The organism is Hazenella coriacea (genome assembly GCF_004341825.1).
Taxonomy (GTDB): Bacteria; Bacillota; Bacilli; order Thermoactinomycetales; family Thermoactinomycetaceae; genus Hazenella; species Hazenella coriacea.
This window is the reverse complement of the sequence record NZ_SMAG01000006.1, coordinates 115344-173014: the sequence shown is the minus strand read 5'-3', so window position 1 is coordinate 173014 and position 57671 is coordinate 115344. Positions and strand designations below refer to the sequence as shown.

Here is a 57671-nt window from a genome sequence, read left to right as displayed (position 1 = left end):
TTCTTTGGGAATGCGACAACGATTAGGATTAGCACAAGCGTTACTTCATCGCCCTTCTTTATTGATTCTTGATGAGCCAACTAACGGTTTAGACCCAAGTGGGATCCGTGAACTTCGAGATTATTTACGTAAATTAGCTCATGAAGAGAATATGGCAGTCTTTGTCTCTAGTCACTTGCTAAGTGAGATGGAACTGATGTGTGATCGGATCGGGATTATCCAAAGTGGAAAGTTGATCGATGTTCGTACTATTAAAGATTTTGTCTCTGAGGATCATGAGGATGTCGTTCATGTTCGCTTTATTGTGAAGGAACTGGAAAAAGCAAAAGAAGCAGTTCTACAAAAGGTTGATAAGCAGTCTGTAAAAATCATTGAAGAAGCTTTAGCAATGAATTTATCAGAAGAAAAAATCCCAGAAATCAACGAGTGGCTTGTCAAGCAGGGAATCAAAGTATATGGGATTGAGAAAAAAGCAAAATCATTAGAGGAGAAGTTCCTAGAGATCACAGCAGGGAAGAAGATTGTATAAGCTTAGTGGCTTATTTACAAATTTTACTCTCTAAAAGCTCACAGTAACCAAGTTCAAATATGTTTATCAAGATCTGAATAAAAAAATGCAAATAAATAAAAGGACATTACATATTATTTATAACTGATATGTAATGTCTTTTCTTTTTTACTAACGCACCTGATCGTTATCGTTTAAGTGATTCTTTACCAACTATTAGCTAGTTTTGTTCAGTAAGAAAGATGGCTTTTTGATAAAAATAAAAGAACTGAGTGAGAAGTAACACTCAGTTCTTTTAAACTTCATAACAGTTTTATCATGTTATTTTCGTACAGCTTCAAATGTAACTAGTGTACTTTCTTTTGAGGGTTGCTTTTTGTAATTATATTCCGCAGAGCAAGTTATATCAGAAAAACCAACGCTTTCTAATAAAAGTTTGAATTCTTCGATTCCGTACCATCGCATTACAAACTTTTGTAATTCTGTGTCTACTAACTTACCTTTTTTCCATTTTTCATATTTTAAATAAGATAAGGTGTATTGGTCGACCCAGTTGATTTCAACTGGTTTATTTTCTAATGTAATGCCTTCTTCTGTAGAAAGAGGAAAGACAGACGTAGTAATTTCTCCTGTACGCCAATAACTGGGTATTACCAGATCAACGATTACACGTCCTCCAGGCATAAGGTGATTGTAAAAACATTTCAGAGCATCTTTAGCATCATTAAAATTCTCAATCAAGCAAAAGGAACCTGTAGGTATGACAATAGCTTCATATTTTGATTGCAAAGAAAAACTACGTAAGTTACCTTCATATAGATTTGGATTTAATCCTCTTTCTCTGCAACGTTTTCGACAAGAAGCTAACATTTCAGGTGAATAGTCAATGCCATCAACGATAAATCCACTCTCAAGCAAAGGAATGAAGAAACGTCCTGACCCAACAGCCGCTTCAAGTATTCTCCCTGTAGTCCCTGTTAATCTTTCAAGGTAATATTCAATGTCACCACATATTGAATGTCCAACTGGTTTTGTTAAATCATAGACCTCAGTGCATAATGGACCATAATTACTAAACATTTCATTTCCTCCGATTTTATATGCGGAAGAATGCAATTGAATGATTAACTCTTCCGCACCTTAATTTTGTTAGTAGGGAAAGAGCTGACTATCATATTCGATCACTCACTTTCAATAAAATATAGTAATAGTATACACTATTTTTCGCAAAAGAGTTATTTTAATGTTTATTTAATCTATAAACTATTTGAGTTAACCTTTTTCATTTGTTGAAGAAAAAACCTCTTATTACTTACTGCTATAACTTTTCCTCTGCGTATGCTACTTATGTGATATTTTCCTTTTAACTAATAATCTTATGTGAACCATAATACATCAAAAATCTGCAATCCTGTTTTAAAGGCTTCCCATAATACAGGTTGAACACGATCAGGGATGGCTTCTGCTTATATTATTTCCTTACTGGAAGTATTGTTGGCTTGTACTGGTTGGAAATAGGTAAATCCGATCATACTACAGTTATATGAACATTCAGGAGGTTGGACGATGAATCATCCAAGGATTAAAAATGAAAAAAGAGATCAGTCAGTGTTGCATGATGAGTTTCAAGCCCAGAAAGTGGATCAAGATGAAGAGCTGGAGGATGGTTGCTTAGATATTCGAATTCCCGCTCATCAAGTGATGGACCCTCCAGAATAAAAAATTTAGAAAACTGATGATTCAGCTGAAAAAAATAAAATAATTGTATGAGAATGACTTTGGTTTTTAAAGAGAATAAAGCGGATTTGAAAACGGTTTCAGTTAATGGAATTAATATTTTTTAATCCATTAGAAAATTTATGTTGAAATTTCCACGGAATCACAGTATCATAAGATACATATTCAAATATTTAAATATGTTGTCTTTTGAATGCTACAAACTGACAGTTGATAGCAAATTTCGATAAATGTGGTGAACGAGATGAATAATGATATGCAGCAATTCAAAGCAGATTTTTTCAAAGCCTTATCACACCCTTTACGAATAGGAATCCTCGAAGCATTAGTGGATGGTGAAAAGAGTGTAAACGAAATTCAAAGTATCCTTAATAGTGAAGGTTCCTCTGTTTCTCAACAGTTGAGTATTTTACGTAGCAAAAATATAGTTGTAGGAACGAAAAATGGGAAGCGAGTGATGTACTCATTAAGAGATCCTCTCATTACAAAGTTATTAGACGTTACCCGAGAAATCTTCAACAATCACTTGATTGATACGATTATCATGTTGGAAGAACTGGAAGAAGACAAAAACGAATAGAAACACTTAAGGAGTAAATTTCGTACTGGTTGTAAGTTCAATAGGTCAAGGTTATATACCTAGAGAGTGGAATTTTAACAGTGTCATCTTGTTAAAATTCCTGTATTTAATTTACGGCTCATCATCAAAATCTGTTATAAGTCTGCCTGCTATTGTTTTTGCTCGCATAATTCTTACTAAACTTAGTGGGATAAAATAAACTAATCGTATGTATAAAGTCGGTTTTAATAATATAACGAAAAAGAAGGGACATCCATGAGAGGTTTATTAACAAAAAGATTTCAAGGCTATTCGTGGGCTCATTTTCAAAAAGATCTATTGTCAGGAATGATTGTGGGTGTGATTGCAATTCCTCTAGGGATGGCTTTTGCGATTGCATCAGGTGTAAAGCCGGAGTACGGGATCTATACCACTTTTATTGCAGGGATTTTAATTTCAGTCCTTGGGGGTTCAAAGTATCAAATTGGAGGTCCTACAGGGGCTTTTGTTCCTATTCTATTAGGTGTTGTTATTGCGTATGGTTACGAGAACTTATTGATCGCTGGTTTTCTCGCTGGGATCATGTTGTGTCTCATGGGGATTTTTAGATTAGGATCATTGATTAAGTTTATACCCAGACCTGTAACGATTGGGTTTACTTCGGGGATTGCGGTGATCATTTTTACAGGTCAAATTGCCAGTTTTTTAGGATTATCTGGTATAGAGAAGCATGAGTCCTTTATTGCCAACATTAATGAGATTGTGACTCATCTTAATACAACGAATCTATATAGTTTTATAACGGCTGTAATCTGTCTATTGGTTATTTTAATTTCACCAAAATTATTTCCCAAACTCCCCGGATCATTAATGGGATTAGTGGTGTCCAGTGTGATTGCTACCGTATTTTTTTCAGGGCAAGTAGCTACGATTGACTCTGCATATGGAGCGATTCCAAGTACACTTCCTCATTTTCAGTGGCCAGACATTACTCTAGAGAGGATTCAGATGTTGCTTGCCCCTGCATTTGTGATTGCCATTCTTGGAGGGATTGAATCACTTTTATCAGCGGTAGTGGCTGATGGGATGACCAATAGTAAACATAACAGTAATCGAGAGCTGGTCGGACAAGGAATTGCCAATATGGTCACACCTTTGTTTGGAGGGATTCCAGCCACGGGAGCGATTGCCCGTACCGCAACCAATATTAAAAGTGGAGCAGTTTCTCGGATGTCAGGTGTGATCCATGGGATTTTTGTTTTACTCACTTTACTTTTGTTAGCACCGTATGCTTCCCACATTCCTCTTGCAAGCATGGCCCCTATTTTAATGGTAGTTGCTTGGAATATGAGTGAACGAAAACATTTTGCCCACATCTTAAAAACGAAAACAGGAGATTCACTTGTATTAGTTGTCACGTTTTTATTAACCGTCTTTGCGGACTTAACAATTGCGGTAGGAATTGGGCTAATTCTCGCAGTATTTTTATTTGCAAAACGGATGAGTGGAATGTTAGTAATTGATAAAGTGCTTCCTGACCATACCAAACAACATAAAAAAGTGATGCCACATGTAGTGAGTGAATCACATGATTGTCCACAAATTAGCATGTATACGATTGAAGGACCTCTATTTTTTGGAGCTGCGCAGACATTTGAACAAAAGGTTATGGAAACGATTCACTATAAACCAAAAGTTTTAATTTTGCGTATGGGAAAAGTACCTTTTATGGATACAACAGGAGAAGCTTATTTTAGAAATATAGTCCATCATTTTAAGAAACAGGGGGGACTTGTGCTGATCTCAGGAGTCGAACCGTCCCTTAAGGAAATTTTGGAGAAAACAGGGTTATATGATCAAATTGGAACGAATCACTTTTTTGAACGTACTGGAGAAGCGATTACCTATGCATTATCCCAAATCGAGAAGAATAAATGTTTAGGGTGTAAGCATTATGCTTTCCATGAATGTCTACAACTTTCCCAGTCTTCTGAAGTAGAAAAGGAGATCAGTAAAGAAAAACTTGAGCTCCATAGTGAGGAGAAGATCGTCAATGCGTAGACCCGTTTGAAAAAAATATTTGACTAGACAAATTTCAACTTAAAAAAGCCAATTTCCATTCAAGATTGTCTGAGGAAATTGGCTTTTTTGATTACTCGATGGTGTCGGGCATTTATTACAAATTGAACAAGAACCATTGTTCCAAAGCTTGGTGTTGGATTGGTCAGAGCGAGTGAATAGAAAGAGTCTTGGATGACAAATTAGATACATGATTATAAAATATCAGTAAGATATAAAATAAGGAGGTACATTACAATGTTAAAGTTTAACAAAGAGGAAGTTCGCAAGATTTTGTTAGAGGAGCTTAGATTCCCCAAGGACAGAATGGAACGTTCAATAACAGCCATCTCTAAGCTAGATTCACAGCTACAGCCTCTGTTAGATCAATGGCTGAAAGATCGAAAGATTTCGCACTTTACCATCAATGGTGTTTCTTTAGATTATGTATATAAATATTTCGAAGCAGATGATTTTATAGATGCATTAATTACAATGGAGATGTTTGCTAAAAGCGATCATCTCGCAAAGCGATTTTTAAAAAATCCCAAATTAATTGCGAATGGTTGGTAAGGGGCGAGATTTGATGAACTCTATTTTTGACGCATTTCATATCTCGAACTGGAAAAAGTTATCCCAGGATCAACGATTTGAAGCTTTACAAACATTGGAGAAACATTATGCTACTTTACAAGGCAGAGACCCCTTAAAGCTTGATGCTACGGAAGATGAAGTTTATGGATACTATTATCAAGGGAAAATATACCTGAACCGTAATAGTGTATTAGGTGATGAGGATTGTTATCAAGCAGTAAATACAGTCCTTCATGAAGGAAGACATGCCTTTCAAACACATGCCATTATTCAATCATCAATGGGTCAAGAATTATCTTTGTCAGTCTCACAGTATGAATTATTTAATTGGAGAATGAATAAGCTTGGTGGTTATTTAAGAAAAAAACCTGATTATTGGCTTCAACCAATTGAGAAAGATGCAAACCAATATACTTTATCAGAAACAAAAAAGATCTATGATCAATTAAGGTCACGTTTTGGTGAGAATCTAGGTTATGATAAGTATGAAAAAGATTGGAATCTCCACTATGAAAATAGTGCTATGAGATTAAAGAGTAAATATGGCGAAAACTATTTACTAATCATTGAAAATAAGGTTTATCGCAAACGTAATCTTCGAATCGAAGTTGAAAAAGCTTTTTCTAAAGAGAGTGGTCGTTTGCTAAATAAGGAAATTGAAAGTTTTATTCATCAAACCTATCCTGAACCAATGAATGTCAAAGATTTTGAAGCCTATTTACATCAATATCTACAAGACCAAGGTTATAAGAATATTGACCAATATTTAAATGAACAAAAATCAAAGAATCAAGGAACACCCAAATACTATGAAGAGTTTATCTTACATAACAAGATTGATACAAATCCGATATCACTTCAGATAAAAATGTTTGAAAAGATGGAGCAAATACATAATAAACTTAGTCAGCAAAGAAAAAGGATTGACCCATTAGGGGGGAAAGAAATGAATAAGAAGTTAAATGAACAGCTACAAACCTTTAACCAAAAGGTACAATCTGAGTTTCAAAAACAATATCCAGATGTCCAATTGAAGCCATTCCACCTTAGCACAAGTAAAATAGCAATAGAAGTGATGAAGCATAATTGTCAATTCGGTCAAAAGTTAGACTTAGACCAAGGGCGAGAGTTAGGTTTTAAACAAGTGGAGTTGAATAAGCTGGTTGATAAAGGGAATAAGTTGGAAATGGAATTATGATGTTTGTAACCGTCATATTCATACATATTAAGGTGATAAGATAAAAAGGTTTTACTAATAGCAAAAGTCATATATTTTCTTGATTTTCACGATCAGTAGGTACTCAAAGAGTGCCTACTTTTTTTGCCTAAATTCATTGACACATTCGTCATTTAGACATAGTATAGAAATATAAGTTGGTCATAGGCAACATTTTAATCCTAATCAAAGAAATATTGATAAGAGAAACATAGATTCGTGGGGGAAACTGATAATGCAAAAAGAAGAGCGATCTTTATATGGATGTAAAGTTGGTGATCAATTTTATATTTCCAAGATTGAGCTAGAAGGTACATTACGAAGAAGATTATTAGATTTAGGGTTTGTCCCTGGAGCAGTGATCGAAGTTTTACAGAAGAGTCCACTTGGAGACCCTGTTGCATATCGTGTAAGTAACACCACCATTGCGTTAAGAAAAGAGGAGAGCTCCCAGATTTTTGGAACGATACAAGGAGGGGAGCCAAAATGAATTCTTACCGAGTCGCATTAGCGGGTAACCCCAATACGGGGAAGAGCACATTATTTAATGTACTTACAGGGTTAAATCAACATACAGGGAACTGGCCGGGGAAGACAGTGATTCATGCGGAAGGCTCATTTGAACATTCAGGGGAATCGTATACCGTCATTGACCTACCTGGAACTTATTCATTGTACTCGAACTCGGCCGATGAAGAAGTAGCTAGGGATTATATTATTTTTGAACAGCCAGATGTAACAGTGGTAGTGCTAGATGCAACAGCCTTAGAGCGGAATCTTAATCTTGCCTTACAAGTGATGGAAATGACGAATCGTGTGGTGGTTTGTATCAATCTCATGGATGAAGCGAAACGAAAAGGAATCACCATTGATGAAGAAAAGTTAGCTCACCAATTAGGTGTTCCTGTGGTTAGTATATCTGCTCGGAATAAAGAAGGGATTGATCAACTACTAGATCTTTTGGATGAAATGGTCAAAGGTAAGATCACTACAAAACCTTATCGAGTCACTTATTCTCCTAAACTGGAAGCGAAGATTCAGGAGATTGAGCCTGAGATAGAAAAAATTTTTGGTGATCGTTATCCTTCACGTTGGTTAACACTTAGGTTATTAGATCAGGATGAAAGTTTACTTACTACGTTAAAACGGCAAATGGTTTAAATGGCAAAGGGGGGACATCTATGAATACACAAACATCATCGGCACCCAGTTCGTTAGATTACCTGGAAAAACATATAAAATCCTTGGGCAATGAACAGACTCGTGATGAGATGGTGGGGAGTATATTTAAGGCGAGTCGTGAGATTTGTCAGCAAACAGTCATTTACAAAGATAAAGAAAAGATAAAAACAGAGAGATTGGATCGCGTCGTCACTTCTCCGATTTGGGGTTTTCCGATCATGCTCGCCATGCTAGGAGTTGTATTTTGGATTACGATTGCTGGTGCTAATGCACCTTCAGCGATGATTGCACAACTCTTTGCGACAGTGGAATTAAAATTAACAGCATTATTTCATATGATTCACGCCCCAGATTGGATTCATGGTGTACTTGTATTAGGATTTTTCCGAGGAACTGGATGGGTAGTCAGTGTCATGTTACCACCGATGGCAATCTTTTTCCCTATGTTTGCGCTATTAGAAAACTATGGATACCTTCCAAGGGTAGCATTTAATATGGACCGACTGTTTAAAAACGCTGGCGCTCATGGGAAACAATCACTCACCATGGCGATGGGATTTGGTTGTAATGCAGCTGCCATCATGTCAACGAGAATTATTGAGTCACCCCGGGAACGAATGCTTGCTATCTTAACAAATAACTTTGTCCCCTGTAATGGTCGCTGGCCGACTCTGATCTTGTTGTCATCTCTATTTATGGCTGCTAGTTATTCAGGAGGATGGGCTACTTTAGTGACTGCATCGACTGTAATGGGTATGGTGTTAATCGGGATTGTGGTTACTCTACTTGTTTCCTGGGTTTTATCGAAGACAGCATTACGTGGAGTTCCTACTCACTACACGTTGGAATTACCCCCGTATCGGAAACCAAAGTTTTGGAATACAGTAGTTAGAGCAAGCATTGATAAATCTTGGAATGTACTTAAGCGAGCTGTGATTGTAGCAGCACCTGCTTCCGTCCTCACATGGATCTTGGCAAATATCGATGTGGGCGATACAAGTATTTTGATGCACTTTATCAACTTTTTAGATCCTTTTGGTCAAGCTCTTGGTTTAGACGGTTATATCATGGCTGCTTTTATTATCGGATTACCAGCCAATGAAATTGTGATTCCAGTCTTGCTGATGGCGTATCTGTCAACAGGTGCATTGATCGAAATTGATGATTTATCGCAGTTAAAACAAGTTTTTCTAGATCATGGTTGGACGTGGTTAACAGCTCTAAATATGATGCTATTTTCACTATTACACTTTCCGTGTGGAACTACTTTGTTAAATATCTATCAGGAGACCAAAAGTCCTAAATGGACCTTCCTATCTTTCTTAATTCCTACAGTGATTGCGATTACTGTTACTTTTGTAGTGGCGACAGTGGTTAGAAGTTTGGGTTGGGTTTAAGAAAAATAGTTTATATCTAAAGAATGCATGTGGTAAACACAAGGCATTCTTTTTTATATGAGACCCCCCCACTTGTTATATTTCAACTCATCATAATAGAATTGTTAACGAAAATATATGAAATTCACTGGAACAATCAGTTAATTAATTTTAAAATAGTTTTATTACCTACGATGAAGGAGGGCGCATGTGAGAGATTTTCATTTCAAAGTGAATCTTAAGGGTATGATTGATCTATTGTCCAACCATTTATATAGTACCCCTCATGTATATATTCGCGAATTAATTCAAAATGGTGTAGATGCGATTACGGCTCGAAAGAATATAGAGCCAGGGTATGAAGGGCAGATTGTATTAGAAGTTTATTCATCTTCGGATCAACTCCCTACATTATTTATAGAAGATAATGGAATTGGTTTGACTGAAGAAGAGGTTCATCAATTTTTGTCTCAGATTGGACAAACCTCCAAAAGAGGCGAAAATCATGAGGACTTTATTGGACGATTTGGAGTAGGGTTACTTTCATGTTTTATTGTTAGTGATGAAATTGTGGTGATCACTCGCTCTGTAAAAAGTAACGAAGCTGTAGAATGGCGTGGTAAGCCAGATGGTAGCTACTCCATTCGAAAGTTAGATAGTGAAATGACTCCAGGTACACGTATTTACCTACAAAGCAAAAAAGGTTTTGAACGCTACTTTGAACCTGAAAAAGTTCAAGAAATTGCTAGTTATTATGGAGGGTATTTGCCTTATCCATTACTTTTTCAAGGGGAAGAGATGGTTCGTTTAAATGCTGTGCAAGCGCCATGGGATCTTGAACCTGCTGAAGCACTGGATTACGGGAGGACGACTTGGAGCCATAATTACTTGGATGCGATCCCACTTTATTCAGCACTTGGAGAAGCGAAAGGAATCGCCTATGTTTTACCACATGCAGTAAGTGTGAATGCTAAAAAAATGCATCGTGTCTATGTGAAGCAAATGTTGCTCTCGGAAAAGGTAGAAAAGATTCTTCCTGATTGGGCTTTTTTTGTTACATGTGTATTGAATGTGAATCAGTTAAAACCAACCGCTTCTCGTGAAGAGTTTTATGATGATCAATTGTTGGACTTAGTTCGTAATGAGTTAGGGAATGGGATTAAGCAATATCTTGTGGGATTAGCTCAGTCTAACCCTAACTTGTTAAAAGAAATTATTCGTATTCATTATTCATCAATCAAATCACTGGCTATTGAAGATGATGAGTTGTTTCGACTCTTTATAGACTGGTTACCCTTTGAAACTACACTGGGTCGAATGACGATGGGAGAAATTCGTGAGCGATCCAAGACTATTTATTATACAGCCACCTTGGATGAGTTTAGACAGATGAATAAAGTGGCCAAAGCCCAATCCTTTTGTGTGATTAATGGAGGATATGTATATGATACTGAGTTAGTCATAAAACTGGGACAAGTATTCCCGCAAGTAACTGTCGAGCGGATCGATCCAATTTCTATGACACAAAGCTTTGTAGATTTGGATTTTACAGAGCGAGAAGAGGTTTATGAATTTATTCGGATGGCTAATTTGGTTTTACAACCTCTTCAATGTTCCTGTGAAGTAAAAAAGTTTAAACCGTACGACTTACCAGCGATCTACACAACCAATGAAGAAGCTTTATTTATTCGATCTGCGAAGCGAGCCTCTGAAGAGACCAATGAATTGTTTGCTTCGATCATTGATCAGTTGACGACAAGCTCTTTTCATCCCGAATATGCTCAACTATGTTTCAACTATGAAAATCCATTAGTGCAAAAAGTAATTCAAACTGATGATTTACAATTAAAGAAGTGTACGATCGAGATGCTATATGTTCAATCATTGTTATTAGGACATCATCCTTTGAGAAAACAGGAGATGAAATTGTTAAATAGTGGCTTGATCGAGCTTATTGATTTGGGGCTTAGATAGGGGGAGTACATATGGAAGAGCATCTAAATGAAGAACAAAGATTAGATTTTTTATTAGTTCAAGCAGAAGGTTTACCAGACGGAGAAACAAAAATTCAGTTGTTAGAAGAAGCGATTCAAATCGCTGATCGTATTCAAAACAATGATGCTGGTTTTTATGCTCGGCTTGAACTAACGACTGCTGCCATTTACTCTGGAAGAGCAGAGAAAGCGTTTCTATCTTTTGCTTGGTGCTTAGCTCAATATGATAAAGACCCCTCATATTGTGATGAATATAATCTGATGTGGCAGTACAAGTGGATTGCTAATCAAGTGGATCAGTTTCCACAATTAAGTCTCGACAAAATTGAGCAGACTCTTGAAGACCTCAAACAACGGTTTACTTATAGCGGTTTTAATCTTCGACCTTATTATCAATTGAAACATTTTGTAGCTTGGCGGAGAGGGGACATCACTGAAGCGAAAATGTATCTGGAGAAATGGATGGATACCCCTAGAGATGATATGGCTGATTGTCATGCTTGTGAACGAAACGAACAAGCTATTTTTTATCTATCACTTGGGAATCTAGAGGAAGCCTATCGAATCGCTCAACCGATCTTCAATCAAGAATTAAGTTGCGCAGAGGTTCCACATATTACCTATGGTCAGTTTTTACTTCCTTTATGTAAAGAAGGAAGAATGGAGGAAGCCGCTGAGTTTCATCAGAAAGGATATGGCATGATTCGGCAAAAAAAAGGTTTTTTAAAAACATTAGCTGAACATATCAAATACCTAACGATCATTGATTTGCATAAAGCGGCTTCCTTACTTGAGCATCATTTACCTGAAGCACTTGCATCCTATGAACCAAACTCAAAATATCATTTTTATTTAGCTTCATTGATTTTGTTTGATTATATGAGTGATTCAGATATCTCTGTTTTAAATATTCCTAAATATGTAAATAGAGAATGGATTGACCAACAGTTATTTGAGATCGCTAAACAGTTTGATCAAAGAAATCAAAACGACTATTATCAACAAAAAGTGATTCAAGAACGACAATGGATCGAGGATTTAAAAGTTAAAATTGGATAATATGTTGTATAGATACACTTAGACACGTTTCTCATTGTGAGAGACGTGTCTTTTTTTATGGTTTACTTGGAAGTATTTTACGTGGTTAAGGTGCTAGTAAAACAAAATCTTGCACTAACATCTCTCTTTTCGCTGGTAAATCCCAAGTCTTTTTGAGGCTCCATGTTTTCTTCTCATAGACCCTGATTTGACCAACTAGATCCGGATGATCCATATAGGGGGTAAGTACATATAGATGGCTTTCATCCATTCTCACTTTAAAAACAGGTTGTTCTAAAGGGATATTTTCAATAACTTTTAGGGTGGAACGGTTTAAAATAGATAAAGTAGATTGCTCTTGATAAGTAAGATAGATGTTTTCTTCATCAATAAGCAGAAATTCGGGTTTCTCAACAGGGACTTGGATATATTCAATGTTCCAATCCGTTAGCGAGACACGAGCCAGTAATCGTTTGTCATCGATAGATGTCAGAAGCAAGTGCTGATCCACGATTTCTAAATCTGTAACAAGATCAATTTTTAAGTCTAAGGTGCGCACTAACTTTCCTTGTTGACGGTCGATGACATAGAGAACTGGTCTTTTTTGATTAATGATGGAAGCAAAGACATAGACAAAGGATTCGTCAAAGGTGGCTACACGTAAAAAGCCATTTAACTTAATCAGTTTTGTTAGTTGATCCTGCTTGATTTCTAATGTTCCAGCATCGAGTTCAGTGTTATAAGTTGAGACTCGGATTCCTTTTTTCTCTAAAACAAATAGGGGGAACTGGAGACTATCTGTTGTTTGACTTGTTCCATCTGGGTGGACGTAGATGATATGATTACCAAATTGTACAGGGAGAATCAGTTCACCATGCTCATTGGTCTCCATTTGAAAAATACCCATCTCTTTAAACGTTTGAGAGCCTTGCAACTTTCCTTGGTCATCGAGGAAAACAAGCTCGCTGTCAGGTTGTGTCGCATCGGTATAAATGACAGCGAGTTTACTCTGTTTCAATGAATCGACAGGTTGAGAGCAAGCAGAAAGGATCAGGAGTAATAAAGATAGCAGGAGATACAAGTATTTATTCATCAGATCACCTTTAAATGCAATGAGACGAGAAGAGTACTTCCCGTCTCATTGATTTATCCTTGAGAGTAAAATTCAACTGATAAAGGACTTTCGATTAAATCAACTGGCCAGACAGCTAAACCATCGTTCAGATCAAAGCCACGGTTGTAGAAAGAGCGCCATACGAGCTGTGAGCAGTAAAAGCTATTCGTCGTAGAGATGTAAAAGAAGTTGTAGTTATAGGGTTTACCGATCTGGGTACGAGCATAATTCGCCGCATAACTATAATCAGCACTAGTAGCTCCTTGGACACGTAATCCTTTCACTTTTTTATAACGAGTTCCCCAGTTATTAGTCCAATGACGAACCCCATTTAAATCGCCTTTGTTACCAAATGATTCAACAACATAACCAGCAACATCTGAAACAACACCTGCATGTCCACCCGCCCATGCAAGAGAGCCAGAACTGGTTCCATCTAAGGTAACTAAGATATCGCCTGTGGTTCCAATGGATTGGGTAGTAACTGCCATAGGTTGTATAGATTGATGATTCATCCGTTGTACTTGTTGAGCTTTGGTTGGATCAATATAATTATTCCAATGACGGAGTGCTTGTTCGGTTCGTTGCTTAGCGAGCTTGACATCTTGTTGCTGAGCTTTTGTAAGAGCTGGATCAGACGCAGCTAAGGTGGTACTGGAAAAAAAGAAGATACTCGTTACAGCCACTAAGCAACTGATCCACTTTTTAAAATGATTCAAGTGAACCCCTCCTTGTTTGTTAACGATTTGTTCACAAATAGTATAGTTAATTTATTCGCTATAATCAATAATTTTCTGTCTATTTTTAATAAATAATTATTTAGATGATGTAAAAAAGAGTTTAATCTTTTTTGTGGATGGAATAGTTTGAACTAATCACTAGACGTGTCATACTTATTCGGAAAGGGTATAGTGGAGTATACAAAAAAGATGGAGGAGTTTTATGAAAATCGTAGTAGAGGATTCAGCTTATCAATGGTTTTGTCAAGAGTATGGAGTTCAGCCTAACGAATTTGTTCGTTTTTATGTTCGTTATGGTGGGTCAAGCCCAGTCAATACGAGCTATTCATTAGCCATTTCGATGGAGCCTCCTAAAGAGATTGGGATTCAAACGGTCGTTGAGGGGGTCACTTTCTATATAGAGACAGATGATTTGTGGTATTTAAAAGAACATAATCTAAGAGTTACAGTGGATTTAAATGGAGAGCTGGCCTATAAGTACGAATAGGGATAGGCTTTTAAAAAAATCATGAAGTCTCTCTTGTTTTGAGATGGATTGTTCTTGATACTCAGCATGGTTATGGCGGGTGTACATGAAGTTTGGATCGATGGAGTTTAATTTCATGGAAAAGCCGTTCCTTTGGAGGGAACGGCTTTTCATTGTACTCATGGAGAGATTATTTTCTTGACTTGATCTGGATGATTTTTGATCCATTTTTTCGCAGCATCATCAGGGGTCATTCCATTTTGAATATCTAACATCACCGATTCCATATCTTGAGGAGTCCAGTAGAATTGATCGATGATTCTATAGGCTTCAGGTTTTTCTTCTTTGAGACCTTTTCGTGCTAGAGTGTAGATGTTTTCGGGCTTTCCAAATGTCTCCTTTGGATCTTCTAAATATTTAAGCTCATATTTCATGAACATCCAGTGAGGAGTCCAACCAGTGATCACGATCGGTTTTTTATCTCGATAGGCTTTGTCTAGTTCTGCTGTCATCCCAGCATCAGAGCTTTCGACTAACGTCATATTCAAGTTGTACTCTTTGATCGCTTCTTTGGTAATGGCTGTAATCCCAGCACCTGGGTCTACCCCGATAATCTTCCCATTAAATAGATCTTTACTTTGTCTTAAGTCATCAATGCTATTGATATTTACATATTTAGGTACGACAAGACCCAGTTTTGTATTTTCTAAGTTTGGTCCCAAGTCATCCAAATCATTTTTATAGCGTTTCATATATTGCTCATGTGTTTTGGGGAGCCAAGCGGCCAGTAAGGCATCAGCAGTTCCAGTGGCTACTGCGTCATACATGGGGCCTGGATCCACTCGGATTAATTTTACTGAAAAGCCTTCTTGTTCTAAGATGTTTTTCATTACATGGATACTTGCTTCTTCAGATACCCAGTTGACATACGTAAGCGTTACTTCATTTTTATTTGTTGTTCCTTGCATGAAGCTTGCTACCCCTAAGCTAGCAATGGTTAGGAGTGCCACTGGAGCAATCCATTTGCGAGTTTTTGCTTTTTTTCCTGTAGGAGGTTTACCAAAGCTTTGTGTGATTCGATCAAGCAAGATCGCAATAATCACAATGGCAATTCCACTTTCAAAGCCTTTTCCCACTTGTAAACGAGTGATCGATTCGAGAACAATGGCACCAAGACCTTCTGCACCAATCATGGATGCAGTTACGACCATGGATAGGGCAAGCATGATGGTTTGGTTGATCCCAGCCATAATCGTCGACTTGGCTAATGGAATCTCTACTTTGATCAATTTTTGCATGGAAGTAGATCCAAAAGCGTCTGCGGCTTCTTTCAACTCTTTTGATACTTGTCTGAGCCCCAAGCTGGAGAAACGGATGGTGGGGGGCATGGAAAAGATCACAGAAGCGATCACGCCGGGAACAGTTCCCAACGAGAAAAAGAATACTGCCGGAATCAAATAGACAAATGCAGGCATCGTTTGCATAAAGTCTAGAAGTGGTTTGATCACTTGTTCAACACGGTCACTACGCCCAGACCATAACCCAAATGGAATACCAATAATGACAGAGATTAAGGTAGCTGTAAGTACGAGAGCGAGTGTTTGTACACTGTGTTCCCAATAACCTAAGTTATAAATAAGGAAGAGGCCTGCGATTGAAAAAATAGCAAAGCGAATTCGTGTAATCCACCAGACAAACAAGCTGATGATGATGATGGTCCAGAGGGGTGGAAGAACCAGTAAAATTCGTTCAAAAAAGTCAACTGTAGGCTCAATCATCCCACTAATGATATTAAAAAGAGCTTCGAAGTTTATTTGTAACCAGTGAATGAGTCGATCGATCCAGTCAGCAAGAGGAAGTTTTGGTATCATTCGTCTTTCTCACCTCCTGTTCCTGCGATCGCGGCAAAAACTGCACCCCGTCCAACAATTCCGATGAAACGATCTTCTTCTCCCACGACGACAGCCGGATAAATAAAATCTTTTTCGGCCATTTGAGGGAGTAGTTCTTGTACAGCGGTATCTTTTTGCACTTTGATCACATCTTCGACTAAGACATCTTGTAGAGAAAGATGTTCGGTGGCTGCTTTTCTAGCCCCATCTGCTGTGACTAATCCTTTGACTTGTCGATTTCGATCGATGACAATCAAAGTTGGAATTCCGTTTTCCCGCATCTTTTTTAGAGCGACAAGGGGACCCGCTTTTTCGATCTGAATGACTTCGCCTTTCTTCATAATAGCTTCAGCTGACAAGATTTTGGTTAGATTTACATCCTCAACAAAGCGTCGTACATAGTCATCAGCTGGGTTGGTTAAGATCTCTTCTGGAGTACCCAATTGCACAATGACGCCATCTTTCATCAGGGCAATTCGATCCCCCAACCGTAGCGCTTCATCCAGATCATGAGTGATAAAAATGATCGTTTTTTGCATTGATTGTTGTAGTTCCATCAATTCGTCTTGCATCTCTTTACGAATCAATGGGTCCAACGCACTAAAGGCTTCGTCCATAATTAGAATATCAGGGTCATTGGCTAAAGCACGTGCCAATCCAACACGTTGTTGCATTCCGCCGCTCAGTTGATCGGGTTTACTATTCGCCCAATGTTCTAAGCCTACTAGTTTTAATGATTCTAACGCTTTTTTATGCCGTTCGTCTTTTGATATCCCTTGTATTTCTAAACCGTACTCCACATTTTGGAGAACGGTACGATGCGGAAATAGAGCAAACTTCTGGAATACCATCCCCATTTTTTTTCGCCGAACCTCACGGAGTTCGTCGGAAGACATTTTGGCAATGTCGTTACCATCGAGAAGGATTGAGCCGTCCGTAGGTTCGATCAAACGATTGATCAAGCGAATTAAAGTGGATTTTCCGCTACCAGACAAGCCCATGATGACAAATATTTCACCATTGTAAATGTCAAAAGAGGCTTTGTCTACACCCACTGTTAGTCCCGTTTCTTTTAAAATAGTCTCTTTACTTTTACCTTGCTCTAATAGCTTCAGAGCACGTCGGGGGGAACGTCCAAAAATTTTGGTCAGATTACGAACCTCCAGTTTGTCCAAATAAATCCCTCCTGTCGTGTTTCATGCAACGGACAAAATGACAATTATTAATTTACCCGAGAACTATAATTTCGAAACATAAAATTTTAATAACATAATTTTTGGGGTTATATTCAATATAAAATAGACTCTATATTTCCAAGAGAAAGAAGTTGATAGTTTTCATTTTAGATTTCGAATTAAGAGGGTAGTTTCTAAATTTTTTATAAATTGAATGATATAAACGTGTTAATGAGGCTCCAATGTTTTTTAGTAAGCATTTACGAGAGATATTTCTTACAAATAAATAATTAGAAGTAGTTCAATGATGGAAGATAGTTTAATTTAAAAATTGTAAATTAAATTATTTCGAATAATACCAGTCTATTGACTTTTAAATCTATTTGGGTTATATTGAAAAAAGCCAAAGCGTTATATCATTTCCTATGAATTATATAAAATATTATTCAGAAAAGGTGACATAATGTGCTGGTACGCTCTTTTTGTTGAAACGGGAAAAGAACATTTGACAGAGAAGCTATTAAAAAAGTTTTTTGATTCAAAAACACTTACCTGTTTTGTCCCAAAGAGGCTTGTTCCTGAAAAAAAAGATGGTATCGTTCATGATCATGTTAAAGTGATGTTCCCTGGTTATATTTTTATACATACAAATATTATCTCAAAACTATATTATAGTATTCGACAGATCCCGAAGATCTACTATATAGTGAAATGTGGTAAGTATAAAAGGAATAGTAGTGATGGTTACTATTCTATAATTTCACAAAATGAAATGAGTCTGATCATCAAGCTAACTGCTAAAAACGGGATTCTTGATTATAGCGATATTAATATAAAAAACAAACAAGTCGAAGTGATATCTGGTCCATTAATGGGAATGGAGTCAATCATAAAAAAAGTAGATCGAAGAAAAAGAAGAGCAAAAGTTGAAATTGAATTTCTAGATAAAAAAAGAATGATTGATGTCGGAGTGAATATTCTGTCAGTGTTTTAACATGATTAGGTTTATGACAAGAATCCATTGGACGATAATCGTTGTTTCGGCACGTTATCTTACATGGAGGACATCTGGCTAAATCTGTGAGTAGTGCAATAGCTATTGGACGAAAGGGCGATAGCCTGCCCATTTATGCTGAATGAGTGGCAAGATCGAATCTGAATTAACGGAAGCTTATAATATATTGTAATATTCAGTTTAATAGGATTAGGTTTTTGGAATGAGAGATATTCTGTTGATTTGCTGAAAACGTGTAAATCAAATGAACATGGTTTTAAATTTGTAAACGTATTCATATCATCTATATATTCCCATGGATATTGGGGTGTTATTAAAGAGCGAAACTGCAACCGACTTTAGTTGGTTGCAGTTTTAATTATGGACTGTATTTAGATGGAGACTCATTTAGACTATGTTGATATCTGAGATTACAAACGGGGGGAATAATCATGATAGAAAAAAAGGTGTTTAATGCCAATTCAGTTGAGTTTCATGAAGATCCTTATTCGGTGTTGGGCTATTTCAGAGAGCATGACCCTATTCATCCATTTCAATTAAGTCGCTTTGGAGGAAAATTTCCTGCTTGGTTAATTACCCGTTACGAAGATTGTATGGTATTTCTAAAAGACCCCCGAATCACTAGAGATGTCAAAAATGTGATGAGTGAAGAGCAGATAAAAAAAATCAATATAAGTGATGATATCGAATTTGTATCGGATCATATGTTGTTTAAAGATCCTCCCGATCATACTCGTTTAAGGTCATTAGTTCATCAAGCTTTTACACCACGAATGATTGAAAATTTACGTACCAGTATCGAACAAATTGTTGAACGATTATTAGATGAGATGGAGAAACAGGATCAAGTTGATTTAATGAAATATTATGCGTCCCCATTACCGTTTATAGTTATCTCGGAAATGTTGGGGATTCCTGAGGGGGATCGCAAACAATTTCAAATTTGGACCAATGCGATTGTAGATACTTCAGAAAGTCAACGCAAGCGAACGAATCAATACCTTAGAGAATTTAAAGCATATATTAGTCAGTTGGTTCACGAAAGAAGAAAAAATCCCCAAGACGATATGATTAGTAAGCTGGTACAGGTTGAAGAGAATGGAGATCGATTAAGCGAAGAAGAGCTTTATTCGATGCTATTCTTGTTAATTGTTGCGGGGCTGGAAACTACGGTTAATCTGATTGGATCAGGTATATTTGCTTTACTTCAGCATAGAGAGCAACTGGAGAAACTAAAGCAACATCCCGAAATGATAGATACTGTAGTGGAAGAGCTTCTACGATATACAACCCCAGTAGTCATGATGGCGAATCGGTGGGCGATCGAAGATTTCACATACCAGGGTCATCTTATTAAAAAGGGAGATATGATTTTTATAGGAATTGCATCTGCCAATCGCGATCCTGATCACTTTGAGGATGCCGAAAAATTGGATATTACCAGAACACCCAATCGGCATATCGCATTCGGTTTTGGAATTCATTTTTGCTTAGGTGCACCATTAGCAAGATTGGAAGCTCAAATTGCACTGAATGCGCTACTAAAGCGTTTTCCAAATATTAAACTCCATATAGGATTGAATGAGATTAAATGGAGAAAAAATGCATTTTTACGAGGTTTGGAATATTTACCAGTCTCACTTACTTAAAAATTTTAGTGAAACGGATCGTCTGTAGAGGTTATTCTTCTTTTTTTACGTATAGAGAAGCTTATTTAATTTATAAATTTAGATTAAAAGAGGATAATAAATGAATAGACCTATTGTGTTTATGTTTTCTGGACAAGGTTCTCAATATTATCAGATGGGCAAGGAATTATTCAATAATAATGCCGTATTTCGTAATTCTATGTTGAAAATAGATTCTATTATCTTTCAGCAAATCGGGAAGTCAGTGGTGGATGAAATATATCACCCTCGCAAGCGGATGAATGATCAATTTGATCGTACCCTATTCACACATCCTGCCATTTTTATGGTGGAGTATTCATTATGCCAAGTATTGTTGGAAATGGATATTGTGCCAGACTATGTGTTAGGTTCAAGTTTGGGTGAATTTACGTCTGTAGCTATTTCTGACATGATGGATCTAGAGGATCTCGTTGAATGTATAGTTGAACAGGCAGTTATTTTTGAGAATAGTTGTGAAAAGGGTAGTATGATAGCGATCATTGATAATCCGAGTCTGTATGATGAGACACCTCAGCTATTTGAAAACAGCGAACTAACTTCTATTAACTATCGTTCACACTTTGTGATTTCTGGAGATCATAAGGCATTACAATTAGTTCTACAATTTCTTAAAGAGAATAATATAATCCATCAATTATTACCTGTTTCTTACGGGTTTCATTCTTCTTTGATCGATCCGGCGGAAAGAGCATATAAAGACTTTATAAAGATGAAAAACTTTAAAACACCTTTGATCCCTCTGATCTCGTGCTTGCAAGGAGAGAGAGTAACAGAAGTGGATCGGTTTTTTTTATGGGATGTAGTAAGAAAACCGATTCAATTTCAGAAAGCCATTCAATATTTGGAAAGCCGACACGAATGTACATATTTAGATTTAGGGCCTTCCGGAACTTTATCCAATTTTTTGAAGCAGAATCTTTCGATAAAGTCACGGCAGCGATGTTATTCGATTATGACACCCTTTAATCAAGAGCTAAAATACTTAAAAATAATTGAAGAATCATTTCGAGATCATACACGATAAAAATGAGCAAGGGAGGGAATGAAGATGATTACATATGTGTTCCCGGGCCAAGGTTCTCAGCGGAAAGGCATGGGAAGTACACTCTTTGATGAGTTTAAGGAGTTAACAGTACAAGCGGACGAAATTTTAGGTTATTCCATAAAAAGACTTTGTATCGAAGATCCTCATTCATACTTGAGTCAGACTCAATTTACTCAACCTGCATTATACGTTGTGAATGCTTTCAGTTATCTAAAAAGAATCCAGGAACTAGGTCGAAAGCCAGATTTCGTTGCAGGTCATAGTTTAGGTGAATATAATGCATTATTTGCGGCAGGCGCATTTGATTTTGAGACGGGGTTGAGATTGGTAAAAAAGCGGGGCGAGTTAATGAGTGCGGTGACTGGAGGTGGAATGGCCGCAGTGATCGGACTCAATGAGGAGCAAGTCGCAGAGGTTTTACAAGAGAATCGTCTAGACACGATTGATGTTGCCAACTTTAATGCCCCCGATCAAATCGTTATTTCTGGGCGGAAAGCCGATATTGACCAAGCGAAACCCATTTTTGAAGCCCTCCAAGAAGTTCGACTATTTATTCCTTTGAATGTGAGTGGTGCCTTTCATTCTAGATATATGAGTGCAGTTAAGTTAGAGTTTGAACAATTCATCAATGGATTCCAATTCAACTCCTTATCTATTCCTGTGATCTCCAATGTGTATGCACGACCTTATGAGCAAGAGAAGATCAACACGACTTTAACTGAGCAAATCAACAAGGCGGTTCAATGGAGTGAGAGTATTCGCTTTTTAATGGGAAGAGGAGAGATGAAGTTTGAGGAGATTGGACCGGGGATGGTTTTAACAGGACTCATTCAACGGATCAAAAAAGAAGCAACCCCCTTAGTGATTGATACTGAGGAAATAAATGAAGAATTGGATCAAGGAAGGAATTGTCATCCACTAGTTATGACGAGTCCTGTAGAAGCGACCACCAGTGATAAAAATTTTCCGGTTCATCAGACACAGATTTTAGTTGAACCAGAAATAGAACATATGTCATCTCATTCGATCCACTCCTCATTTTTATCCTCAGAGATTACTGCATCATCTCTAGGAAGTTCTGAGTTTAAAAGTGATTATAACCTTAAGTATGCTTACCTAACTGGTGGAATGTATCGTGGAATTGCTTCTCCAGAAATGGTTGTGAAGATGGCTAAATCGGGAATGATGGGCTTTTTTGGTGCTGGAGGTTTGAGTTTACAGCAGATCGAGGCTGGCATCAGATATATTCAAACAGAGATTTCGTCAGGACAAGCTTATGGGATTAATTTGGTACATCATATGAAAAATGCCGAAATCGAAAATAAAACGATAGACCTTTTATTGAAGTATGAAGTTAGAAATTTGGAAGCGGCAGCATTCCTAAGTGTTACTCCAGCTTTGGTAAGATTTCATGCCAAGGGATTGAAACGTGATTTAAGCGGTAAAGTTATCAACATCCATCGTATTATAGCTAAAGTATCTCGACCAGAGGTCGCAGAAGCATTTTTAAGCCCCGCCCCTGAATATATCATTCAAAATCTTCTATCAGAAAACAAAATTACACCAGAAGAAGCTGAGTTATCAAGAGAAATTCCTATGGCAGATGATATTTGTGTGGAAGCAGATTCTGCTGGTCATACCGATGGAGGTATCGCATATACCCTCATGCCTGCAATAACCAAGTTAAGGGACGAAATGATGGAAAAGTACCAGTATCAAAAGAAAGTGCGAGTTGGGGCTGCTGGAGGGATCGGAACTCCAGAGGCGGCGATGGCGGCTTTTCTATTAGATGCTGATTTTATCCTGACTGGTTCCATCAATCAATGTACTGTGGAAGCAGCAACAAGCGATAAAGTAAAAGACTTATTACAACAAATGAATGTTCAAGATACTGAATATGCTCCTGCAGGAGATACATTTGAGATGGGTAGCAAGATTCAGGTGTTAAGAAAAGGCGTGTTTTTTCCGGGCCGTGCCAATAAATTATATGAACTATATCGACGATACAATTCATTAAATGAAATCGATGAAAAAACCTTAACACAAATTCAAGAAAAATATTTTAGGCGTAGCATCGAAAAGGTGTATGAGGATATAAAATCTTATTACCCAGCTCAAGAGATCGAAAAGGCTGAGCAAAACCCAAAACACAAAATGGCTTTAATTTTCAAATGGTACTTCAGATATAGCTCACAATTAGCCTTAAGTGGTAGTGGAGAGTCTACGGTGGATTATCAAGTTCACTGTGGTCCAGCATTAGGAGCTTTTAACCAGTGGGTGAAAGGTACAGAATTAGAGAGTTGGAGAAATCGATATGTGGATGAAATAGGTACAAAGCTAATGATAGAGACTGCCAAATTACTGAATGATAAAATTCGCTCATTATTATTTCAAGCAACATAAAGGGAGAAAAAAGACATATTGAAGGAGAAATAAAAATGAATAAGCAGGAGATTTTTGAGCTTCTTGTCCGAAATATTTGTGAGGTGCTCCCCGAATTAGAAAAACATCATTTTAAACCAGATGATCGTTTAGTAGATTTAGGTGCTGATTCGGTGGATCGTGCTGAGATTGTGACATTGATATTAGAAGATTTGTCACTATCTATTCCTCGTGTAGAGTTATCTGGAGTTAAAAACATAGGGGAATTATCTGAGGTGCTCTATGCCAAATTACATACAGTCTGACATACTCGTTACAGGTTTGGGTGTCACATCAGCCATTGGTCAAGGGAAATCAGCCTTTTCCTCAGCTTTAATGTCTGGGCAGCATGCCTTTAAGATTATGGAGCGTCTAGGTAGGCAAAAAGAGACTCAATTTATAGGTGCTGAAATTCCATTATTGTCTGATCCAAAGAGTCTCTCAAAAAAACTATTGCGGAAAGCATCCTTTTCGAGTCATGTGGCAATGGTTACCCTTCATGAAGCTTGGAAAGATGCAAAATTGGATGATGTGGAACCCGAGCGTATGGGTTTGATCATTGGTGGCTCCAATTTTCAGCAGCGAGAGATTCTACTAACCTATGAATCTTATAAGGATCGTGCTCATTTTATATCACCCACATATGGATTCTCCTTTATGGATAGTGATCTTTGTGGGGTGTGTACTGAGCAGTTCGGGATTCAGGGATTCGCCTATACAGTTGGGGGAGCTTCTGCAAGTGGACAATTAGCGGTCATTCAAGCGATCCAAGCAGTTCAATCAGGTCAAGTCGATGTATGTATTGCACTAGGGGCCTTGATGGATATTTCTCATCTAGAATGTCAGGCGTTGAGATCTTTAGGAGCTATGGGAACGGATCGATATTCAGATGAACCTGCAATGGCTTGCCGCCCTTTTGATCAGAATAGAGATGGGTTTATCTATGGAGAATCTTGTGGGGCAGTAGTGATAGAAAGAAAAGGGACAGCGATGAGTCGGCAGGCAAATCCTTATGCAATAGTCACTGGGTGTGCAGTGAAAGTAGATGGAAACCGGAACCCCAATCCGTCATTCGATGGAGAGGTTCAAGTGATTCAAAAAGTATTGAAGCAAGCTGGGCTGTCGTCCCAAGAAATCGATTATATTAACCCTCATGGGACAGGCTCTATGATTGGTGATGAGATAGAGCTTGAGGCACTTCATCATTGCCAACTCTCTCATGCCTATATAAATGCGACCAAGTCTATAACTGGTCATGGTCTCAGTGCAGCAGGAATTGTAGAGATTATTGCTACACTTCTGCAAATGGAAGAGTCTCGTCTTCATCCCACTAGGAACTTAGAAGATCCAATTGATGGTACCTTTAACTGGGTGAGAGATCAATCTATTTCACACTGTATGAAAAATGCTCTAAGTTTAAGCATGGGATTTGGTGGAATGAACACAGCTGTTTGTTTACAAAATTATTAAACGTGTTATTTGGAGGGAAATTATAAATGGTATCTGCCGGTGTAGAGGCGATGAATGTTTTTGGTGGGACGGCATACCTAAATGTTTTGCAATTAGCAAAGCATCGTCATTTGGATCCTACTAGATTTGAAAACTTATTAATGAAAGAAAAGGCTGTAGCATTGCCATATGAAGATCCTGTTACCTTTGGGGTGAATGCAGCCAAACCGATCATTGATTCTTTATCTGAAGCGGAGAAAAACCGGATTGAACTACTGATTACCTGTTCGGAATCAGGCATAGATTTCGGGAAATCATTAAGTACCTATATACATCATTATCTGGGACTCAATCGGAATTGTCGTCTGTTTGAGATTAAACAGGCTTGTTATTCAGGAACTGCTGGATTACAAATGGCAGTTAATTTTATCTTGTCCCAAACATCTCCTGGAGCTAAAGCTTTGGTGATTGCAAGTGATATTTCTCGTTTTTTAGTAACCGAAGGTGGAGATGCTTTAAGTGAAGATTGGTCTTATGCTGAACCGAGTGCCGGGGCAGGAGGAGTGGCCATCCTGGTGGGTGAAAAACCTTCTGTCTTTCAAGTCGATGTAGGTGCTAGTGGATATTATGGTTATGAAGTGATGGATACATGTCGACCTGTTCCAGATAGTGAGGCAGGGGATGCTGATCTATCTTTAATGTCCTATTTGGACTGTTGTGAGCAAACGTTTTTAGAATATCAAAAGCGAGTACATGGAGTAGATTATCGGGATACATTCCAGTATCTTGCCTTCCACACTCCCTTTGGAGGAATGGTGAAAGGAGCGCATCGAACAATGATGCGAAAGATGACAAAAATAGACCGCAATCAGATCGAGGCAGATTTTATACAACGAGTTAAGCCCGGTATGACTTACTGTCAACGTGTTGGAAATATCATGGGGGCTACGGTGTTATTATCTTTGGCGAGTACGATTGATCAAGGTCAATTTGATTCTCCAAAGCGAGTGGGTTGTTTCTCTTATGGATCTGGCTGTTGTTCAGAGTTTTATAGTGGGATTGTTACAGCGCAAGGTCAGGAACTTCAGAGACGTTTTGAGATTGAAAGAAACTTAGATGAGCGCTATGAGCTTTCTATGGATGAGTACGAGACATTGTTCAAAGGAAATGGTGCTGTGCGATTCGGAACACGTAATGTTAAATTAGATTTTCAGTTGATCCCAGGGATCGTAGATGATTGTAGTGGGAAGCAGCGGTTATACTTAGAAGAAATTTCTGAATTCCATCGAAAATATAAATGGGTTTAGGTGGGGTTTATGAACTATCAAACTATACAGGTTCGGTTTCAAGAGTCAGTTTGTTACATAAGGTTTTACCGTCCCGAGGCAAATAATACAATTAATGAATGTTTAGTTGAAGAATGTCTTCAAGTTTTGGAGTTGTGTGAGACATCTGCGACTGTGATCGTTTTGGAAGGTTTGCCTGAAGTGTTTTGTTTTGGAGCTGATCTCGATGGCATCTATAAAAAAGTGACAAGTGGACAAAGGGATGCGCAAATTTCAGAACCTCTGTACGAACTATGGTTGAAATTAGCAACGGGACCTTATATCACAATTGCTCATGTTCGGGGAAAAGTGAATGCTGGAGGTGTAGGGTTTGTAGCAGCCAGCGATATTGTCATTGCAGATCAAACAGCGCGATTTAGTTTGTCGGAATTACTTTTTGGACTCTATCCAGCCTGTGTGATGCCATTTTTGATTCGTCGCATTGGATTTCAAAAAGCACACTACTTGACATTAATGACCCAACCGATTTTAGTTGACCAGGCACATACATGGGGATTGGTTGATGCTTACGATGTGAAAAGTGAATTACTTCTACACAAGCATTTGCTACGTCTTAAAAGAATATCCAAACAGGGAATTTTACGCTATAAGGGTTTTGTTGGTGAATTGTATGATTTGTTGTCTCATTCCAAAGCCTTGGCTTTAAATGCAAATCGAGAGATGTTTTCGGATCAAGTAAATCAAAAGGGAATCATCCGATATGTAGAAACAGGAAAATTTCCTTGGGAGGATGAATAGCCTCGTTGATTGATGAGCGAATAATGAACAGAAGGTAAGGAGGAAAAAATGCCGGAATCTGTGGTTCAGTTACTTGAAATGGAGCCAAGTATGATCCAAGTGAAAATGCAGGATCGAGTCTATAAGAATGCATTTTCTGAGGAGTTGATTGAGGGTCTAATCAAAGCCTTTGATATAATTCGGAATAATAAGAAATATAAAGTGGTGATTTTAACTGGATATGATAGTTATTTTGCAGCTGGTGGAACTCAAGAAGGTTTGTTAAGGATTCAACAAGGGCTCACCCAGTTTACTGATGATAACATTTATTCGTTAGCGCTCGATTGTCCCATTCCAGTTATTGCTGCTATGCAAGGACATGGAATCGGCGGGGGTTTTGTCATGGGGTTGTTTGCTGACTTTGTTATTCTGAGTCGTGAGAGTGTTTATACGACTAACTTCATGAAATATGGATTCACACCAGGTATGGGTGCAACCTTCATTGTTCCAAAAAAATTAGGATTTAGTCTAGGACTAGAGTTATTAATGAATGCGGGTAATTATCGTGGTGCTGATCTTGAGAAACGAGGAATTCCCTTTCCAGTTTTGCCCCGCAAAGAGGTGATGGGTTATGCTTTAGAGCTGGCACAACAGTTAGCGGAGAAGCCTAGATCCTCGTTGATTACATTAAAAGACCATTTGGTCGCTCCACTTCGAGAGCAACTTCCTCATACCATCAAACAAGAGCTTGCCATGCATGAAAAGACGTTTCATCAAGCGGAGGTTAAGGAGAGAATTAATCAATTATATGGATTCTAGGTAGATTACTGGGTTTAACAAGTCTTGCGTTGAAAATAGAGGATCTATGGAGGGAATACAATGAAGGATGCTTTTAATGCAAATGGCTCCACAAATCCGTCTATCAGTCATGGGGGGCTATTACTAAGAACAGAAGATCAACCAACCATTATTCCTGAAATCTTACACCGAACAGCTATGAAGTATGGTGATTCTAAAGGAATCATTTATTTACAATCAGATGGCTCTGAAATCCATCAGTCATATGCCCAACTATGGGATGATGCAAGGCGACTATTAGGAGGATTTCGTCAGGCAGGGTTAGGTCCACAAGATACAGTAATATTTCAATTGGCAGATAATGAGCACATTTTACCCGCTTTCTGGGGATGCGAACTAGCTGGGATTGTCCCTGTTCCTCTCGCAGTCGCCCCGACCTATACCCAACCGAGTAGTGCAACCCAGAAGCTAGAGGATGCCTGGACAGTATTAGATCATCCACCAGTCATTACGAGTCGAGATATGTTACCAGAATTGAAGGAATGGGCAAAAGCTCAAGGATTGGAGTCCTTTCAAATTCTTGTCATTGAAGACCTTTTAGCGTCAGAGATCGAAACCGATTGGCATCATGCTCAGCCTGAAGACTTGGCGCTTTTACTCTTAACATCAGGGAGTACTGGTAAGCCTAAAGCGGTTATGCTTAATCATCACAATGTTTTGAGTATGATTACAGGTATGATTCAAATGTTCCGTTTCACATCTCAAGATGTAACATTTAACTGGATGCCTTTTGATCATATCGGGGGCATTGGAATGATGCATATGCGCAGTGTTTTGCTGGGTTGCCAGGAGATCAATACCGCTACTCAGACCATTTTGGTAGATCCGTTGCGATGGTTGGATTGGATTGATCACTATCGTGCTACTGTCACTTGGGCACCCAATTTTGCTTTTGGATTGCTGACGGATTATTCTGATGAGATTAAAAGACAGAATTGGGATCTTTCATCGATGCGCTTTATGCTAAATGGTGGTGAAGCGATGGTTGCCAGAGTGGGGCGCACAGTTTTAGAGATGTTGGAGCCTCACGGTTTACCGGCGAATGCGATACATCCAGCTTGGGGAATGTCAGAAACTTCTTCCGGAGTGATTTTCTCAGACAACTTTATGCGTACTACTACGAGTGATGAGGATGAGTTTGTAGAGATTGGTCACCCTATTCCAGGTTTTTCGATGCGAATTGTAGATGAAAATGATCAAGTAGTACCTGAAGGCTCAATCGGTCGTTTGCAAGTTTCTGGTTATTCAGTTACCAGTGGATACTATCGCCAGCCGGAACTGAATCAAAGTGTTTTTACTAAAGATCGATGGTTTGAGACTGGAGATCTCGGTTATCTGCGTCAGGGAAATCTAACGATTACTGGACGTTCCAAAGATTCCATTATTATTAATGGGATCAATTATTATAGTCATGCGATTGAATCTGCTGTAGAGGAATTATCTGGGATCGAGACTTCTTACACGGCAGCTTGTGCAGTTCGTGGTAAGGGGGATACAACGGATCAACTAGCCATCTTCTTTGTGCGATCCCATACGCTTGATGATCTCCAGATCGCTCAACTTCTTAGAGAGATCCGTTCTCATGTCACCCAAACGGTTGGTGTCTCCCCTGAATATCTATTGCCGGTCGAAAAAGAGGGAATTCCTAAAACGGCGATTGGTAAGATTCAGCGTGCTCAACTAAAAAAGGAATTTGAAAATGGAGACTTCAGTGGGTTACTTAAAGAAATGGATATGGTCATGCGTGGGGCAAAAGGAGCAACTGTGGGTAGGCAAACCCCAAACAAGGATGCTGTTAAATTAAAAGAGGAAGACATACAAAAGGATTTAATACAATTTTTTATTGAAAATTTGAACATCTCACATGATTGGATTGAGCCAGACACCCAGATCCATAGCCTAGGTGTTAACTCCATTCTGATGATGAAACTTATACGCATAGTCGAGAAGAGCTATCGCATTAAGATCACAACCAGAGATCTGTTTAAATATGCTACTATTCAATCACTAGCAAACTACATAGCCGAACAAGCTAACTTAAGTATCTCTTCCCGTAATAAACAAGTTGCAGTCGTAAGCACTAATATCCACAAAAAGACTAGTGAAAAACAATCATTTCAGAGTCCTCTTTCCGAAGTTCAAAAAGGTTTATGGGCACTACAAAAAATGTCACCTGAAACAAGTGCTTATAATATCCCACTAGGCTTTCGCTTTACCTCTAAGCTAGAGATAGAGAAATTGAAGCAATCCCTCCAAATTGTGCTAAAACAGCATCCCATTTTAACAAGTGTGATCGAAGATAAAAATGGAATGCCTTATATAAAAACTCAATCCCCACAGTCACTGATTTTTTTGGAAGAAGACATTTCAACCTTTGCAGAGGATGAGGTTCTTCCCTATTTTAGAAAAAAGGTAAAAGAGCCATTTGATTTGGAACAAGATCCACTGATGCGTACTTACCTATTTTCGAGGTCACAAAAGGAACATTACTTACTCCTTGTTGTCCATCATCTTATTTTTGATGGTATTTCTTCTATGACTTTTATTCAGAGTTTATTAGAGGCATATGAGCATCTTTTAGAAGGAAAATTACTTAACGGATCACCTATTTCAATGGATTATGACGAGTTGGTTGAATGGGAACAAGACATGCTATCTAGTGAAGAAGGAGAAATGTATCGTTCCTATTGGAAACAACAGCTATCGGGAACCTTGCCAATCCTTCAACTTCCTACTGACCGCTCAGGCCATTCCGACTTAAGTTTTGAGGGACAAACATATACAAGGTCGCTCTCTACTAAATTCGTTGACCAGCTTAAGTCTTTTGCGCAAAAATATTCGATGAGTGTATCGACTGTATTATTAGGTAGTTATATGGTGCTATTAAATCGGTATTCAGGTCAGGAAGATTTGATTGTTGGAATGCCAGTAATGGTTAGACCAGAAGAACGCTTTGATCAGTTGATTGGTCATTACCTTAATATGATTCCAATTCGAAGTCGCATTCCAGAAACGGGGTCTTTTTTGGAGTTCGTGAATCAATTGCAGTTGACTGTACTTGATGGATTAGATCATGCTCCTTATCCTTTTACAAGAATGATTCGTGATTTGAATATACCCCGTAATCAAGTGGGTTTCCCTATTTTTCAGACTGCCTTTTACTATCAAAACTTTCTTCAATCGACTAGTTACAAAAAAATGTTAAGCCAATACGAAAATACTGTTTCTGTAGATTTTGTGGAAGGAATTCATCAAGAAGGCGAATTTGAATTAGTGTTTGAGTTGTGGGATGAAGAGGATGGAATGGACCTGCATATCAAGTATAGTTCTGATTTATTTGACATTCCAACCATTGAAAGTATGTATGAGCGTTATATTCATCTAGTAGAAGCGATGATTCAAAGTCCAGATATGTCTATGAAAGAGTATTCAATGATACCAGAAGAAGAACTGAACACGATTCTTCATACATGGAATGCGACCCAAGAAGAATATCCGACTGCCTGTTTTCATGAATTGTTTGAGCAACAAGTAAACAAGACACCTGAGGCTACGGCTGTTGTCTATGAACATAAATCTTTTACTTACCGAGAGTTGAACGAGAGAAGCTCCCTGCTCGCCATTTATCTACAAGATCAAGGGGTTGGTCCAGATACTCTAGTAGGAATTTGTGTGGAACGTTCACTCGATATGATCGTGGGCTTATTAGGGATTTTAAAGGCTGGAGCGGCCTATGTTCCTTTAGATCCGAATTATCCTGATGAAAGGCTTGCCCATATATTCGAAGATAGTGGGACTCCAATCGTTTTGACCCAATCTCAATTAAGGAATAAATTCGATCGATTGAATGAAAAGCGGACAAAAGTGATTCTGCTTGATCAAGATTGGGATCAGATCGTACGAAGAGCGAATGAAAGCAACATGCTTAAACGGGAAGTGAGACCCGATCATCTGGCCTATGTGATTTATACCTCCGGCAGTACAGGGAAACCCAAGGGAGTCATGATTCCTCATCAAGCACTCACGAACTTTCTTGTTTCCATGGCTCAATCTCCGGGTTTGCAAGCGAAGGACCGAGTGCTTGCATTGACGACGTACTGTTTCGATATTGCAGGACTCGAACTATTTTTGCCTTTGATTGTTGGAGCACAATGTTATATATGTGGGACAGAACAGGCAAGAAATGTGGAACAGCTCAAACTAGAAATTCAAAACATCAAGCCTACGATGATCCAAGCCACACCTGTCACATGGACAATGCTTTTTCAGTCAGGATGGAAAAATGAAGAGGGAGTAAAGATTCTGTGTGGGGGTGAAGCGTTACCTCCAAAGCTGAAACAGAACTTTATAAGTACAGGTAGTGAAGCTTGGAATATGTATGGTCCTACCGAAACGACAATCTGGTCTACGATTCAGCGCATTCAAGAAGGGGAGCCGATAACGATTGGTAAGCCGATCGCTAATACATATGTGTATATTGTTGATCAGCAGCTTAAACCTGTTCCCGTCGGCCATGTTGGTGAGTTGTGCATCGCAGGAGAAGGCTTGGCTAGAGGTTACTATAATCAGTCTGTTTTGACGGCTGAGAAGTTTATCGATAATCCATTCCGTCCAGAGACCAAGCTTTATAAAACGGGGGATTTGGCTCGCTGGTTACCTAAGGGTCAGATCGAATATTTGGGACGAATCGATAATCAGGTGAAAATTCGTGGCTTTCGTATCGAATTGGGTGCTATTGAAAATCGGATCGGTCAGCATCCAGAGGTTCAGGAAACTGTTACGATCGTTAAACAACACAACGGAAATAAAAAATTAGTTGCGTATTTTACTTCTAATGATGCCAAGACTTCCCCATCGTTACAAGAACTACGTGATTATGTGAGATCTAACTTACCTGACTATATGGTACCTTCACATTTTATTCGGTTGGATCAGATGCCGCTCACACCTAATGGGAAAGTAGACCGCAAGGAGTTGGAAAGTCGGCAGTTAATTCAAGAGAGGACTGCACAGAAAAGCTTGCCTCCATCCCGAGTGGAAGAGACTATACTAAAGATCTGGGAAGAGGTACTCGAGATTGGCAATATTGGGATGGAAGATCGTTTTTTTGATGTTGGGGGCGATTCAGTTCTTGCGGTTTCTGTCGTTGAGCGAATCAAGAAAGAATTGTCGTTCGAGTTAAGCGTAACGGAATTGTTCGAGTATCCGAATATTAAAGCGATCAGCTCCTATATCGTTGATCAAAAAGGAAATAAGCTAACCGATTCAATCAAGCTAGATCAGGAACTAGAAAATAGAGAGAGCAATCAAGGTCAGAGGGATCACACCCAGAAAGATTGGGCAAACGTGCTTCCTGATTACTATCAAGATAGCTTGGCGATTATTGGAATCTCTTGTCAGTTTCCTGGAGCTAAAAACCATTTAGAGTTCTGGAATAATATCAGAGAGGGCAAGGAAAGTGTCAAGTTTTTCACTACCGAAGAGCTTCGAGACTTGAACATGCCAGAAGAGTTGATAGAGAACTCGAACTATGTGCCTGTGCAATCTTCGATTGAAGGAAAAGATTTGTTTGATCCAGGCTTTTTTAATTTGTCTCCCAAAGATGCCGAGTTTATGGATCCGCAGCTAAGACTGCTGTTACTCCATTCTTGGAAAGCTATGGAGGATGCAGGCTATGTATCTAAACAAATTCCCGAAACTAGTGTCTATATGTCAGCAAGTAACAACTCTTACCGTGCTTTCTTACCACATGAATCAACAAAGAACATCGAAACGCCAGACGGTTATGTATCGTGGGTGCTAGCTCAGAGTGGGACGATTCCAACCATGATTTCCCATAAGCTCGGACTTAAAGGTCCTAGTTACTTCGTACATTCCAACTGCTCCTCTTCGTTGGTGGGGTTATATTCAGCTTACCAGAGTCTGCAATCTGGTGAAGCTAAGTATGCGTTGGTCGGTGGGACGACACTACATACTGGATCAAACGTAGGATATGTGCATCAAGCTGGCTTGAATTTTTCGAGTGATGGGCATGTCAAAGCGTTTGATGCTTCAGCGGACGGGATGATTGGCGGCGAAGGAGTTGCTGTCATCTTGCTGAAAAAAGCGGTGGATGCAGTGAATGATGGGGATCATATTTATGCCCTACTAAGAGGGATTGGCATCAATAACGATGGGGCAGATAAAGTTGGTTTTTATGCTCCAAGTGTAAAAGGACAAGCTGAGGTTATACAGAAAGTGTTGGACTTCACTCAGATCCATCCTGAGTCCATCAGTTATGTCGAGGCGCATGGAACAGGAACGAAGTTGGGAGATCCGATTGAGTTCACAGCTCTGAATTCAGTTTACACACAGTATACAAACAAAAAACAGTTTTGCGGAATCGGATCAGTGAAGACCAATATCGGGCATATGGATACGGCGGCAGGTTTAGCTGGTTGTATCAAGGTTGCAATGAGCTTGTACCATAATGAGCTTGCGCCATCGATCAACTATAAAGAACCAAACCCTAATATCGATTTAGTCAATTCTCCATTTTATGTGGTAAATGAGAGGAAGGAATTAGAAAAAAGCTCAAGTGCTCCTCGAGCAGCCCTGAGTTCATTTGGACTTGGTGGAACGAACACCCATGCTATCTTGGAACAATATAGGGATATGGAAACAAAGACGTCTCTAAGCAAGCAGACGGAAGATAACCGTTTATATCTAATACCCGTATCCGCTAAAAATAAGGATCGCCTCAAAGCCTATGTTCAGGAGCTTTTAACTTTCTTAAATTACTATGAATGGGAAAACCACACAATAGCTGATTTGGCTTATACCTTTCAGATCGGACGAGAAGCGATGGACAGCCGGGTCGCTTTTGTTGCTGAGGACGTGGATCAACTAAAGCAACAGTTGGAGAGTTATATCCAAGGTAATCAACAGATCGAAGACATTGTGAGGGGCGAGAAAAAACAAGCCAAAGACGTTTCTTGGTTAGAGGAAGATGAAGATAGCAAAGAACTGATTCGTACATGGATTTCTAAAGGCAAGCTACGTAAACTGGCAGAGTTGTGGAGTAAGGGATTGATGATCGATTGGGAGTTACTCCATCAGGACGTTAAGCCTCGTCGAATGAGTTTACCTACTTATCCATTTGCAGAGGAACACTTTAGCATTCCTCAGTTTGAAACGATTGTTGATAGTCACATGACATCAGTTCAAGCAAGGGAAATCATCTTACACCCGTTGTTACATCAAAACACCTCTGACTTGTCTGAGCAGAGGTTTACATCAACTTTTACAGGTCAAGAATTTTTCTTAGCCGATCATGTGGTGAGAGGAAAGTCGGTATTACCCGGGGTAGCTTATCTGGAGATGGCCCATTCGGCAGTGAACCAGGCGACAGGGATTTGGCAAGATGAGAATACCAAGATAAAACTTCAACATGTAGTCTGGGTTCAGCCGATTGTCGCAGATCAACAACCGGTTCAGGTGCATATTGGACTCTTTCCAGAGGACAATGGAAAAATAGCGTATGAAATTTATAGTAATGCCGAAAATGAATCTGATCCAGTTGTGCATAGCCAAGGCAGTGCGGAATTGATTTCAAGAGTGGAATCTCAAGTATGGAATCTTACTGATTTACAAGAACAATGTAATCAAAGTATGCTTTCGCCTGATCAATTTTATGAGGAGGCGAGAAGTAGAGGATTAACCCATGGTTCTAGATTTCAAGGGATCAAAAAGGTGTATGTAGGTCAGGAAGAAGTATTGGCCAAACTGGTTTTGCCGGCTTCCATTTCGGAAACCAAAGATGATTACGTATTGCACCCTAGTATGATGGATTCGGCTGTGCAGACAGCAACCATATGTATCATGCTAGGATTGGACCAACAGAACCTGATGCTACCTTTTGCCCTTGAAGAAATTGAAGTGATTGGGAAGTGTACTTCATACATGTGGGCTTATGCCCGGTTTAGTAAAGGGAATAAAGTGGGAGATGCCGTACAGAAAGTAGATATAGACTTGTGTGATGATACAGGATTGGTTTGTGTACGGATTAAAGGATTTTCGACGAGAGTTTTGGATGGAGAAGTTCCCTTAAGAGAGTCTTTGTCTAAAACAGAAAGCTTATTGCTAGAACCGATTTGGAAGGAACAGGTTGTAGTTTCAGAGATTGAAGCTCCTGAATATGTGGAACATATGGTTTTCCTTTGTGAAGGTGTCAAGGTGGCTCATGAAAGCATTTCATCTCGCATGGAGGACGTGCGTGTGGTTACCTTGGATGAAGCAGGAACACCAGATAAGCGCTTTCAAACCTATGCAGAGCAGATATTTGAATATATCCAAGGAGCTTTTCAATCTCGACTTCAGGGCAACGTTCTCATCCAAGTTGTGGTTTCTAAGCAAAATGAGCAACAATTATTTGCAGGGCTGACAGGACTACTTAAAACAGCTCGATTAGAGAATTCGAAGCTGATTGGGCAATTGATTGAGATTGGAAATGACGAAGACGCTGAAAGTCTGATTGAAAAACTTAAAGATAACAGGTTGAGTCCCAGTGATAACCATATTCGCTATGTGGACGGAAAACGGTATGTGGCTGATTGGTGCGAAATGATGGCTGTAAAGGATGATGATGGAAATATACCATGGAAAGACAACGGGATCTATCTCATTACGGGAGGAGCAGGTAGCTTAGGATTGCTATTTGCAAAGGAAATTGCACACCGAGCTCAACATGTAGGATTGATTCTTACAGGGCGCTCAACGCTAAGAACGGACCAGGAACGCCAATTGGAAATCCTTCGTGACATGGGGGCAAGGGTCACCTATAAACAGATGAATATGACTAATCAAGAGGCTGTTTACCAGTTGATTCAGGAGATCAGGGAGGAGTATGGTCATCTGAATGGGATCATCCATGGTGCCGGTATCATTAAAGATAATTTCATGGTCAAAAAAACGAGGGACGAGTTTCAAGAGGTGATGGCACCGAAAGTGGCCGGCTTGGTGAACTTGGATGAGGCGAGTAAGGATCTAAAGCTCGACTTTTTCATGCTTTTTTCATCCATTTCGGGAAGCTTAGGCAATGCTGGTCAGGCGGACTACGCAGCAGCCAATACTTTTATGGATGTGTATGCTGAGTACCGTAACACGCTAACTATTTCCAAGCAGCGGTATGGCAAGACACTCTCGATCAACTGGCCGTTGTGGAGAGACGGTGGGATGCGTGTTGATGAGGAAATTGAAAAGATGTTGTTGCAAAATCTAGGAATGATCCCACTGGAAAAGGAAAACGGAATCAAAGCCCTTTACCAAGCTTTTGCTTCAGGGGAAAATCAGGTGTTTGTAATTGAAGGTCATGTGAATAAAATAAAACAAAAACTGTCCTTCGCTTCAAATTTAAAAACACAGCAACAGGATGATCATGGAGTACAAGAGTCGAGCACAAACATGGAAGCCGAGAGTCTTTTTGATAAAATACTGGAGTCTTTAAAACAGATGGCTTCAAATATTTTGAAAGTGGAGTCTCAAGATATTCATGAGGATACAGAGCTGGGTGAGTACGGATTTGACTCGATCTCATTTACTGTTTTTGCGAATCAAATGAATCAAGTATATCAATTGGAGGTTACTCCGACTATATTTTTTGAACATGCGACTCTTAAAAGTTTGATTGAGTCTCTGATTACAGATTATCAGTCTAAGTTATTAGAAAAGTTTGCGATGCCATCGGCTGTTCCTAAAGCCACGACTGAAAATAAACCCATCGAGCCGACTGTAGCGAAAAGAAGAAATCGCTTTAACAAGGTAGCGATTAAGCAAGAGGAGACAAACAAGGTAGATGACTTTGAACCTATTGCAATTATAGGGATCAGTGGTAAATTTCCTGGAGCCAACGATATTGACGAGTTTTGGGGGAATCTCGCAGAAGGAAAAGACTCGATCACTGAAGTTCCTAAAGATCGTTGGGATTGGCAGGAGCATTATGGAGATCCTGCTAATGATGCAAATAAGACGAACATCAAATGGGGCGGATTTATTGATGGAGTTGCCGAGTTTGACCCCTTATTCTTTGGTATCTCACCAAGAGAGGCTCAATTTATAGATCCTCAACAGCGATTGTTGATGACCTACGCATGGAAGGCGATCGAAGATGCGGGCTATTCAGCTCAGGGGCTCTCGGGGACAAAAACGGGCGTATTTATTGGAACAGGAAATACAGGTTATAAAGATTTATTTTATCAAGCAAACTTACCGATCGAAGGTCACTCCACTACAGGTAATATGATTCCTTCGGTGGGACCCAATAGGATGAGCTATTTTCTAAATATTCATGGTCCTAGTGAGCCGATCGAAACGGCATGTTCCAGTTCTTTAGTAGCTATTCACCGTGCTGTTTCTGCCATGCGGGACGGAAGTTGTGACATGGCGATTGTGGGTGGTGTGAATACGATCCTAACTCCAGAAGCCCACATTAGTTACAGTAAAGCTGGCATGTTGAGTATAGATGGTCGGTGCAAAACTTTTTCCAATCATGCAGATGGTTACGTCCGAAGCGAAGGTGTCGGGATGATCATGCTGAAAAGGTTGAAAGATGCCGAATTAGATATGGATCATATCTATGGTGTCATCCGTGGTACGGCGGAAAATCATGGAGGACGAGCCAATACCTTAACTTCACCCAATCCGAAGGCTCAGGCGGACTTATTGGTAACCGCATATAAGAAAGCAGGCATTGATCCTAGAACCGTAACATATATTGAAGCCCATGGAACCGGAACTGAATTGGGGGATCCGATTGAAATCAATGGTTTGAAAGCTGCGTTTAAAGAACTCTACCAATTAACAGGTGATTCAGAAGTGATGGATCATTATTGTGGATTGGGTTCGGTGAAGAGTAATATTGGTCATTTGGAGCTTGCTGCAGGGATCTCAAGTGTGATTAAAGTCTTATTGCAAATGAAACATAAGACTTTAGTAAAAAGCTTACATTGTGAAACTCTGAATCCTTACATTCAACTTCAAGATAGTCCGTTTTACATCGTACAAGACAAAGCTGAATGGAAAGCGGTTCATGATCAGAAAGGAAAGGAGTTGCCACGTCGGGCTGGAGTGAGCTCATTTGGAATCGGGGGAGTCAATGCTCATATCGTGATTGAGGAGTATGTTCCAAAGGGTGAAGAACCACCTACACCGACAGTGACTGCTCAGAATCCTGCATTGATTGTGCTATCTGCGAAAAATGAAAAGAGACTTCGGGAACAAGTGGAACAGTTACTAGTTGCAATTCGTGAGCGAAAGTATAGTGACTTGGATCTGGTTCGTATGGCCTACACGCTTCAAGTTGGACGTGAAGGTATGGAAGAGCGTCTTGCTGTGATTGTAGGAACGATGATGGAACTCGAAGAAAAGCTGATAGCATTTATTGAAGGGAAGGAACATATCGAAGATCTTTATCGTGGACAAGCGAACCGTAATAAAGAGACGTTAGCTATTTTTACAGCGGATGAAGATATGGCAAGAGCGATTGATGCTTGGATCAGCAAAAGAAAGTACGCCAAGCTTGTTGATCTGTGGGTAAAAGGTCTGAATATAGACTGGAACCAATTGTATGGTGATGTTAAACCGCGTCGTCTCAGTCTGCCCACTTACCCTTTTGCCAAGGAGCATTACTGGATTCCTGAAAATTCGCTTCGATCTCAGGACAACAAGCAAAGAGTTATCGAAAATGCGGATGTTTCTCTCCCTGAAGAGCTTACAAAGAAGCGAACGACTTGTTTCCTAACAAAGCAATGGGAACCAAGTCCATCTGTTTCGAGGAAGAAAGGCACACGACAAACGGTTGCGATTTTAGCCAATCAGGAAACCATGAAGTTGGCTGTTGAACTATCTAGATATTTTCCTCAACACCAAATATTAGATCAACAGAACATGGGACTACAGCCATCTAAATATGATTGGACAAGTTTTGATGGTTTTGTGGATCTAATCGGATGTGGAAAAAATACAGATGAATCACTAGAGTGGATGGATTGGCTCCAAAAGCTGATCGAATATGGTCATAAAGAAGGGTTAATGTTGTTATGTGTTACCCAAGGTTTGGAGTCATATCTCAATCCTTCGATGAATCTGGTGGGTGCTACTCGTACGGGTTTGTACCGAATGTTACAAAGTGAGTATAGCCACCTAAGATCAAGGCATATGGATACGGATGCTTCTATTTCAGATCAGGAGCTAGCGCAACAGATTGTTGAAGAGTTTTACTCTGATCATGAAGACCCAGAAGTTTGTTACAGAAAGGGCATACGTTATCGATCCTTCTTGAAACAACACTTGGGATCCGAAGAAGAGGTGAATCCAACACCAGAGGGTTTCCCTGAGGGGCATGTGCTTTTAATTACTGGAGGAACACGGGGTCTAGGCTCTTTATGTGCGAAGCATTTTGTACAAAACTACGGGGTAAAGCGATTGGTGTTGACCGGTCGTGAGTCACTACCTCCACGTGATCAGTGGAACCAGTTCAAACATTTGAATACGTCCATAGGACAGAAAATTCGAGCGGTACAAGAGTTGGAAGCTCAAGGTGCACAAGTAGAGGTATGGTCTCTTCGTTTGTCTGATCCGACCGCTGTGCAACGGAGCTTACAGGATATTAAACAAAGGATGGGTCCGATCGGAGGGGTTATTCATTGTGCTGGTATGACAGATATGGAAACCCTTGCCTTTATTCGTAAGGAAGCTGAGGAAATCCAAGAGGTGTTGGAACCCAAGATTGCAGGCCTTAACACTCTATCTCACCTACTTAGTGATGAGCCATTACAGTTCTTTGTTTTGTTTTCCTCAGTATCGGCAATTATTCCTTTTCTATCTGCGGGGCAAGGCGATTATGCAATGGCCAATGCTTATATGGATTATTTTGCCGAAGCAAATAAGGGAAACCACCCAATTGTTAGTATCCAGTGGCCAAACTGGAAAGAGACTGGCATGGGGGAAGTGACAAATAAAGTTTATCGAGAAAGCGGTCTACTGAGCATAACAAATGCAGAAGGATTGTCGCTCTTTGATCAGATTTTAGCCAGAAAGTTGCGTTCGGTTGTGATGCCAGCGGTGGCGGATTCTGCACTGTGGAACCCAGAACAGTTATTGAGACGAACTCAGCATCAGGTCGCTTCGATTGTTGAAGTTGAGAAAAAAGGAGAAAAACTTCTAGATGTTTCAACTGAGAACAATACATCCAAAGACCTTCTGGAAGAGACTCAAGCATGGCTAATTACATTGTTTTCTGAAGAATTGAAGATAGATTCTTCTCAATTAGTGGTGAATGAACCATTTCAAGACTATGGTGTAGATTCGATCATCCTGGCACAGTTATTACAGAGGATGAATCGGAAGCTCATGATCAGCCTTGATCCGTCTATTCTCTATGAATATCCAACCATTGAGCTTTTTGCGACTTGGCTCATGAGAACATATACTTCCTCCTTGGCAAATATTTTTGCGCACTCAGCATTGGAGGAAGTAGGTGCAACAGTCAGTACTGTTGAGGAACGACCAGCACCGACGCAACTTTCTGAAAGCCCAGTCTCTGTACAAGTAAGAGAAACGGATGAGCCTTCTCCTTTATCTTCTTATGAAGAGGATATAGCGGTTGTAGGGCTTTCCTGTCGCTTTCCTGGAGCGAGAACACTAGAAGCTTACTGGGAGTTGCTGTCTGAAGGGCGCTCAGCGATTCGGTCGGTTCCACCGGAACGGTGGGGTTATACCTCCCAGTATTATGCAGGACTTATTGATCACATGACCCATTTTGATCCAGCCTTCTTTCTTCTTCATGAGGAAGATGTGAAAGTGATGGATCCACAAGCACTCGTGGTGTTAGAAGAGTGTCTGAAACTTTGGTATCACGCAGGATATACGCATGAAGAGATTAAAGGCAAATCGATTGGAGTCTATTTGGGAGGAAGAAGCCACCATAAGCCTAGTGATACAAGCCTTCTTCATGCAAGAAACCCTATAATAGCGGTGGGACAAAACTACTTGGCAGCTAATATATCGCATTTTTTCGATGTGCGTGGTCCAAGTGTTGTATTAGATACTGCTTGTTCCTCAGCGGTGGTGGGTATGAATATGGCGATCCAAGCCTTACACAGTAGAGATATTGAAGCTGCCGTTGTAGGAGGAGTCAGCTTGTTGGAGACGGATGAAACCCATCGACTGTTCCAACAGAGAGGCATTTTATGCAAAGAACCATCTTTCCATGTTTTTGACGAGCGTGCTGATGGTGTTGTCTTAGGTGAAGGCGTGGGTATGGTTCTATTGAAAACAGTGAAGCAGGCATTACAGGATGGGGATTCCATCTACGCTGTTATCAAGGCAACGGCAATTAATAACGATGGAAGAACTGCGGGACCAGCGACCCCGAATCTTCAAGCACAGAAGGATGTTATGCAGAAAGCGCTTCTCAAGAGTGGTAAGCAACCTGAAGAGATTAGCTATATCGAAGCAAACGGATCAGGTTCGATGGTGACTGATTTGCTTGAGCTTAAGGCGATCCAATCCATCTATCGTTTCGAGAGTACGAATCCGTTAGGATTGGGGTCAATTAAGCCGAACATTGGGCATCCGATCTGTGCCGAAGGGATCGCAAGTTTTATCAAAGTTGTTTTAATGCTACAACACCGCCGTTTCGTCCCATTCTTATCGGGAGAAGAAGTTATGACTCACTTTGATAGAAAAGCAGCGAACATCTCTTTCAGTCGAGAATTGGCAGAATGGACAGCACGAGTCCCCGTTGCAGGAATCAATTGCTTTGCTGATGGAGGCACGAATGCACATGTGATTGTAGAGGCTTGGGAGGAAACAGGTCGTACAGTGAAACGTTTTCCACTATCTCCCCCTGAATTAAAGAAGAGATCGTTTTCACAAAATGATGCTCGCTTGTTAACGAAAAGATCAGAAGGGCATGAGTTGCAAATGGGTAAGGTAAATATATGGGACACTTATGATGTGGAGGTCTAACGTGAAAAAAATAATTAAACAGATCACCTTGTCACCTAAAAACCCAATGATTCGTAATCATGTAGTATATGGACAAGAAGTGCTACCAGGATTGTCATATATCGATATGATTTACCAAATTTTTAGAGAACATGGTTATTCCCATACTCGCCTTCAATTACGTAATTTGTCTATATATCATCCGTTAACCGTACAAGAGAATTCGAGTATCATGCTTAACATTCAATGTACAGAGAGTGAAGAGGGACGTTGGCATATTACAATCGAAGGGTCTGAACATCACAATAGTAAACCGATCTCCGAAAAAAAGTTGTATGTGAAGGCTGAAATGCATACGAGGTCGGTAGTAGTATTTGAAGAGAGGCTGGAGTTGGATCAACTCCAGCCATCTACAAAACAAGTGGATCTCAATGTGATTTATGAACAATGCCGAGGTCAGGAATTAGTACATACGGGTTTTATGAAGGCAGAAGGACAAGTTTACGAAACAGAGGAAGGCATCTTGATGGGGATTTCTGTCGGTCAAGATGCCCTTTTTCATGCTGAGCATTTTATGTTTCATCCTACCCTTATGGATGGGAGTGGAGTTGGCTCCAATCTGCTACTTTCTTCTCTATGGAAAGAGGAACAAAGACTGTATCTACCTCTATTCTATGAATCTTTTTGTGCTTCAGAGCTATTGCAAACTCATTGCGTCACCCGAATTCAAAGCTCCTCAGTACGCCAGGAAAAAGAGCTGATTTATCTGACGCTAGAATTTTTCAATGCCTCTGGTAAGAAAGTTGCTGAACTGAAAAACTTCACAAGTAAACTGGTGCGAGGAACTGAGCTCATTAATCCAGAGCATAAGAATACGTTCCAGTCAGCACAAGAGAAACAGTTGATTGAGGATTCTGAACCTCTTGAAGAAGCGAGTTTTGAAGAGGTGTCTGCTAACAAGGCATCGTCATACAACGTAATTATGGAATTTTTGCAGCAATTACTAGCTGAGAGACTAAATAAACCGAACGAGCAGATTGAAACTCAGGTTGGTTATTATCAGATGGGTTTGGATTCATCTAGTTTACTTCAAGTTGTGGAGGCTATTGAAGCCAAAATCGGAGTGAACTTATCTCCAACTTTATTATTTGAATATACAACGATTGCAGAACTATCTACTTATCTTGTTGACAATTACCCGGAACACTTTAGTATGGATTCAACTCAGCTGGACATAGAGGAAGTAACTTTGGCTATTTCCTCTATCTCTCCAGATGAGTCTGATCCAGTTACTTCTCAGGTAATGGAAGAAGGGTATAGGTTGCAAGAACAGAAGGATGGGATTCTCCCTCATCAGTCTATGCCGACAGAGAGAGCGGATATTGCCATTATTGGTATGGCAGGTCGCTATCCCCAGGCAAGCAACATTCAGGAGTTTTGGAACAATCTCAAAGAAGGGAAAGATTGTATCACTGAGATTCCTGCATCTCGTTGGGATTGGCAGCGGTTTGAAGGTGTAACCTCTCCTTCAGGAAAAAGCATATCCAAATGGGGTGGGTTTATTGATGACCCGGATTGTTTTGATCCTCAGTTCTTTCGCATATCGCCTAGAGAAGCGGAGACGATGGATCCACAGGAACGTTTGTTTTTGGAAACTTGCTGGGAGACAATCGAAGATGCAGGCTATACTCCCAAGACATTGACAGCTACTCGAGGTCGGAATCAAAGACAACATGTAGGTGTATTTGTTGGTGTGATGCATAAAGATTATACCTTGATTGGAGCCGAGAACCTAGCACATGCAAATGTCTTTCCTTTATCGCTAAACTATGCGCAAATTGCGAACCGAGTATCGTATTATTGCAATTTTCATGGTCCGAGTATGGCAGTGGATACGGTATGCTCGTCATCACTGACTGCTGTGCATCTGGCATTAGAAAGCATTCGACATGGTGAATGTGAGGTTGCGTTGGCAGGTGGGGTGAACTTATCCTTACATCCGCATAAATATATGACTTATGGAATCTGGGACATGTTCTCCAGTGACGGTTATTGCCGCACTTTTGGCAAAGGAGGAGATGGTTATGTCCCAGGTGAGGGGATTGGTGCGGTATTGTTAAAGCCTTTGCATAAGGCTGTGGAGGATGGCGATCGGATTTATGCTGTCATCAAAGGGAGCACAATCAACCATGTGGGAACGGTGAGTGGAATCTCGGTTCCCAGTCCTGTAGCACAAGCCGATTTAATAGAGACTTGCTTGGAGAAAACAGGAATTGATCCACGGACGATTAGCTATGTGGAGGCCCATGGAACAGGAACATCCTTAGGAGATCCGATAGAGATTCAAGGCTTGGTGAAAGCATTCCGGCAATATACGTCAGATAAACAATTCTGCTCACTGGGCTCAGTGAAATCCAATATTGGGCATGCAGAGTCAGCAGCTGGCATCAGTGGTTTGAGCAAAGTAGCACTCCAGCTTCATCATAAAACACTGGTTCCATCTCTGCATTCAGAGGAGTTAAACCCATACTTAGATTTACACCCATCGCCTTTTTATGTGCAACAGCAAATGGAAGAATGGAAGCAACCTGTGATTACAGAAAATGGTTGCGAGGTTAGTTATCCACGTCGGGCAGGGGTAAGTTCGTTTGGAGCAACAGGTTCAAATGCGCATATCATCTTAGAAGAGTATATTCCTGAAACGGCACCAAGTAGTGCTTCTGTGACTCCTATGACTACTGCTTCACCAGCAATCATTCCATTGTCTGCTCGCAACAAGGAACGACTCCAAGCTTATGCGAAGAAACTGCTTGCCTTTCTTCATGATGAGATTCACCTATCTGAGTTGGCCTATACATTACAAGTAGGTCGCGAAGCGATGGAAGAAAGGGTTGCTTTTGTAGTCAAAGATGTTCCAGAGTTAATAGAGAAGTTAGAATCCTTCGTGGAAGGTCAGGAATTGATCAAGGATTGTTGGAGTGGGAAGGTCAAGAACGATAGAGCGATAATGAATTCCTTAAGCTCGGATCAGGCTTCTTTGGTACAGCAATCGGTGGGAGAAGGTAATATTCATGAAATAGCGAAACTTTGGGTTCAAGGTCTATCGATCGATTGGAAACTGCTTTATGGAGAAACCAAACCTCAACGAATCAGTCTACCAACATATCCTTTTGAAAAGGTGCGTTATTGGGTGCCTGAGTCAGATGCTGAAGAGATTCTTCCAAGAGCTAACACAGTTGTTGCCAACTTTATTCATCCACTATTGCATCAAAACATCTCTGATATTTCAGGGTTGAGATTCAGTTCAACCTTTACAGGTGATGAGTTTTTTCTATCGGATCATGTGATTAAAGGTCAACGGGTTTTGCCAGGAGTGGCCTATCTTGAAATGATTCGGGCAGCAGTGGAAAAGGCAGTATTGGAAAAAGTACAGGCAAGAATCACACTTAAAAATATGATATGGGTTCGACCTATGGCTGTAACAGATCAACTAGCAGAAATGCATATCAGGCTTTTTTCCGAAAATAATGGGGAAATTGCCTATGAATTCTATAGCGAATCCGAAGATCAAGAGCCTGTAGTATACAGTCAAGGAAGTGTGATGATTTGTTCAGTAGAAGAAGCTCCTACACTTAATATTCAAGAGTTACAAGCCCATTGCAGTCACCGAATTCTTTCCTCTACGGACTGTTATGAAGCATATAAAAAGATGGGGATCGAATATGGTTCAGGACATCAGGGGATTGAAATGGTGTATGTAGGACAGAGACAAGTCCTGGCTAGATTGTCTATGCCTTCTTCTGTTTCTCATACTCAAGATCAGTATGTCTTACATCCCAGTATGATGGATTCAGCATTACAAGCGTCCATAGGGTTGAGACTAAGTTCAGAAGATCCAACATGGATGGAACACGAACCGATGTTGCCATTTGCATTGCAAGATATGGAGATATTTGGGGAAGTACCATCCTCTATGTGGGTATATATCCGATACAGTGAAGAGAGTAAGGCAGAAGACCCTGTACAGAAACTAGATTTGGACTTATGTGATGAGCAAGGCAAGGTTTGCGTGAGAATCAAAGGATTTTCATCTAGAGTGTTGGATCGTGAAGCAGCTTTGGCCGAAACCTCTTCAACTATTGAGACACTATTGTTTGAGCCTATTTGGAAAGAACAAGCTGTTACTAAAGAAAAACAGAAGATATCATGGGTCGAAAATAGGGCAATGATATGTGAAGTTGGCGATATAAAAGTAGGAAGGTTGAAAGATGAGTTTAATTGTATCGCTTTACAGAGTGAACAAAGTAGCATACATGAACGTTTTCAGAGTTATGCAACCCAGGTATTTGAAGAAATTCAAAATATCCTTAAGGCTAAACCGAAAGGGAATGTGCTCATTCAGATTGTAGTTCCAGTGCAGAATGATCAACGGCTTTTTAGTGCCCTATCTGGAATACTGAAGACTGCACAATTGGAGAATCCAAAACTGATTGGTCAATTAATTGAAGTGGAACCAGATCTACAGTCAGAAGAAATGATCAAGATTTTGGACGAAAATAGAATGGGTCTCATAGATAAACAAATCCGATACAAGTATGGCAAACGATACGTTGCTGAATGGAGAGAAATTGAAACTTCGCAAAATGAAATAAATATTCCGTGGAAAGATCAAGGAGTCTACCTCATTACTGGAGGTGCAGGTGGTCTCGGATTGATATTTGCTAGGGAGATGTTGGATCAAGCTAAGGGGATTGTTTTGATCCTTACTGGACGATCTCCACTAGACAACCAGAAGAAATCTCAACTTCAGCAATTGGAAAGCTTAGGGGCCAAAGTGGTATATAAGCAAGTCGATGTTACGCAAAAAGATGCTGTATACCATCTGGTGAAAGAGATTGGAGATGAGTATGGTAGTCTCAATGGTATCATTCATAGTGCGGGTGTCATAAAGGATAATTTCATTATCAAGAAAAGTAAAAAAGAGTTTCATGAAGTGCTAGCTCCAAAAATAACAGGACTAGTTAATGTCGACGAGGCAACCAAGGATATGCCACTTGACTTTTTTATTCTCTTTTCCTCTGGAGCTGGAGCTGTGGGCAGTTTGGGACAGGCAGATTACGCTACGGCAAATGCTTTTATGAATGCCTACGGTGAATATCGTAACGCCCAAGTGGTATTAAAACAACGGAATGGAAGAACTCTCTCAATCAGTTGGCCATTGTGGAAAGAGGGAGGCATGCATGTTGATATAGAAACTGAAAAAAGTATGAAGCAAAACACAGGTATGATCGCTATGGCGACTGAAGCTGGTATCCAAGCATTATATCAAAGTTGGGCAACTGGAAAGACTCAAGTCATGGTGGTTGAGGGTGTTGTGCAACAAGTCCATTCATTCTTGCGTCAAGCTGCTCATACACGACTCACCGATCCAGTCATCCAGAGCACCAGTCAAGAAGTTCCCCTTCATCTAAAAGATGGGGAAAATCGGGCAATACCGAAAATTACAGAGGAAGCTCTGAAGGAAAAGGCGGAAAATTATTTTAAAAGTTTGCTTTCTTCCGTTATCAAGTTACCCGCAGATCGGATCGATGTGAACGCTCCTATGGAGAATTACGGAATCGATTCAATTATGATTATGCATTTGACCAATGAACTGGAGAAAAAGTTTGGGTCGTTATCGAAAACATTGTTTTTTGAGTATCAGGATATCAAATCTATCACTGAGTATTTTCTCGAAAACTATCATCACAAGCTGATAGATTTACTAGGAATTGAAGAAGTAGCATCAAGTGTTGAAGATACTGTTAAGGCTTTACCTATGGAAGAAGAATCTGTCAAGTCAATATCGAAGAATCACAAATATTCAGGTTATGCCCCTTTGCAAATAGTTCCAAAAGAAAAGTTGAAAGAAAAAGAAGAACAGGACTTGGACATTGCCATTATTGGTGTTTCGGGGCGATATCCTCAGGCGGATAATATTCATGAGTTTTGGAATAACTTGCGGGCAGGCAAAGACTGTATCACAGAAATTCCTAGTGATCGATGGGATCATAGCCTGTATTTCGATACGGACAAAAATAAACCTGGGAAAACTTATAGCAAATGGGGAGGCTTTATGAATGATGTAGATCAATTTGATCCCCAGTTCTTTCATATCTCGCCCCGAGAAGCGGAAATAATGGATCCACAAGAACGTTTATTTTTGCAGTGTGTCTATGAAACGCTGGAAGATGGAGGATATACCAGAGATAATCTAGTTTTGCCAAAAGAGGATGATCTAGCAAGTCATGATTTGGGTGGTCATGTGGGTGTCTATGTCGGGGTGATGTACGAAGAATACCAGTTATATGGAGCCCAAGAACAGATCCTAGGTAGACCACTTGTACTTACCGGAAACCCGTCGTCAATTGCCAATCGAGTATCTTATTACTTCAATTTTCATGGACCCAGCATTGCTTTGGATACCATGTGCTCCTCCTCATTGACAGCGATCCATTTGGCTTGCCAGAGTTTACAAAATGGTGAATGTCAGGTTGCTATTGCAGGTGGTGTCAATGTCTCGATTCATCCTAATAAATATCTGATGTTGGGACAGGGCAAATTTATGTCAAGTAAGGGACGTTGTGAAAGCTTTGGAATGGGAGGCGATGGCTATGTGCCTGGAGAAGGCGTAGGTGCTGTTCTACTTAAGCCATTGTCAAAAGCAATCTCGGATGGAGACCAAATTTATGGAGTCATTAAAGGGACTGCCATGAATCACGGAGGGAAAACCAATGGATACTCCGTTCCTAACCCTATTGCTCAGGCGGATGTGATTAGGAAATCTTTGAAAAAAGCGGGTGTCGATCCTAGAACAATTAGCTATATAGAAGCACATGGAACAGGAACATCCTTAGGTGATCCTATTGAAATAACAGGACTAATGAAAGTCTTTAATGAACAAACCCAAGATAAGCAATTTTGTGCGATCGGGTCTGCGAAGTCTAATATCGGTCATTGTGAAAGTGCAGCGGGCATTGCAGGTTTGACAAAGGTATTGTTACAAATGAAATACGGTCAACTAGTGCCTTCGCTACATTCAAACGTGCTGAACCCGAATATTGACTTTATAAACACTCCCTTTATCGTTCAGCAAAAGCTTGAAGAATGGAAACGTCCAATGATTGAAGTCAATGGGGAAGTCAAAGAATATCCGAGAATAGCAGGTATATCATCATTTGGTGCAGGAGGGGTAAATGCTCATGTCGTGATTGAAGAGTATATCCCCAAAGCTGAGGCAGAAGATTTTGCCTATCCATCCGTTTCGACTCATCAAAATCCTGTCATCATCGTACTGTCAGCCAAGAATGAAGAAAGGCTTCAGGAACGAGTGAAAGGATTACTTACTGCAATTGGTGAGCGTAGGTACTCTGATACGGATCTTCCTAGTATGGCATTTACACTTCAAGTTGGACGTGAAGCGATGGAAGAGCGTCTAGCTCTAACGACGAAGAGTATCACGGAACTTGAAGAAAAGTTGAAAGACTTTGTAGAAGGAAAGGAAGGAATAGAAGATTTATACCGAGGACAAGTCAAACGTAACAAAGATACCTTAGCTGTTTTTGCAGAGGATGAAGATATGGCAAAGACCATAGATGCCTGGATCAGCAAGGGGAAATATGCAAAACTTTTGGGGCTCTGGGTGAAAGGTCTGAGTTTAGATTGGAATCGGCTCTATCCAGATAGCAAACCCCGTCGAATCAGTCTACCAACTTATCCTTTTATAAAGGAACGCTATTGGTTTAGGGAAAATAGCAAGAAGGCTGGTAGTAGAATAATCAATGAAGCGATCGAAATCGGAATCAAACAACCGATTGCGATCAAGCAGTCGATGGACGTTGCATTAGAAAAGCCGACTCATATTTCATTGCAGTCTTTATCTGATGAGTCAATTTCTATGAATCAATCGCTTGAAGAAACCCAACATTCAATTCCTTCAGGATTGACAAATGTTCAACCTTTCGGATCGATGGAAGAGCTTCACGAAGAATTGACAACAAGTTTGGCAGAAGTATTATACATGGAAGCAAGTGACATAGATGTCGATGAAAAATTCATTGATATCGGGATGGACTCGATTACAGGTCTCGAATGGATCAAAGCGATCAACAAGCAGTATGGAACATCGATCATGGTAACCAAAGTATATGATTACCCGACGATCCGTGATTTTGCTAAACTCTTAAAGAATGAATTTAGTAAATCAAGTGATGTAAACAATGAAGTAAGTAAACAGACCGATCTATCCTTTTCAAAAGCTATATGGAAGTCGGTGGACTCACCATTAGAAAAGCCGACTCATATTTCATTGCAACCTTTGTCTGATGAGTCGATTTCGATGAGTCATCCGATTGAAGAAACTCAATATTCAACTCCTTCTGGATCGACAAATGTTCAACCTTTCGAATCAATGGAAGAGCTTCACGAAGAATTGACGACAAGTTTGGCAGAAGTATTATACATGGAAGCAAGTGACATAGATGTCGATGAAAAATTCATTGATATCGGGATGGACTCGATTACGGGTCTTGAATGGATCAAAGCGATCAACAAGCAGTATGGAACATCGATTATGGTAACCAAAGTATATGATTACCCGACGATCCGTGATTTTGCTAAACTCTTAAAGAATGAATTTAGTAAATCAAGTGATGTAAACAATGAAGTGAGTAAACAGGCGAATCAGTCCTTTTCAAAAGCTACATGGGGGTCAAATGACACACCATTAGGCAAACCCACTCATCATACATCACAGCCGATTTCATTATCACCAGTAAAACAATCATTAAAGGAGAGACATACCGAGACAGCTGTTGTCAAAGGAACAGCTCCTACAGAATCTATAGCTATTGTCGGGATGTCAGGAAGGTATTCGGGAGCACATGATTTACGCCAGTTCTGGGATAATCTGATTCATGCACGGAATTCAATTCGTGAAATTCCTAAGTCTCGTTGGGATGTGAATCAATATTATGACCCAAGACCTAATCAAAAAGGGAAAATTTATTGTAAATCACTAGGGATCTTAGATGATATAGAGCATTTTGATCCATTATTCTTTAATATTCCTCCATCAGAAGCTGAAGTGATGGACCCTCAGCATCGGTTATTTTTACAAGAAGGATACAAGGCATTTGAGGATGCAGGTTATCACTCTCAATCATTGAGCCATAAAAAATGTGGTGTATACCTAGGAATGATGAGCAATGAATATGGCATGATGCTCTATCAAAATCAGGTTGGAGGAAGTGCAACGGGTAACAGCTTTGCGATTGCATCCGCTCGTATTCCTTATTATCTAAATCTAAAAGGACCTGCTATTTCCATCGATACGGCATGTTCTTCATCATTAGTAGGGACACATCTGGCTTGTCAAGCATTATTAAATCAGGAAATTGATATGGCTTTGGTTGGCGGTGTCAGTTTATACCTGACTCCAGAATCCTATATCAGTATGTGCACAGCTGGGATGCTATCCCCGGATGGTCAATGTAAAACATTTGATAACAGTGCAAATGGTTTTGTTCCTGGTGAAGGGGCTGGAGCACTAGTTCTAAAAAGGCTAAAAGATGCTGAAGCGGATCAAGATCACATCTATGGTGTCATCATTGGATCAGGGATTAATCAGGATGGTAAAACCAATGGGATTACTGCACCAAGTGCCAATAGCCAAATGGAATTAGCACGGGAAATATATGAAAAATATCAAATACATCCAGAGAGTATTAGTTACGTTGAAATGCATGGGACTGGAACCAAACAAGGAGATCCGATTGAGTTAGAAGCATTATCAACCGTATTTAAAGAAAAAACCAATCAAAAGAATTATTGTGCGATAGGTTCAGTGAAGAGTAATATTGGTCACACTTCTGCGGCGGCAGGTGTAGCAAGTGTGCAAAAAGTATTACTGTGCATGAAAAATGAAAAGCTAGTTCCAACCTTGAATTTTAAGAAACCAAATGAACATTTTGACTTTAAAAACTCCCCATTCTATGTAAATACGGAGTTTAAACATTGGGAAGTAAACAGTGGAATGCCACGACGTGCTTGTGTAAGTTCGTTTGGATACAGTGGGACAAATGCTCATCTTGTGATTGAAGAGTATTTTCCTAGTCAGGGAGATGGAGAAAGAACTACATCTGTTAGTGATACAAATAATCCAGTATTAGTTGTTTTGTCTGCGAAGAAAAAAGAACAATTGAAAGCTTATGCTCAAGAGATGAAGGGCTTTGTAGAATCTCATGAGAGTCTGAATCTGGTGGATCTGGCTTATACTCTTCAAGTAGGGCGAGAAGCGATGGACTATCGTATGGCATTTTTTGTTGATTCAAGAGAAATGCTACAACAAACACTAACGGAATTTATTGAAGATCATTCAGCAACGGTCGGAATTTTGACAGCTCAGGTAAAGCAGAGCAAAGATGAGATCAAAATTTTTGAAACAGATGAAGACGCAAAAAAATTGCTACAAACATGGATTCAAAAGAAGAAGTTTAAAAAAATAGCTGAATTATGGGTAAAAGGGCTGAATGTAGATTGGAATAAGCTTTATAGTGATGCGAAACCCCATCGAATCAGTTTACCTACGTACCCGTTCGCTAAGGAATATTATTGGCTACCAGCTGAAAAGATCCAAACGAACAGTAGCAGTAAGACAGCGATTTCAACAATGGTTGCACTTACGAATGAAAAGAGTTCTGCAAAGAAAGCCATGTGTTTTTTGAAAAAGCAATGGGAGCTTTGCCCTCTAACTTCGACTGGAAAAGTAAATCGATCCATTGCCATATTGGCGAATAAAGAGACTGCAAAGCTGGCTGTTGAGGTCTCTAGGTATTTCCCTCAACATCAAATTCTGGATATACAAAACATGGACTTACAACCTTCTGAATATGATTGGACAAGTTTTGATGGTTTTGTAGATTTAATTGGATGTGGAAGAAATACAAATGATGCAGTAGACTGGATCGACTGGCTTCAAAGACTAATCGAGGATGGGCATAGAGAAGGCTTGATGGTGATGTGCGTAACCAAAGGGTTAGAATCGTATCAAAATGATTCCATCAATCTGTCAGGTGCTTCACGAGCTGGACTGTACCGAATGTTGCAGAATGAGTATAGCCACGTCAAATCACGACATATGGATGCAGATGCATGTACTGAAGATCAGGTTTTGGCCCAGCAGATTGCTAATGAGTTTTCTGCCAATGATGAGCATGCAGAGGTTTGTTATAGGGATGGAAAACGATATCGTGCCTGTTTAAAAGAATGGTCAGTTGAAGATCATACCATGGAGAAAATATCAAAGTCATTCCCTGAAGAACATGTGCTATTGATTACTGGGGGGACTCGAGGGCTTGGGTACTTATGCGCCAAACATTTCATAGAACATTATGGAGTGAAACGGTTGGTACTGACGGGACGTGAGTCATTACCTCCTCGTGAGCAATGGGATGTTTATAAGGAGTCAAACACGTTAATAGAGCAGAAAATTCAAGCAGTTCTTGATTTGGAAGCCCAGGGTGCAACAGTAGAAGTGCTCTCTCTTCCTTTATCCGATTCGGTTGCCGTACAACAAAGGATTCAATATATCAGAAATACGATGGGGCCGATTGGTGGGGTGATTCATTGTGCGGGAGTGGGAGATTTGAAAAACCCCGCTTTTATCAAGAAAAAGGCTGTAGACATTCAACATGTGCTGGAGCCGAAGATTACAGGACTCCATACACTATTTCATCTGCTCCACAATGAACCTTTACAGTTTTTCGTTCTGTACTCATCGGTATCTGGGATTATTCCCGTACTCGCATCAGGACAAAGTGCTTACGCCATGGCTAATGCCTATATGGACTATTTTGCCGAAGCGACCAAGGATCACTGCCCAATCATTAGCATCCAGTGGCCGAATTGGAAAGAGACTGGTATGGGGGAAGTGAAAAGTAGAGCTTATGAACAAACAGGACTATTAAGTATGACCAATGAAGAAGGGTTACAGTTTCTAGATCAGATCCTATCTCAGAAAATGCGTTCTGTCATTTTACCGGCGGTTCATTCTGATCGATGGAATCCTGAACAGTTCATGCAGCGTGAGATTCAAGAGAACTCTACAACAGACACTCCATTATGGCATTCTGCTCCGATAGGTGTGGAATCCCATGAGCTTGTCGATGTGACACAAGCTTGGTTGATTGAGTTATTTTCTAAAGAATTAAAGATCGACCCCACACAACTAGAGATCGATGAACCATTCCAAGAATATGGAGTGGATTCTATTATTTTGGCGCAATTATTGCAACAAATAAACCAAAAGCTTCTAGGAAACATCGATCCATCTACATTATATGAATATCCAACTATTCAGTCCTTTGCTGTCTGGTTGGTGGGCTCATATGGGGATTCCTTATCCAAAGCTTTAGATGGTTTGGTTTCGGAAAAACCAGCACCAGTTCATTTGCCTACATCACTGGAGAAACCGATCTCAGTACAGGAGCAACAAAAGTACAAGCCTTCACATGTAATCTCCAATGAAGAAGATATGGCGATCGTTGGACTTTCTTGCAGTTTTCCTGGAGCAGATACATTGGAAAAATACTGGGATTTACTCTCCAAAGGGAAGTCGGCGATTCATCCTGTCCCACAGGAACGCTGGGGCTATTCCAATTCTTATTATGCAGGCTTGATCGACAATATCACACATTTTGACCCTGAATTCTTCCGAATTCCTGAGGATGATGCTAAAGTGATGGATCCGCAAGCACTAGCAGTGTTGGAACAATGCCTCTATTTATGGTATCACTCTGGATATTCTCACCATGAGATTAAAGGAAGACCTATAGGTGTCTATCTAGGTGGTCGAAGTCAACACAAGCCAAACGAAAGCCAACTTCTTCAAGTAAGGAATCCAATTGTTGCGACAGGACAAAACTATTTAGCAACCAATATCTCGCAATTTTTTGATTTACGTGGTCCAAGCGTTGTTTTGGATACAGCCTGTTCCTCATCGTTAGTTGGTATGAATATGGCGATCCAAGCCCTACGCAGTGGAGAGATTGAATCGGCTGTCGTGGGTGGAGTCAGTTTGTTGGATACGGATGTAGCCCATCAAATGTTTCAACAGCGAGGAATTTTATGCAATGAGCCATCTTTTCATGTGTTTGACCAGCGTGCAGATGGGGTTGTTTTAGGAGAAGGCGTGGGAATGGTTTTAGTGAAGACAGTATCTCAAGCGATCCAAGACGGGGATTCCATCTATGCTGTGATTAAAGCGATAGCTGTTAATAACGACGGAAGAACGGCAGGACCAGCCACTCCGAACTTGCAAGCACAGAAGGATGTGATGCAGGTAGCTCTTGACAAAAGCGGTAAGCAACCCGAAGAGATTAGCTATATTGAAGCAAATGGATCAGGCTCTACGGTCACAGATTTACTGGAGCTTAAAGCAATTCAATCTATTTACCGTTCTTCTAATAAAGTCCCCTTAGGGATCGGATCTGTAAAGCCTAATATTGGGCATCCATTATGTGCGGAAGGGATTGCAAGCTTGATTAAAGTTGTTCTCATGCTACAGCATCGCCAATGGGTTCCATTTCTATCGGGTGAACAATCGATGACACATTTTGATATCGAAGCAAGCAGCTTTTATTTTTGTCGTAAATCGATGGAATGGACAGAAAAAGTTCCGATTGCAGCGATTAACTGTTTTGCCGATGGAGGTACCAATGCACATGTGATTTTGGAGGCATGGGAGGAGACAACTCATCGTGCGGTTAGAAAGCCCCTACCACTTCCAGCTTTAAAGCGGCAACCACTTTTGCAGATAGGCTTATTATCCAAAGAAGATCAAGCACAAGCTGTTCAATTGAATACTACTTCAAAAGGGATGTTCTGGAAAACATTAATCTGAGAGAGGGGTTGTAAGAAGAGTGATTACTGAACAATTAAGCATTACCCTTAAAAATCCGATTGTATGCAATCACAAGGCATACGGACAAGACATATTACCAGGTCTGGCTTACATTGACCTCATATATCAGATTTTTCGAGAACATGGTTTTTCTTATCATGAGCTTGAACTTAGAAATTTATCTATTTATCATCCCTTAATTGTAGGACCTAATGAAGAGATTATGCTTAATATTCAGTGTAGAGAAAGCCAAGAAGGTCAATGGCGTATTTCGATCGATGGGCAAGTGCTACAAAATGGAGCAGTTGCGCAGGGTACAAAACAATATGTGACTGCTGAAATGTTCAAAAGGAAACCTGTAGAATTTGAAGAAACACTCAATCTTCAGGTTCGGAAACAATCAGCAAAAAATATTGTAGATTTAGATGAGATTTATGAACAATGTCAACATCAAGAGCTGATGCATACGGGCTTCATGAAGGCGATCGGGCAGATTTATGATGTTGATGAAAGTGTTTTGATCGATCTTTCTGTTGGTCCAGATGCTTCCTCCTAT

General features: G+C 39.9%; 29 protein-coding genes (2 of these 29 cut by a window edge). 24 read left to right on the top strand and 5 right to left on the bottom strand.

Going from position 1 to position 57671, the window contains the following annotated elements; translation table 11 throughout:
* Window positions 1–529, top strand: partial view of an ABC transporter ATP-binding protein gene (locus EDD58_RS11120; RefSeq protein WP_131925588.1) — the 3' portion only. 416 nt of this gene lie to the left of the window's left edge; the window shows 529 of its 945 coding nt (coding positions 417–945); the start codon falls outside the window, past its left edge; its stop codon occupies window positions 527–529.
* Window positions 530–829: 300 nt separating this feature from the next.
* Here EDD58_RS11120 and EDD58_RS11115 read toward each other — a convergent pair whose 3' ends face one another.
* Window positions 830–1588, bottom strand: coding sequence for a class I SAM-dependent methyltransferase (locus EDD58_RS11115; protein ID WP_131925586.1), 759 nt, complete (start codon window positions 1586–1588; stop codon window positions 830–832).
* A 486-nt stretch (window positions 1589–2074) separates the two neighbouring features.
* Between EDD58_RS11115 and EDD58_RS14915 the strand changes: the two genes are divergently transcribed.
* The 10 genes from EDD58_RS14915 to EDD58_RS11070 all read left to right on the top strand — a co-directional run bounded on the left by EDD58_RS14915 (window position 2075) and on the right by EDD58_RS11070 (window position 12283).
* Window positions 2075–2227: a hypothetical protein gene (locus EDD58_RS14915; RefSeq protein WP_165875946.1), complete on the top strand. Its 153-nt coding sequence runs from the start codon at window positions 2075–2077 to the stop codon at window positions 2225–2227.
* A 262-nt stretch (window positions 2228–2489) separates the two neighbouring features.
* On the top strand, window positions 2490–2825 hold the full coding sequence (locus EDD58_RS11110) for an ArsR/SmtB family transcription factor (RefSeq protein WP_131925584.1): 336 nt from the start codon (window positions 2490–2492) through the stop codon (window positions 2823–2825).
* Between the two features lie 255 nt (window positions 2826–3080).
* A complete protein-coding gene (locus EDD58_RS11105) occupies window positions 3081–4865 on the top strand; it encodes a SulP family inorganic anion transporter (RefSeq protein WP_131925582.1) in 1785 nt (594 codons plus the stop codon).
* A gap of 255 nt (window positions 4866–5120) precedes the next feature.
* Window positions 5121–5435 (top strand): hypothetical protein, encoded by a 315-nt coding sequence (locus EDD58_RS11100; protein ID WP_131925580.1) that lies wholly within the window; start codon window positions 5121–5123, stop codon window positions 5433–5435.
* Window positions 5436–5448: 13 nt separating this feature from the next.
* A complete protein-coding gene (locus EDD58_RS11095; protein ID WP_131925578.1) occupies window positions 5449–6654 on the top strand; it encodes a hypothetical protein in 1206 nt (401 codons plus the stop codon).
* Between the two features lie 250 nt (window positions 6655–6904).
* A complete protein-coding gene (locus EDD58_RS11090; RefSeq protein ID WP_424321668.1) occupies window positions 6905–7162 on the top strand; it encodes a FeoA family protein in 258 nt (85 codons plus the stop codon).
* Window positions 7159–7833, top strand: a complete 675-nt coding sequence (locus EDD58_RS11085) for a FeoB small GTPase domain-containing protein (RefSeq protein ID WP_131925574.1) — start codon at window positions 7159–7161, stop codon at window positions 7831–7833. The genes EDD58_RS11090 and EDD58_RS11085 overlap by 4 nt, the downstream gene beginning before the upstream one ends.
* 20 nt (window positions 7834–7853) lie before the next feature.
* A complete protein-coding gene (locus tag EDD58_RS11080) occupies window positions 7854–9251 on the top strand; it encodes a nucleoside recognition domain-containing protein (RefSeq protein WP_131925572.1) in 1398 nt (465 codons plus the stop codon).
* A 189-nt stretch (window positions 9252–9440) separates the two neighbouring features.
* Entirely contained in the window at window positions 9441–11204 is a 1764-nt protein-coding gene (locus EDD58_RS11075) for an HSP90 family protein (RefSeq protein WP_131925570.1), read from the top strand.
* A gap of 11 nt (window positions 11205–11215) precedes the next feature.
* Window positions 11216–12283 carry a hypothetical protein gene (locus EDD58_RS11070; RefSeq protein WP_131925568.1) on the top strand — a complete coding sequence of 356 codons (1068 nt, stop codon included), beginning with the start codon at window positions 11216–11218 and terminating at the stop codon, window positions 12281–12283.
* Window positions 12284–12368: 85 nt separating this feature from the next.
* Here EDD58_RS11070 and EDD58_RS11065 read toward each other — a convergent pair whose 3' ends face one another.
* Window positions 12369–13355, bottom strand: a complete 987-nt coding sequence (locus EDD58_RS11065; RefSeq protein WP_131925566.1) for a YncE family protein — start codon at window positions 13353–13355, stop codon at window positions 12369–12371.
* A gap of 53 nt (window positions 13356–13408) precedes the next feature.
* Window positions 13409–14095 (bottom strand): YiiX/YebB-like N1pC/P60 family cysteine hydrolase, encoded by a 687-nt coding sequence (locus EDD58_RS11060; protein ID WP_131925564.1) that lies wholly within the window; start codon window positions 14093–14095, stop codon window positions 13409–13411.
* A gap of 223 nt (window positions 14096–14318) precedes the next feature.
* Here EDD58_RS11060 and EDD58_RS11055 point away from each other — a divergent pair, with 223 nt between their 5' ends.
* On the top strand, window positions 14319–14603 hold the full coding sequence (locus EDD58_RS11055; RefSeq protein ID WP_131925562.1) for a HesB/YadR/YfhF family protein: 285 nt from the start codon (window positions 14319–14321) through the stop codon (window positions 14601–14603).
* A 158-nt stretch (window positions 14604–14761) separates the two neighbouring features.
* Here the strand turns inward: EDD58_RS11055 and EDD58_RS11050 are convergent, their stop codons facing one another.
* Together EDD58_RS11050 and proV are read right to left on the bottom strand one after the other, a co-directional pair.
* Complete coding sequence (locus tag EDD58_RS11050) at window positions 14762–16453, bottom strand: ABC transporter permease/substrate binding protein (RefSeq protein WP_131925560.1); 1692 nt, start codon at window positions 16451–16453, stop codon at window positions 14762–14764.
* The gene (gene proV / locus EDD58_RS11045; protein WP_131925558.1) at window positions 16450–17649 is read right to left on the bottom strand and encodes a glycine betaine/L-proline ABC transporter ATP-binding protein ProV; all 1200 of its coding nucleotides are present in this window, start codon (window positions 17647–17649) and stop codon (window positions 16450–16452) included. Before proV ends, EDD58_RS11050 begins: the two co-directional genes overlap by 4 nt.
* Before the next feature lie 463 nt (window positions 17650–18112).
* Here proV and loaP point away from each other — a divergent pair, with 463 nt between their 5' ends.
* From loaP to EDD58_RS10990, 12 genes are all read left to right on the top strand, one after another.
* Window positions 18113–18643 (top strand): antiterminator LoaP, encoded by a 531-nt coding sequence (gene loaP, locus EDD58_RS11040; protein ID WP_131925556.1) that lies wholly within the window; start codon window positions 18113–18115, stop codon window positions 18641–18643.
* A 452-nt stretch (window positions 18644–19095) separates the two neighbouring features.
* Window positions 19096–20313: a cytochrome P450 family protein gene (locus EDD58_RS11035; RefSeq protein WP_424321667.1), complete on the top strand. Its 1218-nt coding sequence runs from the start codon at window positions 19096–19098 to the stop codon at window positions 20311–20313.
* A 100-nt stretch (window positions 20314–20413) separates the two neighbouring features.
* Entirely contained in the window at window positions 20414–21379 is a 966-nt protein-coding gene (locus EDD58_RS15160) for an acyltransferase domain-containing protein (protein ID WP_243648718.1), read from the top strand.
* A 24-nt stretch (window positions 21380–21403) separates the two neighbouring features.
* Window positions 21404–23803, top strand: coding sequence for an ACP S-malonyltransferase (gene fabD, locus EDD58_RS11030; protein WP_243648717.1), 2400 nt, complete (start codon window positions 21404–21406; stop codon window positions 23801–23803).
* 35 nt (window positions 23804–23838) lie between these two features.
* Complete coding sequence (locus EDD58_RS11025) at window positions 23839–24087, top strand: acyl carrier protein (protein WP_131925554.1); 249 nt, start codon at window positions 23839–23841, stop codon at window positions 24085–24087.
* Window positions 24065–25291 carry a beta-ketoacyl synthase N-terminal-like domain-containing protein gene (locus tag EDD58_RS11020; protein WP_131925552.1) on the top strand — a complete coding sequence of 409 codons (1227 nt, stop codon included), beginning with the start codon at window positions 24065–24067 and terminating at the stop codon, window positions 25289–25291. The genes EDD58_RS11025 and EDD58_RS11020 overlap by 23 nt, the downstream gene beginning before the upstream one ends.
* Window positions 25292–25317: 26 nt before the next feature.
* Complete coding sequence (locus tag EDD58_RS11015) at window positions 25318–26577, top strand: hydroxymethylglutaryl-CoA synthase family protein (protein WP_131925550.1); 1260 nt, start codon at window positions 25318–25320, stop codon at window positions 26575–26577.
* 9 nt (window positions 26578–26586) lie between these two features.
* Window positions 26587–27354: an enoyl-CoA hydratase/isomerase gene (locus EDD58_RS11010; RefSeq protein WP_131925548.1), complete on the top strand. Its 768-nt coding sequence runs from the start codon at window positions 26587–26589 to the stop codon at window positions 27352–27354.
* A 48-nt stretch (window positions 27355–27402) separates the two neighbouring features.
* A complete protein-coding gene (locus EDD58_RS11005) occupies window positions 27403–28152 on the top strand; it encodes a polyketide synthase (protein WP_131925546.1) in 750 nt (249 codons plus the stop codon).
* Window positions 28153–28212: 60 nt separating this feature from the next.
* Window positions 28213–43197 carry a non-ribosomal peptide synthetase gene (locus EDD58_RS11000; protein ID WP_131925544.1) on the top strand — a complete coding sequence of 4995 codons (14985 nt, stop codon included), beginning with the start codon at window positions 28213–28215 and terminating at the stop codon, window positions 43195–43197.
* 1 nt (window position 43198) lies between these two features.
* On the top strand, window positions 43199–57115 hold the full coding sequence (locus EDD58_RS10995) for a type I polyketide synthase (protein WP_131925542.1): 13917 nt from the start codon (window positions 43199–43201) through the stop codon (window positions 57113–57115).
* Between the two features lie 19 nt (window positions 57116–57134).
* Window positions 57135–57671 carry the start of an SDR family NAD(P)-dependent oxidoreductase gene (locus tag EDD58_RS10990; RefSeq protein ID WP_131925540.1) on the top strand. 12684 nt of this gene lie beyond the right edge of the window, so only the first 537 of its 13221 coding nucleotides appear in the window; its start codon is at window positions 57135–57137; the stop codon falls past the right edge of the window.

Excerpts from the sequence above, each read along its gene's own strand:
- EDD58_RS11115 (WP_131925586.1), bottom strand. The coding sequence starts at position 1,588 with ATGTTTAGTAATTATGGTCCATTATGCACTGAGGTCTATGATTTAACA.
- EDD58_RS14915 (WP_165875946.1), top strand. The coding sequence starts at position 2,075 with ATGAATCATCCAAGGATTAAAAATGAAAAAAGAGATCAGTCAGTGTTG.
- EDD58_RS11110 (WP_131925584.1), top strand. The coding sequence starts at position 2,490 with ATGAATAATGATATGCAGCAATTCAAAGCAGATTTTTTCAAAGCCTTA.
- EDD58_RS11105 (WP_131925582.1), top strand. The coding sequence starts at position 3,081 with ATGAGAGGTTTATTAACAAAAAGATTTCAAGGCTATTCGTGGGCTCAT.
- EDD58_RS11100 (WP_131925580.1), top strand. The coding sequence starts at position 5,121 with ATGTTAAAGTTTAACAAAGAGGAAGTTCGCAAGATTTTGTTAGAGGAG.
- EDD58_RS11095 (WP_131925578.1), top strand. The coding sequence starts at position 5,449 with ATGAACTCTATTTTTGACGCATTTCATATCTCGAACTGGAAAAAGTTA.
- EDD58_RS11085 (WP_131925574.1), top strand. The coding sequence starts at position 7,159 with ATGAATTCTTACCGAGTCGCATTAGCGGGTAACCCCAATACGGGGAAG.
- EDD58_RS11080 (WP_131925572.1), top strand. The coding sequence starts at position 7,854 with ATGAATACACAAACATCATCGGCACCCAGTTCGTTAGATTACCTGGAA.
- EDD58_RS11070 (WP_131925568.1), top strand. The coding sequence starts at position 11,216 with ATGGAAGAGCATCTAAATGAAGAACAAAGATTAGATTTTTTATTAGTT.
- EDD58_RS11065 (WP_131925566.1), bottom strand. The coding sequence starts at position 13,355 with ATGAATAAATACTTGTATCTCCTGCTATCTTTATTACTCCTGATCCTT.
- EDD58_RS11055 (WP_131925562.1), top strand. The coding sequence starts at position 14,319 with ATGAAAATCGTAGTAGAGGATTCAGCTTATCAATGGTTTTGTCAAGAG.
- EDD58_RS11050 (WP_131925560.1), bottom strand. The coding sequence starts at position 16,453 with ATGATACCAAAACTTCCTCTTGCTGACTGGATCGATCGACTCATTCAC.
- loaP (WP_131925556.1), top strand. The coding sequence starts at position 18,113 with ATGTGCTGGTACGCTCTTTTTGTTGAAACGGGAAAAGAACATTTGACA.
- EDD58_RS11035 (WP_424321667.1), top strand. The coding sequence starts at position 19,096 with ATGATAGAAAAAAAGGTGTTTAATGCCAATTCAGTTGAGTTTCATGAA.
- EDD58_RS15160 (WP_243648718.1), top strand. The coding sequence starts at position 20,414 with ATGAATAGACCTATTGTGTTTATGTTTTCTGGACAAGGTTCTCAATAT.
- fabD (WP_243648717.1), top strand. The coding sequence starts at position 21,404 with ATGATTACATATGTGTTCCCGGGCCAAGGTTCTCAGCGGAAAGGCATG.
- EDD58_RS11025 (WP_131925554.1), top strand. The coding sequence starts at position 23,839 with ATGAATAAGCAGGAGATTTTTGAGCTTCTTGTCCGAAATATTTGTGAG.
- EDD58_RS11020 (WP_131925552.1), top strand. The coding sequence starts at position 24,065 with ATGCCAAATTACATACAGTCTGACATACTCGTTACAGGTTTGGGTGTC.
- EDD58_RS11015 (WP_131925550.1), top strand. The coding sequence starts at position 25,318 with ATGGTATCTGCCGGTGTAGAGGCGATGAATGTTTTTGGTGGGACGGCA.
- EDD58_RS11010 (WP_131925548.1), top strand. The coding sequence starts at position 26,587 with ATGAACTATCAAACTATACAGGTTCGGTTTCAAGAGTCAGTTTGTTAC.
- EDD58_RS11005 (WP_131925546.1), top strand. The coding sequence starts at position 27,403 with ATGCCGGAATCTGTGGTTCAGTTACTTGAAATGGAGCCAAGTATGATC.
- EDD58_RS11000 (WP_131925544.1), top strand. The coding sequence starts at position 28,213 with ATGAAGGATGCTTTTAATGCAAATGGCTCCACAAATCCGTCTATCAGT.